Below are 57,671 nucleotides of genomic sequence, written 5' to 3' on the forward strand. Positions count from 1 at the left end.
TTTCAACAATTCATAAACCTCTTCTGGATACCCTAATTTCTCTAAGGCATCTTTAATAACGGTTTGTGTGGATTCAAGGACATCGATTGATTCTTTTTCACCGAGTTGTTCGGAGCTATTATTAGCTACCATATTAACCTCCTATGACTTTCTAAAGTGAAAGTCAAATACAAATATGTTTTTAAGATTCCCTAATTGATTAGGAAATTTACTAAGAACAGGGGGAGAGCCCCCTTAATCCTGACCACTTTCTCTAAAGGCGAGTCACTCTTAAAGAAGGGAGCCGCTCTCGCCTACGCTAAACTTCCTTCTTAATCGATCCGTGTATCCATTAAGTATAAGGCCAAAAGCTTAAAAAGAGACTCTCTATAAGACAAGACGTTTTCACTCACTTACTATAGTAAATCCCGTTCTTTTTTTCAATAACTTACTGCGATTATTTTTCGTCCCGTTTCGCCAATGTTAATTGAACCAGTTTATCGATCATATCCTCGTAGGACAAACCAACCTCTCTTGCTGCATCCGGAAACAGACTTGTTGGTGTCATTCCCGGCAATGTATTAACCTCTAAAATGACCGGTTCAGAACCATCCTCAGGAACAATAAAATCGACTCGTGAATAGATCGAACACCCAAGCGCCTGATGAGCACGAATCGCCCATTCTTGGATCTTCTTCGTCAGTGCTTGATCAACTCTAGCAGGAACAATATGCTCGCTCATGCCTGGTGCATATTTGGATTCGTAGTCGTAATAACTATTCTTTGGCACAATTTCAATGATTGGTAGAGCGTCATTTCCTAATATGGATACGGTCAATTCCTTCCCTTTAACATAAGACTCAATCATGACCTCTGAATCATACTTAAAGGCATTCTGGATCCCTGCTATAAAACTCTCCTGATCCTCCGCAATCGTTAATCCAATAGTGGATCCCTCCTGATTAGGCTTGATGACAACGGGATAGCCAAACGGTGATGCCTCTAACAACTCATTATTTTTTATAACCCTACCTTCTGCTACCCTTATCCCAGCCTTTTCAAACATGACCTTGGCTCGACCTTTATCCATAGCAAGAGAGCTTGCTCCAACACCAGAACCAATATATGGAATTTTCAACATATCAAGAAGGGCTTGCAGGCGTCCGTCCTCACCAAATTTACCATGTAAGCCTATAAAAGCTAAATCCGAATCTAACTGGATGACCTCTTCCAAACGGTCAGGATGAAAGTCAATTCCTGTCACTTCATGCCCTTTTTTCTTTAAAGCCTCCATAACCCCTTTTCCTGTTGATAAGGACACTTCTCTTTCTGATGAGACACCACCATAGATCACTGCAATTTTCATGTTCTTCCTCCTCGATTAGGTGAAAAATAAAATTAAACTTAATACACGCGCAAACGGGACCGGACCTTTACGTTTTAGTTTCTCGCTCTCGCCTTTCTCAACCCTTGACGGACGAGCTTTTCCTTTAGTCACGATCACAGCCTTTGGCACATGAACGACCCTAAAAACCGTTCACATATTTTTTTTTGATCCTACATAGAATCATTTTAAGGTTTCTTTAGAAAAAGGAAAAGGCTTGACGTAACAAGAACCAAGGTTCCTTAAGTCAGCCCATGTGTTTTTTTATATCTTAATTAAAATACATACAAAGTTGTTTGATCGCTTGTCGGCCTAAAAGCTCTTGTCCATATTCCTCTAGTCGATGATGCGTTAGAGTTGAAGGCGTTCCGTATTCGGCCAAAACAGCTACAAAGGTTTCCTCATCAGATTGGATGTCATCAGGGGTAAATTCCAAATAATAACATTTTTCATAGACGAAAAGACGTCCACCTGATTCACCCATCATGGTTAATTTTTCAGCTAACGAAATAACCTCTTCAATATCGTTAAATCGATAAAGAATGACATCACTTTCATCCAATGTCACTTGCATCTCTATATAAGGATCATCCTCATCGATAAAATCCGTATCCACACTTTTCGAGACAATTATAACCATGCCTTGAGCAGGTAAAGAAAAGACTTCAACCTCAATGGGGCCATCCGCTTGGAACCCAAGCTCATCATCTGCTTCCATAATCATTTCCCGAAACAAGTCTTGAACCTTTGGGAGATTGCTCCATAAATCATCCTTAGACAGGCCGCGTTCTTGAAGGTCATCAAAGGTCAAGAAGATCTTGATCTTATCACTGTTCAGTCTTTCTAGTCTCATGTCCATCCTCCTTACCAGATCGAAAAATGCGGCTTACGACTTGCTGCCAGTCATCCTTCTGCCTATATCTATCCATATTAGTCACCCACCACAGTGGTTTATTGAGGACATTATTCGTCTTTTTTACACTATATGTAGCCAGCATTAGAGGTGTTCCGTAAAAGGGCCTGTAACTCTGCTAATAATATACACTCTGCGCCAACTACTTTAAGGTAGTATACAATGGTAAATAAAAAAGGACAAGCCTCATGACTGTCCAGTAATCTCCTATAGAGCATTCAATTCGATTAACAATGTATCGGGAGGCGCTCCAAGCCGTAGCGGATACCTCGTCGTGCCATAACCATTGCTTATAATGCGGGTGCCAAAGTCCATCTCCTGCACGCCGCCTTTCTCTCTTATTCCCCATCCAAACAGACGAATTTGCCCTCCATGTGTGTGTCCTGATACAACCAGCGGAATTCGATGTGACTTATCCAGCTTGTCACATACGATTGGATTATGACTGATTAAAATGCGGACCCCCTCTTTGGCACTCAAGAGCGGAAGACTGACAACGTCGAGATTCGTCGTGGCATCATGAACGCCTAGAATCGTAAGCCGCTCACCTTCTTTAACCACTTCATAGGAATCGTTAGTAAGGATGCCTACCTCATACTTGTTCAAAAGGGCACGAAGTTCATAAGGATCCACCTGCAAGTCATGATTTCCCCATACAAACAACATGGGACGGCCCAACTGCTTAAGCTTAGCTAGGTTGTCAGACACCCGCTCAAAAGGAACACCCTCTTCAGTCAAGTCGCCCCCTATTACAACGAGATCCGGATTAGAAACGCGACGAAGCATAGCAGAAGAGATCCGTCTTCTGTGAATATCCGAGATAAAATAAAGGCGAAAATCATTGAATGCAGTAGGCAGTTCCTTGATAGGTACTTTGATGTTTTTGACGTTAGATTGCTTAGCTTCTATGAACATGAAGACTAAAAAAAGGAAGCCCAACACAATGACTGCTGCTAATTCGATCATAACTGTTGCTAAATTCACTGATTCCAACCACCTTCTCTATAGCCTTCCAATTATATCCAATATTATTTCTTAACACCTATTATAACGATCTTTAATTCAATTTTCTCCAAGACCTTTCGACTATTTCTCCCAGAGCAGATATAAAATAACGGAAAGAAAAAGAAGGAGCAGCCCTCCCCACACTAATGTAACGATCAGCCATCCCCATCCAGCTAAAAAGGTAGCGGAGTAAATCAAACCATATACGAATTTGGTCGATGGATTTACACGTTCATGGCGGGTAACAATAAGTGCATATCGAAAAGAGAAGGTGGCTAGATACAATCCCATTAACATTAACAGAGATGCCTGAAAGAAAAGGACCGGATGATAGATTAAATTGAACAGAGAAGATTCGCCTTTACTTGGTGTGCTAAAGAGCATAAGGCTCTCATGACAAAGAAAAAAACCGACAACCAACCATCCATAGATACGCATAAGACCCCTCCATACCACAGCGTATGAAGAGGCCCCATAAAGTGTTTTTGCGATTGATTTCGGTCAATCAGATAGACGCTTAAGGAGGGGCGTCTTTTTTCCCTTTTATGAAAACCGACAAACACCAATCACCTTGTCACTCAAAGGATTTAACGTCTAAAATTTGAAACCCGTTTTTTTCTAACTTATTTAGATATTTATCTAAGTCAGCCGATGGTTCGATCCTCATGACGAGGCGTCGAACTAATTTGTCGGTCTCATCAAAGGTCGCAAGTGAAATGATGTTTTGATGAAAGTCATGCGTTATTTTGGCAAGGCGAGCAAGCCGCCCCTCAACCTCTACGGAAGAAAAGGCAATCCGTATTCCTTTATGCTTCATCCCAAAGGCACTTTGGAATTGCTCCAAGACATCGTATCGCGTCACAATTCCCACAAACTTATTCTGGTCATCTAGAACAGGAACAAATGGGACGTCCTTTACTTTTAATAACGTTTCTTCAAAGACATCCGAATCATCAATATGCGCATTCTTCTTGATCGCAATATCTTCCACTTTAACCGTTTCAAGAAAAGCCTGTTGATCCAAACCCGATTTAAAACCTGATTCATAGATCGACCATCGGGTCACAAGCCCCAAATAAGTGTCTCCGTCTAATACTGGAACTCCATCAATTTGGTTGTCTTCTAAAAATTTCAAGGTTTTACCGGCTGATGATCCCTTAGTTACAAACAAGACCCGATGCTTCGGTATGATAATGCTTTTTACGAACATGGCTCTTCCTCCCTCTACTTCCTGCGATTTAACTCAATGGATTCGACATGAATTGACTTTTCCCCTTTTTTCTTCCTGAGATATTTTTATCACCCTATAGAAATGTAAACACACAATATATGCATGTGACAAGTTCTGCAAACATAATAAATTTAGTAATGCTTGATTGATAACTTAACTAGTCCTTAAGACAGAAGGAGGTCTCAGTGATGCTGCCTGAACATACATTTCGAAAAACCTATGAACCTTATATCAGCCCCTTTGACCCTTGCCCCCCAATTCCCGTTAAAACCTATGAAACACCGCCTCAATTGTATCTAGGCTTTCAGCCGAAAGGGCTTGAGCAGTTTCCAACCCCGCAGGAAGCGTTAAAGCATGGTACTCTGTGGCCGGCGTTATATGCTCCTTATTCAAGTCCGTACAGAGAATCATAGAGGAGGTGTCTCGAAGTGTCCCAGAACAAAGCTCCTTTACCGCAAGAATTTTATGATCTTATGGAAGAAATTCAGGCCATCGATTTCGTTTTGGTTGAACTGAATCTCTACCTTGACACACATCCGGATGATTTGGATGCTTTAAAACAATTTAATACGTATTCCAAGAAATCACGGGAGTTAAAGCAAGTATTCGAATCTCAATTTGGTCCTTTACAAGGCTTTGGAATGAGCTATTCCAAATTTCCTTGGGCCTGGGTGGAAGCCCCTTGGCCATGGCAAATTTAAAAAGGAAGTGATTGTCTTTGTGGATCTATGAGAAAAAACTACAATATCCAGTAAAGGTCAGCACCTGTAACCCCCGTCTTGCCAAGTTTTTAATTGAGCAATATGGAGGGGCTGATGGCGAGCTTTCTGCAGCCCTCAGATACTTAAATCAACGCTATACGATACCTGATAAGGTCATCGGATTATTAACGGATATTGGAACAGAAGAGTTTGCTCATTTGGAAATGATTGCCACAATGGTGTACAAATTAACAAAAGACGCCACTCCAGAACAAATGAAAGAGGCTGGGCTTGGGGATCATTATGCCAACCATGATGGCGCTCTATTCTACCATAATGCGAGTGGAGTTCCATGGACAGCAAGCTATATTCAAGCAAAAGGAGACCCTATCGCGGACCTCTATGAAGATATTGCAGCCGAGGAAAAAGCACGAGCCACTTATCAATGGCTGATCAATATGTCGGATGACCCCTTCCTTAATGACTCTCTCTCGTATTTAAGAGAAAGGGAGATTGTGCATTCACAAAGATTCAGAGAGGCCGTTGAGATCATTAAGGAGGAGCGCAATAAAAAAATCGTTTATTAACAGAAGAGGGCTCACTTCGGGTGGGCCCCCTCCTTATTTATGAAAAAGGTTCACATCTTTATCATCAAAGAGGGTTAAAACTTGAAATCTCGATCGGGCATCTTCTACATGCCGGTTCCAGAGCTCATTTTCGCGATCAATAATTTCTTTTCGCAACCTTTCGTATTTTCCATCCATCTCATTGTATTTATCAGTTACAATCTTTAAAGCAAAATGACAGGCAATGATAAAAAAGACCATTAAAAAGTGCCAATAGATGAACGCCCACTTCATAAAGCCGTTAAAGGAATTTTGATAAACTTTAAGAAACGGGAATAAAGTGAAAAGGACAATCAAATAAAGGCAGCAGAGCATCATGACATTTATGAATTGAAGATTTCGCCAATAGCGTTCTTTTTTTCGCTTTTTTACAAGCTTTTTAAGAACCCCATGCGTGACTTCAGATAATTCCCCTTTGTTAAACATATCATCTAATTGACTGCCTACCTTATCCATGGGCAACCCTCCCCCTATTAAAACTATGATGAGAGAGAACGAATTAGGACAGGTCATTTTCAAAAGATGGAAAGTCCAATCACGCTTTTTTTCCACTCACTCAGAATATCCAAAAAGGCCGTCAAACTCCGTAAGCCCCTATTTTTTGACTCACGAGGCGCAAAATTAGCCCCATTCTGCGGAGGCGTTACGACCGGGCAATCAGCAAGCCTGTTCTTAGTAATGCCGAATGGTATAAAAAAGGATCCCGCCAACAAGCAAAAGAAATCCCCACATGATTACATTGGCGACAATGAAAGATCCCCTTGGTTCGCGTTTGTTTGCAAGTTCTTCAGATGGTGATTCTGTTTCTGCATGGTCCGCTTCTAGAAGTTTCGTCTTAGTTGCCGCCCCATCAAGTGATACATGATGGCTCTCTTCTAGCTTAGGCTTTATAAGTTCAAGTTCAGGGGATTTTCTAGCTGATCGAGTCGCGCGTTCAACCTTTTTTCTCCCATGGCGAACACGTCGTGGCGGTAATGCCTGCATAGGCTCATAAGAATTTAAATGGTCCATTTTTAAAAACCTCACTCTCACTTAATTACTCATAACTACTCTCATTAGCTATTAGACGGCAAGAGAGCAGAAAGGCGTTGCTCCCAATCCTCTATTAATGCGGGGAAAGAATTTGTGCTTTGAAAATTAGAAGAAAACCTTTCTAAATCAAAGCCGCAACGGTCGCAGCAAGGCTCTCTTTGTTCGTTAAGTTCTTCATCATAGGCCTTTAAGAGCCCTCTCCGAAGACAGGTCGATGTCATCAACCATTGTCTCATCGCTCTTAAATCCTTTAATTTTAAGTTTCTGCGTTCGTCTATGATTCTTTTTAAAATCACACGACTTTTTTCAAACGAATCTGGATCAAGCCGCCTGGATTGTTCGCCAACAAAACGAGCAGCCGTTTCCGTTGACCCACTCTCAAGCGCTGCCTTATAAAGCGCGAGACTCGTCCAGCCATTTATCTTTCCATGGTGGAAAATAAAATCAAAGCTCGCTTCACTTGGAAAATCCCGCTCAATCATAGCTTCGGGCAATAAATGATCGTCTGGGGCAAGCAGCGTCAGCGCAAGTGCAGGCAGCCCGTCCCGACCAGCTCTCCCCATCTCTTGGACATAAGCATTGAGATGTTGCGGATAATGAAAATGAATCACATATCGCACATTTTTCTTATTTAACCCCATCCCAAATGCATTCGTGCTGCACAGAACATCTAATTGATCATTTAAAAATTGATGCTGGATAAACAACCGGTCTTCACTTGTAAGGCCCGCATGGTAAAAGGCAGCCCGAACCGTCTTGCCGCATTTTCTTTGGATCCATGCAGCGGCCTGCTCAGCTACCTCACGGCTTGAGAAATAGATGAGGCCTGGGCCTTCAAGCTCCTGAACGAGCTCCGTGACACGATTGAATTTCTGCAAATGCGTTGCCACTTGTTCAACCTTTAGAGCAATATTCGGCCGATCAATACTGTACACATGCTCCTTACAGCCTTTAATGTCAAGCTGTTCTTTAATGTCTTGTTTGACTCGATTATCCGCTGTTGCAGTCAATGCCAAACAAGTGGGCTGTCCTAAGCAGCGCTTGACTTCCGCGAGTCGCAGATAATCAGGCCGAAAATCATGTCCCCACTGTGAAATACAGTGCGCTTCATCGACCACGAAGAGCCGAACACCGTTGTCTTTAAGCGCCTCTACAACACTGCTCATCCTCAGCATTTCTGGAGACACGAACAAAAAATGCAACGTATCGAGGGAGTTGAGCAATCTCTTTTTTTCCTCAAACGAGAGGAAACTATTTAAAGCCGCCACTCGTTTTTCACCAGTGAGCTTTATTTGTTGAACTTGATCTTCCATTAAGGAAAGAAGCGGTGAGACGATGAGCGTTAACCCGCCTAGAACTTGTCCACTGAACAAATAACAAAGCGTTTTTCCCGTCCCTGTTGGAAGCATGGCAAATACATCCCGGCCTTGCAGCACCTCTTCAATCACTTCTTTTTGACCTATTCGGAACTTATCAAAGCCATACCGTTCTTTTAAAAGGGTTTCAAGCACCTGTATTCACCTCCTGAAAGACAAGCGCTAAGCGAATATGAAAATAACTGATTTCTTCAGGAAGCTTTTTTTTCAACTCTGATAAGCGCCTTGTTGACTGTTCTTCAAGAACCTTTTGGATGCATTCACCCACCTCAGCCGGCAGCAGCTTCTCCCTCACTTCTTCTGGCTTGAATCGGGCAATTTCAATCAAATGATCTTGAATTGTCGATGATTTAAGCCTTCTTCTTCTCGCTATCTCATCGATCGAAAGCCCTTGATTAAACCACTCTAACGTTTCTTGTGCGGATTGAGTCATCCGCAGTTCTTTCTCGCGATCAATAAAAGATGATAAAAGCGGATACTGATTAGAAGATTCTTCTAAAGCGGATACGCAGCGGTCAAGAGCGGCTCGGAAGTGGAGATAGAGCTCTTCCTTTTGTTTTTGAAAGTGTTGGGATAATTGATCAAAAGTAACCCCTTCCTTTCGATAACCGGACAGGCGGTGCACGATTAGTATTTTTTGTATGGAGGATAGACTGGCAAGCAAGCCGTGCAAATCCGCCAATAGGAGCTGCGCTAACTTTTCTCGGGAATAAGGAGAGGCAAGAAAAAACTGTTTTCCCCACCTTAAAATACCTGGGTCATTCGTTATGGTTATGAAGTGCTTTTCACCCTGTACGAGATGCGAGAGTGATTGGACAATCAATGAAAGTCTCTGCCAGAACACCTCGCTTTTACTTCCAACCAGCCAGCCATTTAATCCAACCGGTATTTGAAATTGCTGTTCGAACGCTTCTAAAGCAAGACTGCCTTTTTCCGTTAAGCGGCATTGGTTCACACCTTCTTCAATCACGAGGCCTTGATCATGAAGGGCTTTCATATCTTGTTCAAAGTCTTCCCTCAAATAAAACGGAAGTGCTTTAAAATAAGAGTGGACTTTGTATGTATACCCGTCCTGAATGGTTTGAGAGGTTTGTTTTCCATGCAATAAATGAAACACTGCGGATGAGGATCGATCACCTTTAAAAGCATAAATAAGCTTCAAAATTAAAAAATGACGATACATCCCAGCACCTCCTCAGATTGACCTTTCTTCTATTCTACCAAAATTCGTCACGATTCGCCTTAAGGTTACAACTTGAATTCTATCAGTTGGGTGTTTAAAATAGGGAGAGACTCGAAATAAAAAGAAATGGAGGTCTGATCATGCCCAAGTTTACCATCGTGGACCAACAAACCTGTATTGCTTGCGGGGCATGCGCGGCTTCTGCACCGGAGATTTTCGATTACGATGAAGAAGGTCTAGCCTTCTCTTTAATAGATGAAAACAGCGGAACAATTGAGATCCCTGAAGAATTATTAGAGGATATGATGGATGCTTATGAAGGCTGTCCCAGCGACTCCATCCGTCTAGCAGACCTGCCCTTTGAAGGCGATCCCGATAAATTCCGTTAAAAAAATGTGCCAATTAAGGGGCACATTTTTTTATAACTCAATTTTCGTGGGCAAACTTGCCTTGCCCACAATTTTTTGGGGCTACGGACATTTTTTTCGTGCGCAAACACTTCTTGCACACCATTTTGACTCTCATCTCATCGATTTTCGTGGGTTGGAGCCTTCATCTCTCGCGTTTCGGCTCCTCCTTATTTTGGCGTTCATCCCCTCGATGAACGCCATTCTTGCTTGCTCTCAACCCTATTTTGGCGTTCATCCCCTTGATGAACGCCCTTCTTGCTTGCTCTCAACCCTATTTTGGCGTTCATCCCCTTGATGAACGCCCTTTCGACTGCCTCATCCACTCTTTTTGGCGTTCATCCCCCCGATGAACGCCCTTTCGGCTGCCTCACTCGCTCTTTTTGGCGTTCATCCCCTTGATGAACGCCCTTTCGGCTGCCTCATCCACTCTTTTTGGCGTTCATCCCTTTGATGAACGCCATTCTTGCTTGCTCTCAGCCCTATTTTGGCGTTCATCCCCTTGATGAACGCCATTTCGACTGCCTCACTCGCTCTTTTTGGCGTTCATCCCCTTGATGAACGCCATTTCGGCTGCCTCATCCACTTATTTTGGCGTTCATCCCCCCGATGAACGCCATTTCTTGCTTGCTCTCAGCCCTATTTTGGCGTTCATCCCTTTGATGAACGCCATTTCTTGCTTGCTCTCAGCCCTATTTTGGCGTTCATCCCTTTGATGAACGCCCTTCTTGCTTGCTCTCAGCCCTATTTTGGCGTTCATGCCCTTGATGAACGCCCTTTCAGCTGCCTCACTCGCTCTTTTTGGCGTTCATGCCCTTGATGAACGCCATTCTTGCTTGCTCTCAACCCTATTTTGGCGTTCATCCCCTTGATGAACGCCCTTCTTGCTTGCTCTCAACCCTATTTTGGCGTTCATCCCCTTGATGAACGCCCTTTCGACTGCCTCATCCACTTATTTTGGCGTTCATCCCCTTGATGAACGCCATTCTTGCTTGCTCTCAACCCTATTTTGGCGTTCATCCCCTTGATGAACGCCCTTCTTAACTGCTCTCAACCCTGCATCGGCTTTTTTTGTGTATTGCGTCCCTCCACTTACCCACCATTTTGAACCTCGTCTCATCCATTTTCGTGGGTAAGCTTGTCTTACCAACTACAACTCGGTTTCCTGCCAAGCTTTCTCGACTTTCAGATTTCGCCATATCACGATCGAAACTAGCCATGAAATAAGGAAGAAACCGACAAGCCAAAAACCGAGATAACCAAAGCTAAGCCGATTAAACCAGCCCCCTATCCCTGAAGTTAAGTGAAGCTTTTGACTGATAACTTGTCCTACTTCAATAACGCCTATAACAAGGGCAGCCAAGACGGAAATCGACGTGAGCGTTAAGTTATAATAAACCTTTCGAAGCGGTGTGGTAAAAGCCCATTGATAAGCTCTTTCCATGAAAAGCGCATCAAGTGTATCCATTAAACTCATACCCGCAGCAAACAGTATCGGTAAGGCCATCATACCGAGAACAGGAACAGCCTGTTGGGAAGCCGCTACCGCAATCGACAGAAGGGCTACTTCACTTGCCGTATCAAAGCCAAGCCCAAATAAGAAGCCAATTGGATACACATGCCAACTGCGATTTACTAGCTTAAAAAGCGGTGAGAAAAAGCGCCCCATTAACCCTCTTGAAAGCAATAACCTCTCCACTTTCTCATGATCATAGCTACCTCGATTCATGTTTAGAAAAGCCTTCCCCATATCTTTAAGAATAATCAAATTCAGAAAGGCTATTAAAATTAAAAAGCAGCCCGAAACGATTGTTCCAATTAAACCGCCAATCTCTTGAAAACGTGGCGTTTCTTGTTGAGCCCATCTTACCGAGATACTAGTTAGAACTGCCATAATAAACACAACGGTCGAATGGCCAATGGAGAAATAAAAACCCACCCCGCTTGGGCGGCTTCCCTGCTGAAGAAGCTTTCTAACCGTATTGTCAATTGCGGCAATATGATCCACATCAAAGGCATGCCGAAGCCCGAGCATATAAGCAATGACTGCCATCCCAATTAAAAAAGGAGTCGCTCCCCCTAATAAAAGCAAACCAATGCCTAAAACATGTAAAATTCCAACAATTACTAAATAAGGAATTCCTCCTTTAAAGCCCCTCTTTGATTGCGCCAACCGATCCTCTCCTCTTCTATTTCAAACTTGACCAAAAAGTCTGTATTATTCAAAATTAAGCACCATTCATTTTATTTTTCCATACCCCTTCCCCTTTTTCAAGTCTCCTAATTGAAGAAAACTTACTTTTGATGCCTCCGCTTTGTAGGAACTTCTCTTCTCGCCCGGTGACAATCCTCTCCTTAAAAGCGCCCTATGACCGAAAACTCGCGAAACGTTCATGGTATCACGAATTGCCTTTGACTGTGTAAACAGCCGTCCGCCTTCCTCTAACTCTTAATATTTCTTAATAGAGAACCCCGTTTTCGTTCGAATGAGAACCTCCCCCTTTTCCATCGTTGGAAAGGGACTTCCTAATGACTGTTGATTCGTTTTCTCAACCTTAATGGGTTCAGGCTTTTTATTAGTAAGTAATTTTCGCGGCTCTTTCTCCTTTTTGTTTAACGCATATGTATTCTTATTTCTTAGATTTAAGGAAGACGACGTTTCTTCGTTTCTCTTAAAATGGGTTGAGCCTTCATGGCCTTTAACCTCTGTATTAGGCTTCTCTGTTCGCTCATTAGGAGAGAATTCTCTACTTCCAGCTTCCGGTACAGTCTTCCCAAGAATCGATGACTTAGAGCTGGTCAACTCCTCTTTTTTTTCTGAAAAGGGAGAGGCTGCCTGGCTGTTCGGACGCTTTGATGGTTCTTCAACAACGGCACGCTCTGAGTTATGACTAATAGGAACCTCAGAGCTTGAACTTTCTCCTTTATGGGTGCCGTTTGCCGAACTGCCATTGATTTCTTGTGATGTATCTGAATGTGATTGTGAAAAGTGAGCAGACTTACTGATTGTTTCACTTGAGTTTGGCTCTGAAGACGGACTCGATCCCTCGCTCTTTTTTATAGAAGAAGAGTTACTTTCGGTGCCCGGCTGACTGCTTTCTCCACGCTCTTTCTCAACTTTTGAGGTCCACTCGCTCTCTGTATGAGCCCCCTCTGTGCTCTCCTTCCCGTCTTTCTTTGTAAGCTTGCCGACACGTACACCAAAATTATTTCCGAGGTTTAATGCACCGCTCACTTCTTTTATATCTAATTTATCGAAATTATAATCTAATTTATCAACAATTGGCCCTTGGATTTCAGCATGTTCAATGTTTATATAATAAGACCTACCCTTGTCTTTCATGTCCTTTATCATTTTTTCGAGTTCATCTAGCCGCATTTTCAATGTCTTCATGTCTTGTTCATTCATCTCGGTCGCCTCCCTCTCCTGCCTGAATTTCCGTTCCTTAACGTTACTTTGTGAAGGGACTTTATGAACATGGAGTTGACACATTATATGCTTATCCCTTTATAGTTATTAAACTTAGTGAGGACAGACCTCTTCAAGCAATCATTCTTTCAGTGGGGGTCTGCTCCCAAAAAAATAAAAAACAAAGAAAGAGAATCCTGCTCACTGAGGTCCTCTTTCTTTTAATTTTACATTTAGCTGCTTAAGATCGGTGAGATTAAATATAACCTATGTTTCCGTAACCGCCATGTCCGGCCAAACCTGGGTACCCGAAGCCAGCAGCGGAGCCAAAGCCTGCCGCACCTGGATACCCGTAGCCTGCTCCATAGCCTGTGGCCCCATAGCCCGCCACACCTGGATATCCGTAGCCTGCTCCGTAACCTGCTGCACCAGGAACACCCGTGCCATAACCTGGGCTCGAGTAATGTCCACCTGGAAAACCTGTATTCCCTAGGCCATAACCGCCAGTCATTCCGTAACCCGTTCCAGGAAGCCCATAACCTGAGCCGACATATGGACTAAATGCTCGCTCTTCATTAGTGTTGTCTACTTTTTTGTTGCCAACATTAATTGGAATGAGGATATTTAATTCATAGTTCGTCTCATCTATACGATTGAGGACACCTTCATAAGCCTTACCGTCAGCTGTACTTATTTTAACTGGTTTGTTTAAATGTTTTTTTATCTCTTTAAGATCAAAATCATGTCCAGAATTTCTTGTAAACTCTGTCACCTAAATCCCTCCTAAATTTAGTACAATGGTATGATATTCAATCAGCCCTAATATGTTCATTTCAGGGAACGTCCGGTAATTTCTTTCAAAATTAGGCTCGGTTAAAGACCGTTGTTGATTCGCCAGTCACTACCTTTTAATAAAGGCGAAAATAAGCCTGCTTTCAGTCGAGCCTTTTTCGCCTAATTAAAAAAGCAAATAGACAATCAAGGTTAACCTTTACAGAGCCTAAACATTAAGTAAACAAAAAGAGCCTTTGCCAATAAATCCACAATTCCCCTCATAACAAGCGTGTACTGACCCATTGTGTGTGATGAAGGCTCCAATGCACAAAAACGAGGCGTGAGCGGGACCTATTGTGTGTGATGAAGGCTCCAATGCACCAAAATGAGGCGTGTGTGGAGCCCATTGTGTGTGATGGGGGCTCCAATGCACAAAAACGAGGCGTGTGTGGAGCCCATTGTGTGTGATGAAGGCTCCAATGCACCAAAATGAGGCGTGTGTGGAGCCCATTGTGTGTGATGAAGGCTCCAATGCACAAAAATGAGGCGTGAGCGGGACCCATTGTGTGTGATGAAGGCTCCAATGCACAAAAACGAGGCGTGTGTGGAGCCCATTGTGTGTGATGGGGGCTCCAATGCACAAAAACGAGGCGCGAACGGGACCCATTGTGTGTGATGAAGGCTCCAATGCACAAAAATGAGGCGTGAGCGGGACCTATTGTGTGTGATGGGGGCTCCAATGCACAAAAACGAGGCACGAACGGGACCCATTGTGTGTGATGAGGGCTCCAATGCACAAAAATGAGGCGTGTGTGGAGCCCATTGTGTGTGATGAAGGCTCCAATGCACAAAAATGAGGCGTGTGTGGAGCCCATTGTGTGTGATGAAGGCTCCAATGCACAAAAACGAGGCGTGAGCGGGACCTATTGTGTGTGATGAAGGCTTCAATGCACCAAAATGAGGCGTGTGTGGAACCCATTGTGTGTGATGGGGGCTCCAATGCACAAAAACGAGGCGCGAACGGGACCCATTGTGTGTGATGAAGGCTCCAATGCACAAAAACGAGACGCGAACGGGACCCATTGTGTGTGATGAAGGCTCCAATGCACCAAAATGAGGCGTGTGTGGAGCCCATTGTGTGTGATGAAGGCTCCAATGCACAAAAACGAGGCGCGAACGGGACCCATTGTGTGTGATGAAGGCTCCAATGCACAAAAATGAGGCGTGAGCGGGACCCATTGTGTGTGTTGAGGGCTCCAATACAACAAAACGAGGCCTTCAGATTTGAGAGGGTTTGGTTAACCATTATAAAGTTCCTTGTCAGTTGCTACCGATCTAACATTTTTTTTGAAATTGTAGATGTAAGTGTATTCCCTATATCTAAAAATCAAAAAAGTATTTGACATAATAAAAAGAGCTAGTGGCTCAGGATGAACCACTAGCTCTCTTAATATTTATTCTATTTCACCTTTTGATAATGGCAAGGTAAAGATAAACGTCGTCCCTTGCCCCTCTTTACTTTGAACCCCTATTTTTCCACGGTGAGCTTGAACGATATTTTTTGCGATCGCAAGTCCTAATCCCGTCCCTGCCTTACCGCGAGTTCGAGCTTTATCCGCTTTATAAAACCGTTCAAAAACAAACGGCAAATCCTCTTTTGAAATGCCCGTTCCCGTATCACTGACACTAACTTTAAGAAAAGACGGGATCGGCTCCGCTAAAACGGTAACAGTTCCGCCTCTAGGCGTATGGCGAATGGCATTATCAATAAGATTCGTTAACACTTGTTCAATGCGATCAGGGTCGATGGATAGAACGAGCTCTTTGTCTATATCCTGAATTAATTCAACCCGTATCTCCTGTTCCCGCGCAAGATTCCGAAACTTTCCGACCGCCCGATCTAAGAAGTCATGCATATGCGTTTCCGTGACCTGCATTTGAAAATGCCCAGCTTCTAGACGGGCCAAATCTAGTAATTCATTGACTAAGCGCCCCATTCGAAGCGATTCATCATAAATGATCTTAGCCATTTCTTTTTTATCCTCTTCGGTCTCAGCGACTCCATCCACAATGGCCTCACTATACCCTTGCAGCATAGAGATCGGCGTCCGAAGTTCATGTGACACGTTCGCAATAAAGCCTTGGCGCATTTCATCAAGTCTGCGCTCTTCTGTCATATCACGGAGTACGGCAACTGCACCACGTATATCATTTTGATCGTATAATGGTGTCATCACAACAACCCAAGTCCGACCTTGATACGTCATTTCAATCGTTTGTTCCTTTTCTTCTTTTGCCACTTGTTTGAACAAGTCAATCAGCTCAGGCGGCAGTCGATGAACGCCTTCTTTAACAGACTCTATGCCCTCTTCTTCATTCTTCTCATATTCCCAAAATAACAAGAATCGCTTGGCTGGAGGATTCGAAACGAGCAATTGGCCATCCTTATCAAAAGTCATGACCCCATCAGCCATCGAGCTCAAAATACCAGATAACTGTTCCTTTTCCTGCTGAAGCGCCATAATATTCGTCTTTAATTGACTCGCCATTTGATTAAAAGTAATGCCCAGCTCACCAATTTCATCACGCGTCAGAATCGGGACCTTAGCATTAAAGTTCCCCTTCGTCACTTGCTGAGCCGCTTCTCGCATGCTTCTTAATGGAGCCGTTATTCGCGTCGAAAGGAAAAAGGCAAAAATCGTCGTCAAGATGATCGCAATTCCCGCTCCAATATAGATGATTTTCTGTGCCTGCGTATTCGTCTGATGAATGACGTCTAAAGACTGATAGACATAGGCCGCTTCAGGTTTTCCATTTGCATTGGTAAAAGGAACGCCGACCACGACCATCTTTTCTTCCTGGTCCGACTTAAAAGGGATGACTTCATTTTTCTTGACCAGTTTTTGTTCACTTAAAACCTTAGAAAGTTCTCCGTCCTGCTGAAGCACACGCTTTGGAATAGCCGGCAGCGTTGAAGCATTTGGAGAAATCCAATAATGACCGTCTTCAGAATAGATAATAACGCGCGCATCCAATACATCCGTAATTTGCGAAGCCGTTGCTAACGCCTTCTTGCTGGAGCCTTCTTCACTAATGATGGTTGCGACTTCTTTCCCGATCTGGGTCATTTGATTCTCAACCTGTGTGATATGGAACGTCTCAAAAAATTGCAGCAAAAGAATCGTGAGAAAAATGAGAACGGCTGAGACCAGAAGCAGAATCGTCAGCCAAAGCTTACCAACAACACTTCTCCAAAGCATTAATTCGTCACAACCTCAAATTTGTAGCCAACCCCCCAAACCGTCACAATCATATTCGCTGCTTGTTCAGAAATTCGGGTTAATTTCTCCCTTAAGCGTTTCACATGTGTATCCACTGTTCTTAAATCACCGAAGAATTCATAATTCCAAACGTCTTTCAGCAATTCTTCACGAGTAAACACTTTATCCGGCGAATTAGCTAAAAATAAAAGGAGTTCGTATTCCTTTGGCGTTAATCCTACTTCCTTTTTATCAACGAGAACCCTGTGGGCATCATGATCAATCGTTAAATGAGGAAACACGAGCACATTCTTAGAAGTTGTTTCCGTTTCAAGAAACTTCGTTGAAGAAGAGCGCCGCAGAAGAGCCTTAACTCGAAGGACGACTTCTCTTGGGCTAAATGGTTTAACAATGTAATCATCGGTCCCCACTTCAAAGCCCTGCACACGATTCGCTTCCTCTCCTTTTGCTGTCAGCATAATGACAGGGGTTGCTTTTGACTCGCGCAATCGTTCACAGACATCTTCCCCGCTCATCCCGGGAAGCATTAAATCTAATAAAATTAAATCATAATCCTTTTCAAGAGCCATTCGGAGGGCATCCTCACCATTCTCCGCTTCTTCGATAATATAATTTTCTCTTTCTAAATACATGCGAAGTAAGCGACGAATGCGTTCTTCATCGTCTACCACTAAAATGGTTGCTTGGTATTCCATAACCTAAATGGCCTCCTTCAATCTTTCAACATCACATTTATAATCTTCTATTCTATTTAGAGATCTCGATTTTTTTGGATCACTACTTCTAAGTATAGTCTACGTCAAGCGTATTTTCAAAAAACATCCTATCTAAAAAATACCGTATTTTATTTAAGCCATGTGAAGGACCTTTCTTAATAGTTTATGGGAGGCGTTCCGCGGCACTGATTTTACAGCAAATAGAAAAGAACTTAAGCATTGAATCACAACAATTATGAAAAAAACACCCCCACAAGTGTGAAGGTGTTTCAATGTGATTCGATCGTTTAGGCATAGGAGTGCATACCAGCGATAACCAAGTTTACAAAAATGAGATTAAACATAATAATAACGAAGCCGATAACGCTGAGCCAGGCTGATTTTTCACCAATCCAGCCGCGAGATAAACGAAAATGCAAGTAGGCCGCATAGAAGAAGAACGTAATGAGTGCCCATACTTCTTTCGGATCCCAGCCCCAGAAGCGCGTCCAAGCCTGTTCCGCCCAGATAGCTGCAAACACGATGCCGCCAAGAGTAAAGATGGGAAATCCGATCGCCACTGCACGATAGCTGATCTCATCCATCAGATTAGGATTAACGCCCTGCATCATCCGGTGAAGAACCGCACTGATCCGTTTCCTTAATAGGAGGCGTATCAGTGCATAGAGCACAATGCCTCCGAAGAACGACCAAATCACCGTGTTTAACTTCCTTGGCGCCTGCACACCATTCATCCATGATGGAATTTGAAAGAGCGGGCCAAAGGCATCATCCAAATGCTTTCCGTTATGAGGGCCGGCAATGGCAGGCATTTGATAGTCAAGAGTCGTCTTTTGCCCCTTAGAATCCACATAGCTAAAAGAAGTCTTGTAACCCGCTTGTTGAAAAATGGTTGAGATTAAGGCAAAAGCAATCACACAAACGATCGAAAACATGACAAATTCAAGCCAGAAAGTCTTCTTCGTTGAACCCGTCTGATCCACCACTTTTAGCAGGTAAACGAGTCCGCTTACAAAACTGAGCGAGAGAATCCCTTCTCCTAATGCAACGGTCGTAACATGAACCATCAACCAATTGCTTTGAAGCGCCGGAATGAGCGGCTGAACTTCTTTAGGAAACACACTAGCATAAGCAATGACCACAACCGCAATCGGCAGTGTCAGCATGCCAACACTATTATTCTTATAAATCAGATAAATAATAATAAAGGCCAACACCATCATCATGCTAAAAAATGTGGTGTATTCAAAAAGATTACTTACAGGTATATGGCCGTCAGCCTGCCAACGGGTTAAGAAATAACCTAGCTGTGAAGCAAAGCCCACAATCGCGATAATAAAACCAGCGGCACCGATTCGCCGTGCAGCACTGCCACCATTTTTTTGCTGAAAGTTTTTACCTGTTACGCTGACTGTGAAAACAATGGTACCACCTGTGTAAAGGATAAACGCTGTAAGCAGAAGGGCACTACTCCAAGCCACCATAGTCATTCGACAGTCCTCCTCTCATTATCTTCCGCTTTTGTTTTCTCTTCTAATTGATCAATAGGTTCTTCTAAGCCGCATGCCTCTAAGATCGGAGTCATTTCCCGTTTGAACCCATGCCAATTCTTATTTGTCGTCGCCGCAAACCACAGCTCATTTCCTTTTCTTTGGAACCACATTCTTCGATGATTCCAATACATCCCTTGTGCAACGCCTATGAGGAAAATAATAGCGCCTATTAATGCGATCCACAATGTAAAATCCTTTGTTACGATAAAGCCTGACATATTTTTAAAACCAAGGCTTTTGAATTTTATGGCGTAATCATTTTTCCCTAATGGTTCCAAATTTTTCTTGATCCCAATAAAAGCAACCTCTCCCTTAGGCTTGTCAGGAGTAATCATTCGAAAAATAAAAGCTGGATTATTTGGCTGCTGGGATTTAGTATCCGGTTCATTTTTACTATTAAAATAGAAATCCGGAAAATAGCCTAATACTTTAATAGAATAGCCATTTCCTAGATTATAGGTAGACTTCGTATCAAAAAGGTTAACGGAAAAATCCCCATGATCCGTCCCTGTTTTCTTATCAACCAGCATAAAGTTCATTGATGAGATCTGGTTCAACCGGTAATCCGCCTGAAAAACCTTATAGTGATTAAACACCAACGGATGATTCACCTTAACCGATGCATCCTCTATTTTTTTGAGCTTTGGCGTTTGACCTAAGATCGCCTCACCGCTTTTCTGATAGAGGGTAACATTTGTTTGATAGTTTTTTGGAACGGTTCCAACCTGTTCTAAGGTTTGCTTGTACTTTTTATTCTTGTCGGAATACGTCTGCAGGATAAACTTGTGACTCTTCAGATAATATTGATCATTTGTTCCTGGAATCGCGACCGTTTCACCCTCACGGACCCATACCTGTTCCTTCACATACATGCCCGGTACATAACGACATACCCCTGCCAAAATAACAATGATCAAACCGATGTGATTCACATACGGTCCCCACCTGGAGAAGCGGTTCTTCTCTGCTAAAACGTTTCCATTTTCCTCTTTGATTTTATAACGCCTTTTCTTAAGCTCCCCTTTAAGCTGATCCATTAAGCCATCAGGATTGTTGACAACGGTTGTGCTGACAAGACGCTGGCGTTTCATAAATCGTTCATGTCGTGTAACACGCTGGTTCTTTAAAACCCGATAGAGAGGAATGAACCGGTCAATGCTCGCTACAATTATGGATAAACCTAAAAGTCCAATCAAGATGATAAACCACCAGGACGAGTACAGATTATCAAAGCCAAGTGTTTTGTAAATCTGTCCCAGTTCACCATATGTATCCTTATAATAAGTGTTCGGGTCTGCAGTAGGCGGGAGATACACCTCTTGCGGGAAGATCGTTCCAATGGCAATGGCGATTAGAACGAGTACAATTAGTGTAACCCCGACTTTTACAGACGAGAAATAGTTCCATACTTTATCAATGGGGGTCCTGGTATACGTTTGAGAGCGTCTCGCTCCCCCTTCATATCGCATGGTTAGGATTTCTTGGCTGGAAACGTCCTGCAGCGGGTTTCCGCAGGCCTCACAAAGGAGGGTTCCTTCTGGGTTTTGATGTCCGCACTCACATAAGACTTGTTTACTCATAGGTCACCTCTTCTTCCCAGAAAACTTTCCATAACGCTGCACCATCTGGATTTTGCAAAATAAAATAATTTGAATATTTATTAACGTTTAAGTATTCAATATTACTACTCTATTTTACTATAAACCCTAATAAAAGCGAGTTGGAAAATAAGTTGTGACAATTATGTGACAGAGTTCCCGTTTAATGGAGCCACTTTCAACTGTTTCACCTCATAAGGTTTTAATTCTCTATAATCCCCTGGACTCATTGATTTTAGGTCTAAGAAACCATAGCGCTCTCTTTTAAGTTTTTGCACCTCATAACCTAACGCTTCAAACATACGGCGCACTTGGCGATTACGGCCTTCATGAATCGTTAAGGAGATAACAGAGGTCCCCTTCTTGCGATCAACCGACTCAATTTTCACAATAGCTGGGGCTGTTTTACCATCCTCAAGTTCAATACCGCGCGCGAGTTTCCTCACCTCTTCCTTTGTGATTAGACCTTTAATCTTAGCGACATAATGCTTGTCTATTTTATAGCGGGGATGCATAAGCTTGTTCGCCAGGTCTCCGTCGTTCGTTAACAATAAGGCACCCGACGTCTCATAATCAAGGCGCCCAACAGGAAAAATTCGTGCCTCCACGTTTGGAAAAAAGTCGGTTACCACCTTTCTTCCTTTATCATCCTTAACGCTCGATATGACCCCTGTTGGTTTATAAAACAAATAATAAACCGGCTGTTCTTTATCAAGCGGAATCCCATCCACCTCAATCTTATCATTCGGCGAAACTTTAACGCCTTGTTCCCTCACTGTTTGTCCATTAACTTGGACTCGCCCTTGGCTAATGAGTTCCTCTGCTTTTCGTCTAGAAGCTACCCCTGCCTGAGCAATCACTTTTTGCAATCGTTCCATAATCTGTCACCTCATTGTTCATGATACCTTTACTTAACTGCTTTCACAAGCGAATACCCATCTGTAACTTGGCAAGTCGCCAACTTCCAGCGAAAGCATTAATGGGCCTCTTACTTAAAATTCATCGCCATTGACTACTTCGAGTAGGTGGGGAAAGACCTCATCAAGCAGTTATTCTTTCAGTAGAAGTCTGTCCCACCAAGATAATAAAATCAAAAAACGAGGCCATTGCCTCGTTCACGGTTTATTTAAATAATAAGGTACATATAACAATAGCGGCAACTGCTCCTGCCAAATCAGCTAGCAGGCCTACCTTCATAGCATACCCAATCTTTCGGATCCCAACTGCTCCGAAATACACCGTAATGATATAAAAAGTGGTGTCCGTTGCCCCTTGGAGAGTGGAAGAAAGATTCCCTAGAAAGGAGTCGGGTCCATGGGTATGGATGATGTCTGTCATCATCCCAAGGGCTCCATTTCCTGATATGGGTCTAATTAAAATTTGGGGAACCACTTCTGGCGGGACACCGATATATTTTAAAGCAGGCTGCAGGAGATGAACAAAGGCATCCATCGCCCCTGAAGCTCTAAAAACACCGATTGAGACGAGCATCCCCACTAAATAAGGGATAATGCTAATCGCAATCTCAAACCCATCTTTACCGCCATCGACGAACGCTTCGTACGTCGGTACTCGTTTTACCGTTCCATGAAAAAGGACGATAGCAATGAGCATCGGTACGATCCATATAGATATCGTTGAAATAACTTGAATCGGATTCACCTTCTCTCAACTAGGAGAATTGGGTACTTCTTGTCCGTTTTTCGGGTCAGAAAATGGCAGCGAAGAGCCTTGTTAGTGAGCAGCGGCCCTATTTCTTTCTGCTTTGCCGCCAATAAAAATAGCGATCAAAAAGAATGGCTGCGCAAGTTGAACAAATAGTGGCAAACAGTGTGGTACCAACGATTTCTGTTGGAGAGACAGACCCATATTTCATCCTGATTGCAATAACAGTCGTTGGGATTAACGTCAATCCCGATGTATTAATAGCAAGAAGCGTAATCATGGACCGGCTGGCAGAGTCGGACCCGCCATTTAACTTTTTCAGCTCCTCCATAGCCTTTATTCCTAACGGTGTTGCAGCATTGCCAAGTCCAAAGAGGTTCGCCACAAAATTCGAAACAATATACCCCATGGCCGGATGATCAGCTGGCACTTCAGGAAACAACCTTTTCAAGAATGGTTTGACCAATTTGGATAGATGATCTAAGAGACCAGAGACTTCTGCAATTTTCATAATTCCAAGCCAAAAAACAAGAATGAAAATCAGCCCCAGACAGAGGGTAACTCCCTCTTGAGCTGAATCAAACACGGCTTTATTAACCTCTGGCATCGTCCCGTTAAATGCCGCGTAAACCACTCCAATAAGAAATAGAAAAGCCCAAATAATATTAATCATGACTAGCCGCCCCAAAAAGGTTATGAATAAAATTAAATAGATCGCTCCAGAAAGATGGCTTTTTTTCTTTCGCCTGATAAAAAAGCGGTAAAGTCGCCAATGTCTTGTCACCTGCCGTGACCGTCAAGTGTCCAACCGGTGTGGATGGCGAAACATCCCGTTCGTCTTCTTTCGGCGGTGTCTTAAGCGTCAAGTCGGTCTTCAAGTTTTCCTTTTCTTCTGCGGTTAACGGAATAGTCAAGTCACGTCTTGCAAACAAATGATTTTGATAAAAGGGATCATCTATGCCGGTAATCTTTCCTTTTTTCACAATCGTTGTCGGTTGAAAATACGTAAATCCCCAGTTAAAGAGATTCATATGATCTTGCCAATCATTGCCGTCATTTAGCGTTACAACGATGAGATTTTCTCCATCCTTGCTCGCTGTGGAAATTAAGGTTCTTCGGGCCAGCGTTGTATAACCGGTTTTGCCTCCAGTGGAATAATCATATTGGAATAATAGCTTATTTTTATTTTTCCATTTGCGATCCCATTTTTCCCCTGGGTTTGGGGCTGTGTAATACTTCGTTTTAAAAATCGTTTGGAAGGTTGGATTCTTCATCGCATAGCTTGTTAGAATCGCCATGTCATAAGCGGATGAATAATGATCCTCGGTATTATCTAACCCATGAGGATTCGAAAAATTTGTGTCCATCATGCCGAGCTCTTTAGCTTTTTTATTCATTAAGGTTGTAAAGCCTTGCACGCTCCCGCCAACCGCTTCGGCAATAGCCACAGCCGCATCATTTCCAGAGCGAAGCATGAGTCCATAAACAAGATCTTTGAGCTTAATCTTTTCACCCTTCTTCAAATAAAGCGAAGACCCCTCTGTCCCATAGGCATTTGAGCTAATCGTCACGGTCTTGTTCAATTTACCTGATTCAATCGCCAAGATCGCCGTCATAACTTTTGTAATACTAGCAATCCGACGTTTTTGGTGGATATTTTTCCCATATAAAACACGTCCTGAATCTTGGTCCATTAATATAGATGCAGCAGCTGAATCAGATATTTGAGGCGGGCTTCCACCTTTTGCACTTGCATTTTGAAAAGGAATGCCTACTAAAAGTAAGGCTAACGTGATGAAGCAAATTAAAGCCTTCCTCATAACTGTTATTGACACACTATCCCGTCCCTTACCTTGTTTTATGTGAGTACTTCGCTTAAGGCCCATTTAGTCAGCAAAAGCCTCAGTTTGTACAAGTTTATGTTCGTCCCACCCGAATATGACGGCAACGTTAAAGTGTGTCGGCTTTTTTAAATGTTAATAAAAGGAATGAGGAGAGCCCAAGCGATTATGAACACACTGTAATAGCCTGCTGCTCCAACCATCATCATCCATGACTTCTTGTAAAGCCATATAAAGACAAATGGAATCACTGCCCAAGGGATAAAAAATAGGAGTCCTATCAAGACACCGAGAATTCCGTACCCCACCCCTGAAGTAAACGCCATTTTAAACAAATAACAAGAGATCCCCAAAAATATTGGTGAAACCAAGCAATAGAAAACTAACTCCTTTTTGTACATTTTAATAAATAAAGCGTGACTCTTGGAATGAGTGGGCCAAAGCTTTAAGAGATACGCCTTCGAAGACTTTCTGAAGGTCTTGATAACCGGTTTCACATGAACGCGTTGTTTTTTTAGCCATGCACCCAATTTAAAGATAAGCGGCACGTCCTTTCCTCGTAATCTATTGTAAGACTATGTCAGGACACTCAAGAAACATGCAAGGCTTGTAAAAAAAGTAATTTAAACCATCCATAAAAGCTGGGAAGAGGTTAACGAGGGCGGAATGCGGGCGCTAATTCACCAAATCTCGGCTTGGGTGGCGCCCTTTGCATGGGATTCGGGCTTCAATACACACAATCAGGGTGTGCGCGGAGCCCATTGTGTGTGATGAGGGCTCCAATACACACAATCAGGGCGTGTGTGGGGCCCATTGTGTGTGTTGGGGGCTCCAATACACACAATCAGGGCGTGTGCGGAGCCCTTTGTGTGTGATGGGGGCTCCAATACACAAAAATGAGGCGTGTGCGGAGCCCTTTGTGTGTGATGAGGGCTCCAATACACAAAAATGAGGCGTGTGCGGAGCCCTTTGTGTGTGATGGGGGCTCCAATACACAAAATCAGGGCGTGTGCGGAGCCCTTTGTGTGTGATGAGGGCTCCAATACACACAATCTGGGTGTGAGCGGAGCCCTTTGTGTGTGTTGGAAGCTCCAATACACAAAATCAGGGCGAGAGCGGAGCCCATTGTGTGTGATGAGGGCTCCAATACACAAAATCAGGGCGTGTGTGGAGCCCATTGTGTGTGATGGGGGCTCCAATACACAAAATCAGGGTGTGCGTGGAGCCCATTGTGTGTGATGAAGGCTCCAACACACACAATCAGGGTGTGCGCGGAGCTCATTGCGTGTGATGAGGGCCCCAATACACAAAATCAGGGCGTGAGCGGAGCCCTTTGTGTGTGATGGGGGCTCCAATACACAAAAATGAGGCGTGTGCGGAGCCCTTTGTGTGTGATGGAAGCTCCAATACACAAAATCAGGGCGTGTGTGGAGCCCTTTGTGTGTGATGGGGGCTCCAATACACAAAGTCAGGGCGTGTGTGGAGCCCATTGTGTGTGATGAGGGCTCCAATACACAAAAATACGGCGGGGACGGAACCAATACTGTGGGATGGAGACGCCAATACACCAAATCAGGGCGAGAATGGACCCAAAAGCGTGATAAAAGCGCCTCACGATTGTGAGGCGCTCTCTCTGTCTATTAAATTTAGATGTTATTAAGCAAATCGTACTTGTTCGTAGGAAGCAATTTTGTCCTCGAGCTCAAGTGTTAGGGAAATATCATCTAAGCCATTCAATAGGCGGTGCTTTCGTTCAGGGTCAACATCGAAGCGGGTGGTAAAACCTTGACCGTCTGATACCGTCTGGCTTGCCAAATCAACAGTGAGCTCATATGACGTTTCAGTCGCCTTTTTAAGAAGCTCGTTGACGGTTGCCTCATCAAGTGTAATAGGAAGCACACCATTTTTAAAGCAATTATTATAGAAAATATCGGCATAGCTTGGCGCAATAATGACTCGAAAGCCAAAGTCTTCTAATGCCCATGGCGCATGTTCGCGAGAAGAACCGCAACCAAAGTTATCACCGGCTACTAGAATACTGGATCCTTTATATTTAGGCTGATTCAGAACGAATTCTGGGCGTTCCTTCCCTTTGTTATCATAACGCCAATTAAAAAAGAGAAATTCACCAAAGCCTTGACGCTCAATACGCTTTAAAAATTGCTTAGGGATAATTTGGTCTGTATCGACATTCCGGCGGTCTAATGGCGTTACAAGTCCTGTATGAACAGTTAAGGCCTTCATGCTTGTGCCACCTCCGTTTGATCATTTAAAAGCTGCCTTATATCAACAAATTTGCCGAATAAAGCGGCAGCAGCAGCCATTTGCGGACTGACAAGATGAGTCCGTGCTCCATTTCCTTGGCGTCCTTCAAAGTTACGGTTAGAGGTTGACGCACAACGCTCACCAGGATTTAGAATATCATCATTCATTCCAAGGCACATACTGCACCCGGCATCACGCCACTCAAAACCGGCATCAATAAAGACTTGATGCAGCCCTTCTTTCTCTGCCTGTACACGAACGGATTGTGAACCTGGAACAACGATAGCCGTTACCGTTTCGTGCACCTTCTTACCTTTCACAACTTCAGCAGCAGCACGCAAATCGGTTATGCGTGAGTTTGTACAAGAACCGATGAAGACATGGTCAATCGTCACATCTTTGAGTGAGGTTCCAGCTTCAAGACCCATGTACTGAATGGCTTGCTCAAAAGAAGCTTTTTCTGCTTCATTGGAAAAATCGTTTAAGGTTGGCACATTGCCTGATACCGGTGCTCCCATTGCTGGATTAGTTCCCCAAGTTACTTGCGGTTCGATCTCATCTGCATTCAGTTCGATGGTCCTGTCATAAGTCGCCCCTTCGTCCGTTGCGAGCGCTAGCCATGACTCGGCTAATTCTTCAAACGCTTCTCCTTGTGGGACATGTCGGCGTCCTCTTAAGTAATTAATCGTCGTTTCATCAGGGCTGATGAGGCCTGCACGTGCCCCCGCTTCAATCGTCATATTACAAACCGTCATGCGCTCCTCCATTGAAAGAGCACGAATCGCTTCACCAGTATACTCAATAACTTGACCAGTCCCAACACTGACCCCATTTTGAGCAATGAAAGCAAGAATTAAATCTTTCGCCGTCACCCCAGGCTGAAGCTTTCCATTTACCTTCACTTGAAGGGTTTTCGGCTTCGTTTGCCACAAGGTCTGAGTCGCAAGGACATGCTCAACCTCACTCGTTCCAATCCCAAAGGCCAAAGCACCAAAAGCCCCGTGAGTCGAGGTATGACTGTCACCGCATACGATTGTTTTACCAGGCTGTGTAAGACCAAGCTCAGGGCCAATCACGTGAACAATTCCTTGATCAGGATGATCCAAGTCAGCGAGCTCGATACCAAAATCGCGACAGTTCTGAGTCAATGTCTCTAATTGCTTTTTAGAGATGGCGTCCGTAATCACATTGCGGTGTTTGGTCGGCACATTATGATCCGCTGTTGCATAGGTGAGGTCAGGCCTTCTTACTTTCCTGCCATTCATCCGGAGGCTCTCAAAGGCCTGCGGAGAGGTCACTTCATGAACAAGGTGAAGATCAATATATAATAGATCCGGCTTCCCTTCTTCTTGATGTACGACATGCGATTCCCATATCTTTTCTATAATGGTCTTAGCCATCTTAAGCCCCTCCTTAAAGTTGAAAAAATTTTGATAGACTGAGAGATTAAGGCATTTTCTTTTTCGGTTTTCCTTAATTTGAACCAACCAGCTGCTGGTCGATAACAGATAAGATTTGCTGAATCATCTCGGTTGTTCCAAGGCGTGTCCCTACTCCTTGGTAGAGGTCAAATGTGCGGTATCCCTCTTGAAGGACTTGATTAATCGCGGCTTCAATGACCTCAGCTTCTTGCACCATTTGGAATGAATAGCGCAGCATCATGCTGACTGAAAGAAGCATCGCTAATGGATTCGCTTTATTTTGTCCAGCAATATCTGGAGCCGACCCATGGACCGGTTCGTATAAACCAAATGAATCTGAACGCAGACTGGCGGATGGTAGCATGCCCAAAGACCCGGTTAACATAGAGGCTTCGTCACTCAAGATGTCCCCAAAGAGGTTTTCCATGACCATCACATCGAATTGGCTCGGATCTTGGATCAGTTTCATCGCTGCCGAATCCACTAACTGATGAGAAACGGTCACATCTGGATACTCCTTAGCTACTTCATCGACAATTTGCCGCCACACTTTACTTGACGAGAGGACATTGGCTTTATCAACCGACGTCAGCTTGTTTCGGCGCTTGCGGGCTAATTCAAATGCCGTTCTGACCACACGTTCAATTTCCCCTTTGGTGTAACGCAACGTGTCGACAACCGTCTCATCGTCCACCATGCCGCTCGGCTCACCAAAGTAAATGCCGCCTGTCAGTTCCCTTACAATCATTAAATCAACTTTCTCAATAATCGATGGCTTGAGGGATGAAGCTTCTATTAAAGCGGGTTGAAGCGTTACAGGGCGAAGATTGGCAAAAAGGCCAAGCGCTTTCCGAATCCCTAAAAGCCCTTTTTCTGGTCTTAAATGGGCAGGGTTTTGGTCCCATTTAGGGCCGCCGACCGCACCGAGCAGAACAGCATCGCTCGATTGACATAGATCAACGGTTTTTTCTGGAAGGGGTGTCCCTTCTGCATCAATCGCAGCTCCCCCAATCAATCCTTTTTCACTTTTAAACGAATGCTTGAAGCGGTCGCCGATAAAGCTTAATACTTTTAGAGCGCCTTCCATCACTTCTGGGCCAATGCCGTCACCCGGCAAAACCGCAATCTTTTTCTCCATCCAAGGCACGCTCCTTCTAACATTTAAAATGGTCATCTATCATTCATTAACGGTTTATTTTTTAGAGGGGGCTCAAGGAACCCCCTCTTTTTTTCTGATCATAAAATAGGATTTAAGCGTCAGCACCTGTTGTTACTTTTTTGGGTTGAGATGGGCGTACTTGTTTTTTTACGAATGGCATTAATTCTCGAAGCTTCTCTCCAACGATTTCAATTGGATGTTCATTTTCACGGTTATTGATGGCATTAAAGACCGGACGATTCACTTTATTTTCAAGAATCCAGCCTTTTGCGAATTCCCCGTCTTGAATATCCTTCAAGATGCCTTTCATGCGCTCTTTTGTTGCCGCATCGACAACGCGTGGACCTGATACAAAGTCACCCCATTGAGCGGTATCCGAGATCGAGTAGCGCATGTTGCTCAAACCACCTTCATAGATCAAGTCAACAATCAGCTTCATTTCATGCAAACACTCAAAATACGCTACTTCCGGCTGGTAACCTGCTTCAGTGAGAATCTCAAAGCCCGTTTTAATTAAAGCCGTTAACCCACCGCAAAGAACCGCTTGTTCCCCGAAAAGGTCCGTTTCGGTTTCTTCTTTGAAGGTCGTCTCAAGAACACCTGCACGAGCGGCCCCAATCCCTTTCGCATAAGCAAGCGCCAATTCTTTGGCATTGCCTGTTTCATCTTGGTAAATCCCGATCAGTGCCGGAACGCCTGCTCCTTCTTCATACGTACGACGAACTAAATGACCAGGCCCTTTAGGCGCAACAAGGAAGACATTAACATAAGATGGAGGAACAATTTGATTAAAGTGAATGTTGAACCCGTGAGCGAAAACAAGTGATTTGCCAGGTGCAAGCCCTTGTTTAATTTCGTTGTTATACACATCTGTTTGGAGCTCATCTGGAAGCAGCACCATAATAACATCCGCTTGAACGCTTGCTTCTTTAACAGAATATACAGCGAATCCATCTTCTACTGCACGATCATAGGAACCGCCTTGTCTTAGGCCGACGATGACGTCAAAGCCGCTGTCACGAAGGTTCTGTGCATGAGCATGGCCTTGTGAACCGTACCCGATGATAGCAATTTTCTTAGTGCGAAGTTCTGCTTCTTGAATATCCCCATTGTAATAAACTTTTGTCATTTTTTTACACTCCTCAATTTTAATAGATTCTTAAGTTGGCTGTTTTCGTTAAATTCGGGTCGATTTAGGCTCGTTTTCCCAACAGGAGTCTCACCTTTTCACCAAATTCATAGCACCACTTTTTTTGAAAAAAGCCTTTTTTTATATCAACGAGCCGAAACTCGTTAACTATCATTTCAATAATGAAAATGTTTTAAGTTCCGCATTTGTTTTCTGCATGCCTCTTGTAAAAGCGGTAACGCCTGTTCGGGCAAGTTCCTTAATTCCATAAGGCCTTAAAAGTTCAATCAAGGCTTCCACCTTATCTGTTTCACCGGTTACCTGAATAGTCAGACTGTCTCGGCCGATATCAATGACGGTCGCTCTAAATGTTTCGACTAAGTCACGAATTTCTCCCCGGGTTTGCGGCCGGCTCATGACTTTTACTAAGGCCAGTTCGCGGGCAACAATCGCCATATCCGTAATATCGGACACTTTAAGCACATCGATCTGCTTGTTTAATTGCTTAATTAATTGCTCAAGCTTCGCGTCATCTTCAACATCGACCACAAAGGTCATTCTCGAAACTGATGGAGTTTCCGTCAGACCAACTGAGATGCTCTCGATATTGAATTGACGTTTGCTTAACAAGCCTGTCACCCGATTCAAGACACCGCTTTGGTTGTTAACAATGGCTGTTATAATGCGTCTCATGGTGTCACTCCTTCCATCTGATGCAGGCCTTTTCCTGGCGCAACCATTGGGGTTACATTTTCCTCTCCCCGAACCCGGCAATCAATTAACACAGGCTCTGACAGGCGAAGGGCCGTCTCCAATTGTTGACTTAATTCAGTAACATCTTCAACCTTAAACCCTTTAATTCCGTAAGCCTCTGCTAGTTTTACGAAATCGGGTTGAACAGGAATTAAGGATTCCGAATAACGTTTCTCGTAAAAAGATTCTTGCCATTGGCGAACCATCCCAAGTGTCTGGTTATTACAAATCACAATCTTCACAGGGAGGTTAAACTCTTTAATCACGGCCAGTTCTTGAAGAGTCATTTGAAAACCGCCATCTCCCACAATTGCAACCACCTGATCCTTTGGTGAGGCTAATTGAGCGCCGATTGCAGCAGGGAATCCAAACCCCATTGTGCCTAGCCCGCCTGAGGTGACCCATTTATTTGGTTGATTAAAACCATAATATTGAGCCGTCCACATCTGATGCTGACCAACGTCCGTTGTAACGATGGCTTCCCCATTCGTCTTTTCATGAATGAGCTTAATGAGCGTTTGCGGGGTTATCGCTCCATGCCCTTCCGTCTCCCAATAAGGGAAAGCTTCTTGATAGTCTTTTAGATGAGCTACCCAATCCTCAAAGGAATGCGTCGTATATTCCGCTTTATTAAGAGATTCCAGTGCAAGTCGTGCATCTGAAACAATCGGAATGGGCGTTTTGACATTTTTGCCAATCTCAGCTGGATCAATGTCAATGTGTGCCACGACAGCTTCCTTAGCGAAATGAGCAAGACTGCCGGTTAGGCGGTCATCAAAACGAGCCCCGATATTAATCAATAAATCCGCTTCACAAATCGCCATATTAGCGGCATAGGATCCGTGCATGCCTGCCATACCAAAAGCAAGCGGATGGGAAGCCGGGAAAGCCCCTAGCCCTAACAACGTTGAGACGACAGGAATTTTCGTCTGATTGACAAATTCCAAAAAGGCGTCCGATGCACGGGCATGAAGGATTCCAGCACCTGTCAAAATAAGCGGCCGCTTCGCTTGATTAATTGCCTCTACTAATTTTTGCACCTGTAAGAGATTCGGTGTCACATTTGGCTGATACCCGGGCAAATTAATCGGTTCATCATCCTGAATGGAAACAACTGGGTCCGCAGAGATATTTTTAGGAATATCGACAACAACCGGACCCGGTCGACCGGTCGTCGCGATATGAAACGCCTCTTTAACAATTCGCGGCAGATCCTCTATTTTTGTAACTTGATAATTATGCTTAGTGATAGGCATCGTGATGCCGATCACGTCAGCCTCTTGAAAAGCATCGGTTCCGATCACATTTTGACCGACTTGGCCTGTAAAAACGACCAGCGGTAAGGAATCCATCATCGCGTCCGCAATTCCTGTCACCAAATTGGTAGCTCCCGGTCCGGACGTTCCAAACACAACACCGGGTTTGCCGGAGATTCTTGCATAACCTTCTGCTGCATGGATCGCTCCCTGCTCATGACGCGTTAAAATGTGGCGAATTGGATTTTTGTAAAGCGCATCATAAATGGGAAGTACAGCACCGCCGGGGTAACCAAAAATGATCTCAACGCCTTCTTTTTGCAAAGCTTCAATGAGCAAATCAGAACCTGTTACAGTTTCCATAGCCTTTGCTGAACTGGCCTTTGTGTTGACTGTCAAACGTATTACCTCCTTAATTTTTTGAGTTTCATAGGGGGTATTTCGACATGGCATCAAAGTCAGATGAAAATCTTCTAAATCATTTTCCTATATAGAAAAAAGCTCTCCATCCCTAGAAACACATTCAATACTGAATGGTTAACAAGGGGTGAAAAGCTTTTCGCCTTCACGGTACCACCCTTTTTCACAGACGCTTTTCCAAGGTCTGCCTCAGCGACAATTGATCTTTGTCTTTTTGATAACGGGTTTTATCGTGATTTCTTTAAAACCCGGCAGATCCTAATCGAAGGATTCTTTCAGACCTGCACTCCAGAGTGATGTCGGAATAAAAGGGCTCTTACCGGTTCACAGCAACCACCGGCTCTCTGTAAAGGACATCCCTTTTCCTTTTGCTCTATCATTGATTTAACACTATTTAGAATAATTTAATTATACTTTTAGTACACCGCCCGTATTAGCCGAAGTCACCAGCTTCGCGTAACGAGCTAAATAGCCGGTCTGAATCTTTGGCTCAGGGGTCACAAATTGGGCTTTTCTAGCTTCCCAAACCTCATCGTCTACCAGTACATTGATTGTTCTTCTTGGCAAATCAATCACAATCTCATCGCCATCCTCGATAAAAGCGATCGGACCTCCTTCTGCGGCCTCTGGTGAAATGTGCCCAACAGAGATTCCTCTAGTCGCTCCGGAAAAACGACCGTCTGTGATCAGTGCCACTTCTTTTCCTAATCCTCTCCCCATAATTGAGGAGGTTGGCGCAAGCATCTCCGGCATTCCCGGTCCGCCTTTTGGCCCTTCATAGCGAATGACAACAACATGACCGGATTGTACTGTGCCATCATCAATTCCTTTTTGCGCTTCTTCTTGAGAATTAAAACATATCGCTTTACCTATAAAAGTTTGGATCGACGGGTCTACCGCACCCACCTTAATCACACTGCCATTAGGTGCGAGATTTCCAAATAGAATAGAGAGCCCGCCTACCTTGCTATAGGCATTCTCAATCGGACGAATGACATTAGGATTTAGGATTTCGGCATCTTTTACATTCTCATAGAGCGATTGACCTGTAATCGTAATGCGGTCTTTATGGAGTAAGCCATCAATCTTGCAAAGTTCATTAATAATCGCACTTACACCGCCTGCCTCATGAACGTCTTGCATCGAGTAATCGGAGGCTGGTGCAATTTTGGCAAGGTATGGAACCTTTTCCGCCACTTCGTTAATTCGTCCCAGATCGTAGTCGATACCCGCTTCATGGGCCAAAGCCAACGTGTGTAAAACCGTATTGGTGGATCCCCCCATTGCCATATCGAGGGCAAAGGCATCATCAATGGTTTCCTTTGTTACAATATCTCTTGGTTTGATATCATGCTCGATTAAATACATCAAATGCTTAACGGCTTCTTTAATCAAACGATGCCGTTCTTCAGAAGTGGCTACAATGGTACCATTCCCAGGAAGGGCAAGGCCAAGCATTTCCATTAAGCAGTTCATTGAATTCGCTGTAAACATTCCTGAACAAGAACCGCATGTCGGACAGGCCAACGTTTCAAGCTCTTGCAGCTCCTGAAGCGACATTTTTCCAGCTTGATGGGCCCCTACTCCTTCAAATACCGATGTAAGTGTCAAATTTTTGCCGCTTGGTGATTTCCCAGCCTCCATCGGCCCACCTGATACAAAGACAGCAGGCACGTTGGTTCTTACAGCGGCCATCAACATTCCAGGCGTAATCTTGTCGCAGTTCGGTATATAAAAAACACCATCTAACCAGTGTGCGTTAATCACGGTTTCTGCGGAATCCGCAATCAATTCCCGGCTCGGTAAAGAATAGCGCATTCCAATATGTCCCATTGCGATCCCGTCATCTACACCAATTGTATTAAATTCAAAAGGAACGCCGCCTGCTTCCCAAATGGCTTCCTTTACAACATCCGCAAACTCCCGTAAATGCTTATGTCCAGGAATAATATCCACGTAAGAGTTGCATACCCCGATAAACGGTTTGTGCAGATCTCCTGTTTTGACACCCGCAGCGTGAAGTAAGCTTCGATGCGGCGCTCGGTCTATTCCTTTTTTTATCATGTCGCTTCGCATAACATCTCTCCTCCTTCACAAGCCTTTTTTCCATATCGTTATTAAAACAATCTTAAATTCAGACTGAAGTTTGGCTTTTTCAACCAACCGTTTGAGTGCGATAAAGGAAAAAAGAGCACCCATTCATCATAATATTGAAACAATTTAAATTAGTCTGTTAGATAATGTTCCAAGATAATTTAAAAAAGCCTTAATTGGGATTTATAATACTCCCCAAATGCCAATTGGTCAACCTTAAAAACACAAATTTTTAGACTTTTTTAATTAATCAGTTTCCGTGTAACCGCATTCATCCTTTATATACGAACTTTCAATTGTTTTTCGGCTGGTATTGTAAATTTTTATAAATCGTTTTCACATATGTTGATAACGCTTATTCCCTCGCCACTTACTGCTGAACCTTTCATCTAGCTGCTGGCATCCATTATTAAAAGACAAGCTTGTCTCTATAACGAGTGTGACGCTAGAACACAGCCGATACGAGATCCCATGTTACTCGATGACAAATTGAGCGTAACGAGGACTCGCTATCCGCCGCGAAATGGGCTGAGATGCCGAAATAACGGAATGAGGTTACGCCTATTTCGATTGCGCGTAACGAGGATTCGCTATCCGCCGCGAATCCGGCTGAGATGCCGAAATAACGGAAGGTCGTTACGCCTATTTCGGTTAAGCGTAACGAGGATTCGCTATCCGCCTCGAATCCGGCCGGAATGACGAAATAAAGGAAGGACGTTACGCCTATTTCGGTTGCGCGTAACAAGGATTCGCTATCCGCCTCGAATCCGGCTGAGGTGACGAAATAACAGAATGAGGTTACGCCTATTTCGATTGCGCGTAACAAGGATTCGCTATCCGCCTCGAATCCGGCCGGAATGACGAAATAAAGGAATGAGGTTACGCCTATTTCGGTTGAGCGTAACGAGGATTCGCTATCCGCCGCGAATCCGGCCGGAATGACGAAATAACGGAATGAGGTTACGCCTATTTCGGTTGAGCGCAACGAGGATTCGCTATCCGCCACGAATCGGGGCTGAGGTGACGGAATAACGGAATGAGGTTACGCCTATTTCGATTGAGCGTAACGAGGATTCGCTATTCGACTCTATCAGCTTAACCCAGCCTGACTTTCTTGTTTTATTTACAGTATGGCCTGTGCGGCGAGCCTGCCTGAGACGACAGCGCCTTCCATCGTTGCAAAATAAGGCTGTTGTGTGTAATCGCCTGCGAGTACCAAGCCTTCTACAGGCGTTTTTTGGCTTGGTCTTAAATGATTATTGCCCGTATCCAAGGAGTAAGACGCATTCGCATAGCGGACAACGCGATAATCCAATATATGAGTTTCCAAATTAAGTCCTATTTTCATGGCATCCTGAAGAACGATCTCAAGGATGTCCTCTTCTTCCATCTCTAAAAAGCGCTCGGGCGGAGTAAGGATAATGGATAATCGCCCTTTTGAGTTTGGAAACGTTGTTCGCGATTGTTCAGAGAAGGTTCCTAGGCATGTATAAGGAGCAAAAGTCGTCATATCTTGAGCCATTGAAGGTTTATCCAATTCCAATTGAATGGAAACCGAAGACATGGATTCGAGTTTCATTAAATCATCAAACCACGATCCCTCTGTCACATGCGGCTTGACTAATCTTTGAGATTCGGCGAGTGTTGTCGCTATGATCGTATAAGGTGCCTCAAATGTTTCTTCACTTGTTAGGACACCGCCAACACGTCCATTACGAACAAGCAGTTTCTCTACCTTCGCATAGGTTTTGACTGTTCCTCCAAGCCGTGTGATCGCTTTGGCAAGAGGATCTGCCATAACTTCAGTCATCCCCCCGTTAAAGGTACCTTGCCTTAATTTATAAAATTTCTTAAGCCCTGGAAAAAACATTCCGAAATAGGCGTACGTTGAATACCTTTGCGGCGGCAAAAAGAAAAAGCCAGAGCTTAATGGAATCAAGATTTTCTCAACGGCATCCTGATTCAATCCATGCTTTTTGGCATAATCCAAAACACTGATGGCATCAAGCTGATCCGGGTGAGCGACGTATTCTCGAAATCCAGCTGCAAAGAACCTGGCCAAAGCGAGTTTTTCTTTTACAGAAATAAATTTATTATTGCCCAAAAAGCCACGCAAGGCTTTAATTGGGCCATGAAATGGCGATAAACCAAAAAGCACTTTATCTAAACCTACTTTTACAGCCACCTGTTCTTCCCATTTAAGGATTCGGTCTACGTCGATGCCTGCCCGGAATAGCAGGTCTGGCAAAGCCGTGTAGTATCCCTTAAATCGATGAAGGCTTGATTCCACCTTCATCCCGTCATCATCCCATGAAGAGGTCCTCCCTCCAACTATGGGTTCAGATTCGAGCAACAAGACTTTTTTCCCACGCCAAGACAGTTCAAAACCAGCACTAAGACCCGCAAGTCCTGCACCGATCACAATCACATCATACGCCACTCCAACATTCCACGCTTTCCGAGTCCAATTCGGGCTCTTCTAATCTCTAACGCTCAAAAGTCTATGTAAGGAAAAAGGCATCTACATATAAGCCTCGTTTCTTTTCTTCTCTACTCAAATAGTGTCTGCTGAATATTTTCGTAAAAAAGGTTGGTTTCTTCCTCTACGTCCTTTAGATCTGTTTTAATCACAGGTAATTCATCTAATGACTTCAATCCAAAGTGGGTTAAAAACCGTTCCGTTACACCATAAAGAATCGCGCGTCCCGTTCCTTCTGCGCGCCCTACTTCTTTTACTAACTCTTTACTTATAAGCGTTTGGATGGCCTTTTCAGACTTTACCCCTCTCACGTCCTCTATTTCTGCCCGAGAAATAGGCTGCTTATAGGCAATAATAGCAAGCGTCTCTAAGGCAGCTTGCGAAAGTGAAACAGGTCTAGGGTTCTCAATCAATCTCTTTATATACTCAGAAACATCACGTTTAGTTACAAGCTTATACCGATTCGCAACAATGGTGAGTTCAAGCCCGCGAGACTCTTGTTCTAGAGTTTGTGATAATTGGGAAAGGCCCTCTTGAATTTGGGCTTCTGGTTCATCCAAAATATGAACCAATTGCTCCATTGACAGCCCCTCTTCACCTGTCACAAAGAGAAGCGCTTCAATCACGGAAAGTCTCTTCGTCGAATTCAAGTGCTTCCCCTCCCTCATTTAAACTGATCGTAATGTCCTCAAAATTTTCTTCTTGCTCGCAGTGAATTTGTTTTAATTTCATTAACTCCAATAGAGCAAGAAAGGTCACCACAATATGCGTCCGATCAGGATATGGAAATAATGAAGCAAAAGGTTGTGGTGACTTCATGATTCTTAGGTGAGAAAGGATTGATCTCATCCTCTCACCTACTGGCAAAGTTTGCCTTTCTATCTTTGTTCTTAATGGCCGATTGATATGCTTTTTCCTAAGAAGATGCTGCAGAGCCGATAACATATCATAGACAGTTGTTGGGGCGAGTGGTGCCTCGCTTTTCTTTTCGACCTCAAATTGCGATAAGTCGTGCGCTCTCTTGGAGAAAAGAAAGGCTTGATCCTCTTCTTTTTCTTTTAGAACCTCAGCGGCTTCTTTGTATTGGCGGTATTCCACGAGCCTGCGAATGAGGGCTTCTCTTGGGTCATCCTCATAGTCCTCCTCCATCATCTCCTCATCAAAGAGAAGCTCTGGTTTCGGTAAGAGCATTCGGCTTTTCATTTCGATTAAGGTTGCCGCCATCACCAAATATTCACTCGCCACATCCAGCTCAAGAGTTTGCATTTGATGAATAAAGTCCAAATATTGCTCGGTGATTACAGCAACGGGAATATCATATATATCAATTTCTAACTTCTTAATCAAATGCAGAAGAAGGTCAAGAGGCCCCTCAAAGGCATCGATTTTTACTTGATATTCCACAACATCACCATCATCCTTATCACCAAGATCTATCTATTCCGCAACTGCACACTTCTTTCGGACTCTGTATGAAGCTTAGGATTAGCACTTGCAATTATGAAACATTCAGAAGACCGAAGTCCCCTTCCTGAAAAAGTTAGATACTTTATAAACTAGCGGTATTATAGCATACCTTAGGAAAAGGGAGCAATTCACCTCATCCGGATAGCCTGTCTTTCTCTTATAAGGAAAGTCAGACAAGGCTGCTGTTTCTCCTAAAAGCGAACAGCAAGAAGTCGTCCGACCCCAAAAAAAGCCATTATTTAAAAATACATTTGTAAAAATTCAAATGATAGAATCGACGCAAGCGGTACTGCAATCAATTGCTCCTCGGATGAAAGCAGTTTAACAAGCTTTGTTTTATCTCCGTTCAACATACTTAACGGGCAAAGATACAGGTGATTTTGGTCTATTTTTATAGACAGCCCTTGGATGCATTCCCCATCAGTTGTTTCGATTTCAACTGCTTCTCCAATTGATCGCGCGCATAAGTCTAAATAATATTCACGCGACATGTTCAAGCCTCCTTTTCACATGTCTCTTAATTTAGTCTATGCGCTCGTTTTGGAGAGTGATTAGGCGTTTGTTCCTCAAAATTTCAGAGAATCAAACAGGAGATTAACTCGAGCTAACGGAATTTTCTTTAAAACTAAAAAGGCAGCCTTAAGGCCACCCTGAATAGTCATTCTATTCTTTAAAAGATGTTGATTGAAGGCATTTGTTAAAAAACTCATTGGACAGATCAGTAGGTCTGAGATTAACATCCGGTCCAAGCAGATCCGAAAGAGCCTGAACCATCTCTCGTCCCACCCCTTGTCCTCTGTAAGACGGATTAACACTGACATGGTGAAGAATGGCAGTCTGATGATCTTGATCCATCTCAATTCCTATGATGCCAATGATGTCTTCATCTTTCCACAAAAACAATTGCCATCGATCATCTTCTTCATATCTCTTGATCGTTTGTTGAAGCCTTTTCAAATCTTTTTCCGAGGGGACAAAAGACAACAGTCCCATTGCTATTTTTTCATAGCTTCGTTTATAACGAATAAGCATGATTCATGAACCCCTTAATTTCAGGTAACATCGTATAGGTTACATCACTATATCTTATTATATCCAACCCACTCCTATTTGTACCAAGATAAGTGTGTCAAACGTGCAATAAATGACACTTTCCGTGTGTACAAAAAGGATTGGCTACCATTACTTAATAATAATCACTAAAGATAAGGATAGTCTCTTGATTAGATTCTGTCAATGCACCCCTTGGCTGTTCAAAGCTATATGAGAGGCGTCATTAATCAAGTTAACTTCTTTGTTTAACCATTTCTGGCATCAGCAAATCTTTTTTTATCAAATCTTCATAGGTTTCCCGTTCGACCACCAGATAGTCCTTCTCATTCTCAACAAAAATGACGGCTGGCCTTCCTATTCGATTATAATTATTCGCCATTGAATACCCATAAGCGCCCGTGCAGAAAACAGCCAGCACATCCCCTGCTGCTGGTGTGGGAAGCGGCAAATCCCAAATCAGCATATCGCCTGATTCACAACATTTACCTGCAACGGAGACGGTTTCCACATTCGGTTCATCTGCGCGATTTGCAATGACGGCTTCATACTTCGCACCATATAAGGATGGTCGGATATTATCAGTCATTCCGCCGTCCACTGACACATATTTCCGAACGCCCGGAATCGTCTTAGAAGAACCTAATTTATATAAAGTGGTCCCTGCTTCCCCGACAATTGAACGGCCTGGCTCAATCCAGACCTCTGGCGTTTGAAGGCTATGCTCCTGGCAAAATGCAAGAATCGTCTCAAGGACGGGTCTAAGTTGGCTCTCAAGCGGGAGTGGATCATCTTCTTCAGTATATTTGATACCGAATCCTCCACCTACATTTAGTACTTTTGGGGTATAGCCAAATGTGTCCTTCCAGTCAAGAAACCGAGCTAATATTCTCGTTGTCGCTAACACAAAGCCTTCTGCATCAAAGATTTGTGAGCCAATATGTGAATGAACACCCAGCAAATGAATATGCGGGGCATTTAGTGCCAGCTGGATTGCTTTCTCAACATCCCCGTTTGAGAGTGTAAAGCCAAATTTGGAATCTTCTTGTCCTGTTGTGACATAAGCATGAGTATGTGCCTCAACACCAGGAGTCAGCCTTAACAGGACGTTAACGACGATTTCTTCTTTTTGCGCCTCTTCTTCAAGCATGGCTAATTCATAAAAATTATCGACAACAAAAGCGCCTATGCCCGCACGTATCGCCATTTGAATTTCCTCAACGCTTTTATTATTCCCGTGGAAATGAATGCGTGAGGCCGGAAAACCCGCTTTGAGTGCTGTATAAAGCTCTCCACCTGAGACCACATCCAGTGAAAGCTCGTGCTCCTTAACCAATTGAATCATGGCAAGAGTCGAGAAAGCCTTACTTGCATAAGCAATTTGCCAATTGACTGCATAGGGCTCAAAAGCTTCCTTAAAGCGCTGAATGTTTTGGTTGATTAAGTCCACATCATAGACATACAAAGGGGTTCCGTATTTTTCAACCAACTGGGTGGTATCTACCCCGCCGATTACCAAATGGCCTTTTTCATTAATGGTTTGAGTGCCACGCATTTGGCATTCTCCTCTTCCTAATTAATTGTGGCACGATTGCCAAGTTTGAATGAATAAAGGGCTCATGCCAAGGCAAAAGCCCAATTCGTTTTGCAAATAAAAAACACATCTCGTCCGACTCTAACAGATAATTTAAATTAGTAGTCATTATAACAAAGCGCGGATTGAAAGTAAACCAGCCAAAAGGAACAAGCCACCCCATATGAGATGACTTGTTCCTTCTACCTTTTGATTAATTGGTTGGTTGTGTGGTACTGTCTTGGGGACGTACAATGCTTGGACGAATTTGAGAATCTGGCATCGCTGTTCGAATCATAATATCCAAAAAGGCTTTTGGATTAAATGGGATGAAAGGCCAGAGGTAAGGGGTATTGAGATTTTGACAGCGTGCTAAATATAAAACAACCAGGGTTAACCCAATCGTAAAGCCCGGCACTCCAAAAATCATCGCTAATATCGTTATAAATACCCGCACCACCTTGTTCGCCAGACCTAATTCATAACTTGGAGTGGCATAGGAACCAATTGTCGCAATTGAAATATAGAGGATCACTTCCGGTGAAAACACGCCGACCTGTACCGCAATCTGGCCAATTAACACCGCTGCAATCAAACCGAGTGCGGTTGATAAAGAAGTCGGCGTGTGGACCGCCGCCATTCGGATAATCTCGATCCCAATTTCTGCAATAACAATTTGCATCCATAATGGAATATGGCCTTTTTTGTTTGGCCCTATGAACTCTAGCCAGTGCGGGAGCAAATCAGGATGCATCACCATGAGGATCCATAATGGAACGATTAAGATCGACGTCAACACGGCTGTGAATCGAGCCAATCGAAGCAATGCCCCAACAATTGGGGTTTGCCGATATTCTTCCGCATGCTGCATATGGTGAAAGAATGTTGTTGGGAAAATAATGACACTTGGTGATGTATCGCAAATGACAAGAATATGTCCCTCTAATAGGTGCGCCGCTGCGACATCCGGTCTTTGGGTATAACGCACTAATGGAAACGGATTCCATCCTTGTTTAACGATATACTCCTCAAGCGTTTTATCCGCCATCGGAATGCCATCCACTTCTATTTGCTTTAATGCTTTTTTGAGCGTTTTTAATAAACCCGGGTTCGCCACATCTTGTAAATAACAGATACACACATCCGTCTTAGACCGTTCTCCTACTCGCATAATTTCATTTCTGTACCGTTCATCACGGATTCTTCTGCGGATAAGCGCTGTATTAACGATTATATTTTCGGTAAAGCCATCCTTCGCTCCACGAACAACCCGTTCAATATCGGGTTCCTCCGGAGTTCGACCAGGATAACTTCTCACATCCACTACAAGTCCGACTTCTTCACCATCTATTAAGATGACAATAAGACCTGACAACATCTGGTCGACTACTTCATCTAACGTTTTAATTTCCATCACTTGTTGATGCGCTAGATGATTTTTGATGGCATCTTTTACATTAACCCCTGTTCGATGGATGTGTTCAATTCTTAACAGCTCTCTGAAAAGCTCAATAATGAAAGAGGAGTCACATAATCCTGTGCAATAATACGCTCCGATGTCATGATCGAGAATTTTCATCTCGCGTACCCCGACATCGAAATTCGTGCCAATATCCAGGCGATCTTTCATATACGTTTTATTTTCTTTAATCCGTCGTTTTATCGGCTCTTGATAAGCCGCTGTATTCTGGGCGATAGTTACCACTCCTTTCGAGTATAAGTTCAATGGCTTTCTTGGTGATGGGCGCCCCGTGTTCCGCATCATCCACCCCTCTAAGCTTTCCTATATCTCCTACTCCAACTACAACTGGCAAATCTAACTCATCGAGACTGTAGACCGTATCCCCAAATAATCGGCCCAGATCATGCTCGGGATAGCCTTCTTTATCAACCCCATAAGGCGTTAATTCCCCAAACCGATCAATGGCAATGTCAATATGGGTCCACTCCTTCGAATCGCTGTTAGAAGCCACTGCAATGGCGCCGAGCGTGATAATATCGGGATGATTCACCACATAGCGAAGAGCCGATTCACCTGACCCTACTCCGTTAAACCCGCCATCATCGAACATGACCAAAACCGGTTCCTTGTCACATTGCAAAATGGCCTCGACTAATTCTTTGCCATTCATTGAAGAGGGATTGCCTGAAGAACATAAAAGGGCTGGACATCCCAATTGCTCACCCGCTTTCACAACCGCTTCCGTCGCATATTTATCACCATCTGTTACTAGTATGACTTGGCGTTTCATACGCCGCTCACCCTCTCGGTCTAAAAATTAGCGCAACAAGAAAACCAAATAGGATGGCGGATGAAATACCAGCTGCCGTTAAATTAAAAATTCCCATTAAGATTCCTAAATAACCATGTTCGTCGGCTTCAAGCATAGCCCCATGAAGGAGTGAGTGGCCAAAACTTGTAATGGGGACGGTCGCGCCTGCTCCAGCGAACTCAATTAATTGATCGTAAAGCCCAAAGGAATCGAGAAAGGCTCCTAAGACAACAAATATAACCACAACATGTGCAGGTGTTAGTTTAAAGACATCTAATAGAAGCTGACCGACCACACAGATAATGCCGCCGACTAAAAATGCCCAAAGAAAGATCATCCTAACCCTCCTTCTGCTGCTTCTAAAACTACCCCATGTGCAATACAAGGAATCGATTCTTTCTGCTGAATCATTGTTGGGTTAAACAAAGCACCGGTCGCGACAACAAAAATTCGTTTGACTTCTTTTTTTCGGAGCAACTGTGTGAGATAACTATACGTGACAACGGCTGAACAAGCAGCACCGCTTCCTCCAGCAAAAACGGGCTGGTCCGGACTATAAATCATCAAACCGCAATCCTGATGGACCATGCTGATGTCATAGCCTCTTTCCCACATTAACTCCCTAAGTATTGGACTGCCGATACTCGATAAATCACCGGTCACAATCATGTCATAATCCGTTACCTTTCGACCGGTATCTTTAAAATGCTGCTCAATCGTGTCAGCAGCAGCCGGTGCCATGGCCGAACCTAAGTCGCTTGCATTCGTAATCCCCCAGTCCTGGACTTTCCCAAATGTAGTTGCGGTGATTTTGATTGGAGAAGGAGTGCGGCTGACAATAGAAGCACCTGCTCCTGTAACGGTAAACGTGGTTGTCCCGAGTTTGGGACCGCCGTATTCAGTTGGATTACGAAATTGCCGTTCTGCCGATGCATTATGACTGCTGACTGCCGTTAAGACCATATCGGCCCGCCCGGTATCGACAAAATGAGCGCCTAATCCTAACGCCTCCATTGAGGTTGAGCAGGCTCCAAATAAGCCAAAATAAGGAATTTTTAATTCATTGGCAATATAGTTAGAGGTGACGGTTTGGTTAAGTAAATCGCCCGCAAAAAAGAAATCGATCTCATCAGGCTTTTTATTTATGTTTTTTAAACAAATATCGATCGCTTCACGCATCAGCTTTCGTTCAGCTTTCTCCCATGTTTTCTCACCTGCATAAAGCTGATCATAGGTTTTATCAATCGTTGAACCTAAAGGGCCCTTTTTTTCTAACGGACCTCCTGTTGTTCCTGTCGATGTTAGATATAGGGATTGGTCAAACACCCATGTTTGCTTGCCTTGTCTCATTCGAGCTCCCTCCTACCCTAATAATCGATCAATGGTTAGTCGAATTACACCAAAGACGGTTGCGGAAACCACCCCAAACACGATCACGGCCCCTGCTAATTTAAACAGATTGGTTGCAATTCCGAATATAATACCTTCACTTTTATGTTCAAGAGCAGCACTTGTAACGGAATTGGCAAAGCCCGTGACCGGAATAAGGGACCCCGCCCCTGCAAATTTTCCAATCGAATCATACACACCAAATCCTGTCAAAAGTGAAGCAATCAAAATTAAAGTTGCAACCGTCGGATTACCCGCTGACTTTTCATCAAAATTAAAATAGGTCATATAAAATTTTTCAATACCTTCGCCTAAAACACAAATTAACCCGCCTACTATAAAGGCTTTCAAGCAATTCATAAAATACTTTGGTTTTGGATAATAAGCTTTAACATTTTTCTTATATTCTTTTGGGTGATCAAGTTGTTTCATACTTCATCCCTCCAGATAGGTATAAGTTGCCACGTTTTTAACTTTCTTATTAGAAAAACACGATGTGTGCCTTCTAATGATTCACAAAATAAGACCAATGAAAAAGAGAACCCAGCATCTTTCCTAGAACAATTGCCATGAGCAGAATCAAGATTTGTTCGTTCACTCCCAGACGTTTCGCCAAGATCGGCAATACATTTAGGACTTCTGTTAATCCGGCTGCTACCATGCCAACAAATACGCCAAGACCAAGTCCAATTGGAACGAGTAAAATCGGTAAGAGATGAAATTCCATCGAACGAAGGCCGCACATGGTCCCGACTAACGCGCCAAGAATAATCGCCCATTCGTAAGAGCGTATTTTATGATAAGATTTCGTTAATTGCGCAAGCCTTGGAATCAGACCGACAACGGCTAAGAAGGACACAAAAGCCGCGCCTACCGAAAGGCCTCCTGCGAATCCAACAAAAGCTATTACAAAGGATTTAATCATGTTCCTCTTGCTCTTTCTTCATTTTTTCTTGAAAGATGACAAATTGATCTAAATTCTGCTGGTAATTAAACATCTCCACTTCCAATGGACTCGGTTCCTCATTGAATTTCTTTTTAAATAAATGGTTGAAAAATAAGACCATGCCAACCCCAACTCCGATCGAATACGGAATTTGAATAATTAATGGGTTCTCTTTGTGGTCTCCCGTCATGAGCGTATAAATACGCTTATGAACATCCCCCATTGCCACATCTTCATGAAAATTCATAATCGTGAGCGCTGCCCCAATGAATAAAAGGAGCCATACTAAAGCAATAAAAAAAGGCCGCACCCGTTTCTTCTTGTTTGAGGCCACTTCAATAATCGTTTGCGCAGGTCCGACTGTCTGAATATCAAGCTCCGGAAAATAGTGATGAATGGCTTTAATGACATCAATGGCATCAATAACAAGGTGTGAGCTATCCTCTGGTTGGATGGTCTGAATGTGGATTTCCTGAATGGCATCAGCCACCTGCTTGGGCGCAATGACTTTGGCTAGGCGATTAATTGTCAGCCGTTCATTCGAAGAAGCCATAAGTTTATACCTCAGCCGCAAATAAACCGTTGATTCTGTCACATCCATCACCTCCGTACCCTTATTATGGATATTGTCTGCCCAAATCATGCTTCTTACTCATCAATTGAATCCAACAAGCGGATCAGCCGACCCTTTTTGATTTCTCTTGCGAGCCTTCTGCTTGAGATCAAGGGCTCTATCCAACACACCAAATTGAGGTGGGAGCGGAGCCGAAAGTGTGCGTTGAAGGCTCCAATTCACAGAAAGGTGGCGCGCGCGGAGCCAAAAGTGTGCGTTGGAGCCTCCAATACACAAAAAGGTGGCGCGCGCGGAGCCGAAAGTGTGCGTTGGAGGCTCCAATTCACAAAAAGGTGGCGGGTGCGGAGCCAAAAGTGTGCGTTGGAGCCTCCAATACACAAAAAGGTGGCGCGCGCGGAGCCAAAAGTGTGCGTTGAAGGCTCCAATACACAAAAAGGTGGCGCGCGCGGAGCCGAAAGTGTGCGTTGAAGGCTCCAACACACCAAATTGGGGCGTGGCGCGAGCCAAAAGTGTGCGTTAAAGGCTCCAATACACCAAAACGAGACCTGCCGGGAGCCAAAAGCGTGGGATATAGAAAAAGGACGGTTCTCGCGTTTCGAATGAAACGTGAGAACCGTCCCCATGTTTTGGTGGATTACTCTACCATTTGGCCTTTGATGTCATTGAGTATTTTCTTCTCTAATCGAGAGACTTGCACTTGTGATATTCCGAGGCGTTTGGCAACTTCCGACTGGGTTTGATCTTTAAAATAGCGCAGATAGACAATGAGCCTTTCGCGTTCTTGAAGATGCCCGACCGCATCTCTCAAAGCAATTTTATCAAACCACTTCGCTTCATCCTTATCCGATATTTGATCAAGCAAAGTGATGGGGTCTCCATCATTTTCATAGACGGTTTCATGGATGGACGATGGGGTGCGGATCGCTTCTTGTGACATGACCACGTCCTCAGGAGATATTTCCAGCGCCAGCGCCAGTTCATTAACAGTTGGGTTTCGGCCGTAGGTTTTGGACAATTCGTCTTTTTTCTTACGGACTTTGTTTCCCATCTCTTTTAATGATCGGCTGACTTTAACTGTGCCATCATCCCTGATAAAGCGCTGGATTTCTCCAATGATCATGGGCACCGCGTATGTTGAAAATTTAACGTCATAACTCAAGTCAAATTTATCAACGGATTTCAGAAGACCGATACAACCAATTTGAAACAAGTCGTCTGATTCATACCCGCGATTTAAAAAGCGTTGAACGACGGACCATACCAAACGAATATTCCGTTGAACAATCAAATCTCGCGCTTCGTTATCCCCATTTTGACTCCGTTCGATTAATGCTTTTACTTCCCCGTCATCAAGTAGCGGCTCTTTGTTATCGCGCGTTAAATTTACATCCATCTGCAAGTCTCCCTAATTACATAAGGCTTTGTTCTTGGAAAGATGTTTGGTGAGAATAACGGTTGTTCCTTGGTCGGGAGCCGTTTGGATTTCAACATGATCCATGAAATTTTCCATAATCGTAAAGCCCATTCCAGAACGTTCAAGTTCAGGCTTAGTTGTGAATAGAGGTTGTCTCGCTTCATCCAAGTTAACAATGCCGACCCCTTTATCCTTAATGACTAAATGCAGAGATCCATCCACTAACTCAGCGTGGATATAGACTTTACCCTCTCCATTATTTTCATAGCCATGAATAATCGCATTCGTCACCGCTTCGGAAACGACTGTTTTGACCTCCGTTAGTTCATCCATCGTTGGATCTAATTGAGCGACAAATGCCGCAACGGTTACTCGAGCAAAGGATTCGTTCTCACTTAAAGCTGAAAATTCCAGCGTCATTTCATTTTTCAACTAAGCCACCCCCAATGCATGAAGCGCATAATCTTCATTTTCTTCAAAGCGAATAATTTTAAATAAACCAGACATCTCAAATAATCGCTTGACTGGGGGCGAGATCGAACAAACGACCATTTCTCCTCCTGTGCTCGTAATTTGTTTATAACGTCCTAATATGACGCCCAAACCCGAACTATCCATAAACTCTAAATTCCCTAAATTTAATAGAATATGACGCACAGGTTGCTTTTCAATAGCTTCGGTAACGCGCGCGCGCAGCTCATCCGCCGTATGGTGATCTAATTCTCCTTCCAAACGTATACAAAGCACTTCATGTTTGACTTCTAATTTGACTTGAAGGCCCACAGGCTTCTCCTCCTTTAGCACATCTCATTTCCATCTAGAACAATTTAGTTCTAACTTGAGCTTAAGTACCATGTCATTAAAGCTCTCGGTTTAATAGAAATGGTTACTAGAGACAGAATTCTATAAAAGACTGCGGGATTCCTTCACGTCGACAAAACTAGTTAACATTCGACCTACCAAGACCAATTTGTCATTTTTCCTACAGAACGCTTGAGCAATTGCCAATAGCCTGCTTCATGGATATTTGTTGAAACGATTAATGGAGTGGAAGACAAGACTTTTTGCCCATCTTTCACTTCATAGCTTCCTACAACTGTTCCCTTTTTCATTGGTGCTTTCAAATTTTTATTGATCACAATGTCTGTTTTTAATTTAGGTGTTGCAGCTCCTGTTCCTTTTTTGAGCAGAACGACTACCGGTCTTTGAGTCACAATTGGGACCGTTCCTTCTTCACTTTTGCTAATCGTTACTTCTTTCACGACTTTTCCTTTTGCCAAAATGGGTTTCGTTTTGTAATTGGCAAATGCATAATCAAATAACTGAGTAATTTCACGGTTACGTTCTTTGGATGTCGGAGCACCCATTACGACTGCGATAACGCGCATTCCATCTCGTTTGGCTGTTGCTGTTAGACAATATTTCGCCTCATTGGTAAACCCGGTTTTCAACCCGTCAACACCCGGGTAGGCCTTTAGTAACTTATTGGTATTGACTAACCAAAATTTATTATCGGTGTTCTCTCTTAAGTAAGACTCATATAGGGACGTATATTTTAGAACATCTGGATACTGAAGCAAAGCTTGTGCCATCTTCGCCATATCGGAAGCGGTAGAGTAGTGATCATTCTCTGGCAATCCTGTTGGGTTATTAAAATGAGTGTGTTTGAGACCAAGGGTTTTCACTTCTTCATTCATCTTTTTCACAAATTCTTGTTCAGAACCTGCTATGTACTCCGCCATGGCCATTGAAGCATCATTAGCTGAGCCAATAGCAATGGCTTTTAACAAATCGTTAACCGTCATTTCTTCACCGGGTTCTAGGTAGACTTGTGAGCCGCCCATCGAAGCAGCATGTTCACTGATTCGAACCTTATCAGTTAGCGAGATGTCATGATGGTCGAGTGCCTTGAAAATGAGTAATAGGGTCATAATTTTCGTCATACTTGCTGGCGGCAATTCCTTTTCTGCATTTTTTTCTAAGAGCACCTTCCCTGTGTCTTGTTCAATTAGAATGGCAGAGCTCACATTATCTAACATGGCTGATTTTTGGGTTGATTCTTCTGCTGCAAAAGACACATGAGCCGGAATGCTCAGAACAAGGAGCATGGCACTCATTACAATTGCCAGTGTTGCTTTCATAGATTGTATCCCTCCATTCGACGTATCCTTTATTTTCTTCCAACAAAGGAAAATTTATACGTCACGATCCAGAATAAAATTTTATAGTTAAAGGGCTGTTGAGAGGTGTGTTTGGGGGCATTCAGAGGGACAAGCACTGGAACTTGAAAAATAAGCAGGTAGGCGGGGTCAGGAGACTTGTTGCAAGTGTGAAATCCGGACATAGGATGCTCTATTTGTAACCCGTTTAGCCATTCTCTTGATTTGCAGGACCGTTAAAAGAGCTCATAAGCCAAAAAACGAGCGTGCAAAAGTCATATAAGTCGGCGTTTTTTCTTTCTAAAACAAAAAACAAGACATGGGCCCGAGCCCGTGTCTTGTTTTTTTAGCATTATTCTATTGGATGATTTCATAGATAATCGGTGGAACGGAAGGCGATTCATCTGAAATCGAGTAGGCTTCCTTCAATTGATTCAGAGCTTCAACCGGGTTGGTTTCTTTTGCATGAATAAAGGCCAAAGTCTCTCCCTTTTCAACTCGGTCTCCCACTTTCTTAACCAAGGTGATCCCGACACTGTGATCGACCGACCCCTCTTTGGTTTCACGGCCAGCGCCTAGCTTCATCGCTGCGAGTCCTACCTCATCGGCTTGAATCGACTCGACTATCCCTTCCTTATCGCTTAGGACCGGTAGTTGATGAGGCGCTTGTGGAAGCTTATCAGGCTGATCGATCATGAGCGGATCGCCGCCTTGAGCTTCCACAAATGTTCTTAACATGTTAAGAGCCTTACCCGAGTGAAGAATCTCTTCAAGCGCCTGCCTTGCTTCGTTCAAAGAGGGATAAACTCCGCCAAGAATCGTCATGTGAGAGGCAATGGTCAGACAAAGCTCGGTTAAACGCGGCTCCCCATTTCCTTTTAACACTTCAATCGCTTCTTTCACTTCATTGGCATTACCTACTTCATAGCCAAGAGGCTCATTCATATCTGAAAGAATCGCGATGGTTGGTTTACCTAACCCTTTTCCGATCTCAACCATTTGTTCAGCGAGTTCTCTCGCCTTATCCAGCGTTTTCATAAACGCACCGTTTCCAACTTTAACATCAAGAATAATAGCGTCAGCGCCTGATGCGAGTTTTTTGCCCATGATGGAGCTTGCAATCAACGGAATTGAATCAACGGTGGCTGTGACATCGCGCATGGCGTAGAGCTTTTTGTCAGCAGGAGCAAGCTGTCCGGTTTGGCCCACGATAGCAAGCTTATATTTATTGACATGTTCAATAAAAGCTGCTTCGTCTAATTCCGTGTGGAAGCCCGCAATCGATTCAAGCTTATCGACGGTGCCTCCTGTATGTCCAAGCCCGCGCCCTGACATCTTGGCTACTGGTACGCCAGCCGCCGCTACAAGCGGTCCGACAATCAAGCTTGTCTTATCTCCTACGCCGCCGGTCGAGTGCTTGTCCACTTTAATCCCCTTGATCCCATTAAGTTGGATCGTATCACCGGATTGTACAATGGCTTGTGTGAGATCGCGAGTTTCTTGTCTCGACATCCCATTAAAATAAACCGCCATCAACCAGGCAGAGACTTGATAATCAGGGATGGTGCCGTCTGTCACCCCGCGAATCAGCCAATTGATTTCCTCTGTCGCAAGCGTCTTTTGATCACGTTTCTTTTGAATTAAATCAACCATTCTCATCTTCGTCACCCTTTTATCTGGTTAAGAAAGCTTTGTCCGTAAACAGGTGCTTTCACTTGAAATATCTCACTGATCGTCGCACCAATATTCGCATACGTATCCCCTGTAGATATCTCAGTCCCAGCCTTCATTCCATTATGATAAACAAGCAGCGGCACCACTTCACGTGTATGGTCCGTTCCTTTATAAGTAGGATCGTTTCCATGATCCGCTGTAATCATGAGAAGATCGCGCGGACCAAGCTTGCCAATTATTTCGGGCAGACGGGCATCGAAGTATTCAAGAGCACGTCCATAGCCTTCTGGGTCGCGTCTGTGCCCGTATTTAGCGTCGAAATCGACCAAATTTAAAAAAGCAAGCCCGTTAAATGGTTCATCGAGAGTCTGAAGCAATTTGTCAACGCCGTCCGCATTATCTTTTGTCCGAACGGCTTTGGTTACACCCTCGCCATCATAAATATCATTAATCTTTCCTAGAGCAATGACGTCCCAGCCTGCGTCACTCAAATCATTCATAACGGTGCGTCCAAACGGTTTGAGCGCATAATCATGGCGATTCGGTGTTCTCTCAAAATGACCGGGTTGTCCGACAAATGGACGGGCAATGACGCGGCCGATTAAGTAAGGAACGTCGCGCGTCATCTCACGGGCCGTCTCACAAATCCGATACAACTCCTCAAGAGGCACGACCTCTTCATGGGCGGCAATTTGTAAAACCGAATCCGCAGACGTATAGACAATGAGGTCCCCTGTCCGCATATGCTCTTCGCCTAATTCTTCAATAATTTCCGTTCCTGAGGCCGGTTTATTCCCTAGTATACCTCTTCCTGTTTTTTCTTTCAGAGCGGACAAAAGCTCCTCAGGAAAACCTTCTGGAAAGACTTTAAAAGGTTTTTCTATGTATAAGCCCATAATCTCCCAGTGGCCAGTCATCGTATCTTTGCCATTAGAAGCTTCTTGAAGAATGCCATAACCGCCTTTTACTGCGACATCAGGCGACAAGCCTTTAACATCTGGTCTAAGACGTCCCAAGCCTAATTCATTCATATGAGGGAGTTTTAGGCCATTTAAGCTTTCGGCAATATGCCCTAATGTATCGGCCCCTTCGTCACCAAACTTAGCTGCATCGGGTGCCTCGCCAATCCCTACAGAATCTAAAACAATTAAAGCCACTCGGTCAAATGAACGCGCTTCACTCATATCGCGGCCCCCTTTCTATTACATCACTCATCTTTTTTAGTTTAACACTCATTAGTCTCCATCTTACGCCAATATCTATTCCCCGTCACGCAAAAACTGAAACAAGCGATTCGAAAGCCGAGCAGCGGTTGGTTGACTTTGAGCAGGTATTTGACCAACCACCTTGACCGCCCCATCCCCTGGTTCATCGTATTTATGAGAGCTTGCATAGTGCTGATCAAGCCATTTGAGCCCAAAATAAAACATGACGGTACAAGTAATAAACAACACAAATAATTTCAGTGAATCCAAAAAAGTTCTAAACGATTTTCTCATGACGCTCCTCCTGTATCTTGCTTTAATCCAATATAAGAACTTGGCCAATAGTACAAGATATGCCAATTCAAAACGGATTTATACACAGGCAAGCGCACTTTATGCAAATAAAACCTTCTCCTATATAGCCGGAAAAGGTTTTTGGTTTAAGCTTCTGATCGACCGTCTTTCTCACGGGCTTGGCAGCGATGGCAAATGCCGTGAAACGTTAAACGATGATCTTTTATTTTAAAATGCCAATTCGCTTCTACCACTTGTTCAACATCACCAAGAAGGTCTTCCTGAATTTCATCAACTGCACCACATTCAATGCAGACTAGGTGGTGATGGAAATGGGCGGCTCCTTCTTGACGGAGATCATAACGAGAGACCCCATCACCAAAATTAATTTTATCTACAACCTTAAGCTCGGTTAAAAGCTCTAAGGTTCGGTATACCGTAGCAAGTCCTATCTCAGGCGCCTTGTCTTTGACTAGGAGGTAAACGTCTTCCGCGCTCAAGTGATCTTCTTCATTTTCTAGTAGTACACGGACAGTCGCCTCACGCTGAGGGGTCAGCTTATATTTCTGAGAGTGCAACTGCTTCTTAATTCGGTCTATTCGTTCCTCCATCTAGGTACCTCCTCGCCCCTTTTCACTTCTCAATTATAAAGGGCAGTGGAAGCAGTGTCAATTTGTAATTATTCTAATGTATAAATGAGAATGATTATAAATGTATCTGTTTGTTGCTCTTTAGTTAAAGAGGGGTTAATTGACTATTCAACAAGCGGTTCTATTGAATAATCCCCTTCATCAAGACCGGTGAAATATAGGCTTCAAAAAGAGAGCTGACTACAATCACACCGATCATCCCGACCATCAAGAGACCGTAACGGCCAAATTGAGGAAAAAGAGGTGTTTTGCGATTTTTCATCAAAAGCTGCCGAATCATTTTTAGTGAAAAAGAAACGGCCGCTGTACTTACAATAATAAAAGCGGGAACTAAGACTAAGTTTTGTGGAAACACACTTGCTAACGCCATCCAAAAACCATGCCAGCCCATCTGGTTAACGAGAAAGCCTACCGTGAAACCGACCACAATTCCCTTTAAAAATAATAAAACAAAGATTAGTGGCAAGCCAATAATCGAGAGTCCTAATAACCATATAAAGCCGAGATATTGAAATCCATGAGTAAAGCTTTCATTAAATAAGGAGGAGGGATCAACCAGATTCCCTTTTCCCATTTCATTAAAGAAAGTATTCAAATAAGTTAAAAGATTCGTCTTCGCACTAGCAGGCAGACTATTGACAATAATCGCGCCGAAAATAATCCCTGTTAAAAAAAGCGCAATGGAAAAAATATAAAGAGAGATATTTTCTTGTAAATGACTCAAGATACGAGATTTTAATGTTTTGGACATTAGCCTACCCTCTTTCTTCATTCTATCAAGGTCCGAGCACCGACATCATTCAATCATCTGATTCCATTCTATGAATCGGCTAACAACTCTATGACTCAAATTAATAGAAAGAAGAAACTAATTTGAAACGGGTTGAAATGCGGGGACGGTTCTCGCGTTCCTTTTTTTGCCCGGAAGCTCGAACCGTCCCCTCCTAATTAAGTGATTTTGCCAAAATGACCGGCCCCGCCTGCTTGGATGGTAAGGGTTCCTTCTCGGGCACGGACAATGCGCTCGGCAATCTCTTCACCCACTACTTTTTCGAGTGCTTCAATCGGCACTTCATGGAGAATCGCCATCTCCGTCCCAAAATGATCAAGCAGTTTCATTAGCGTCTTCTTCCCGATTCCAGGAATAAAATCTAATGGAACTTGATGAATGTACGGCGGGTGAGCGATTGTTTCCATTCCTGAAAGAAGCTCTCCAGGGCAAAGTTCCACCAAACGTTCATAGACGCCCTTGATCAGCCGTTTACTGCCGCAAGCGGGACAAGGTTGACCCATAAGTTCTGACTCTACATCCGCTTGACAGTCCGCACAACGCGAACGGTGATACTTCCCTAAGCGCGGGTTGAGTCCATAATTGGCTAGAATGGCTCTTCCCTCCTCGTGCTTTAACACTTTTTTTAATTCTGAGAAAGTGGCAGCCTTTACCCTCATGGTTTGGTATTCACGCGCGATTTTCGCAAGCGAATGGGCATCTGAGTTGGATAAAAAAGGGAACTGACGCAACTCCAACAGCTGCTCGGCCATTTCTGTATCTGAACTTAAGCCAAGCTCAATAGCATCAATGGCATCAGGGTCCAGAATCTCACTCAAAGACTGCGTCACTCCCACGCCATATAAACTTTTAAAAGGGGTGAAAACATGAGCAGGAACAAACAATCCTCCAAGCGCTTTAGTCTTATACTGAATATCTCTTGCGGTCCCGTTAAAAAAACGCTGGGTGCTAAGCGTAATGTTGGTCATGTGCTCGGACAGCCAGCTGCTAAATGTCCTCATCGCTTTTAAGGTTGGCATATAAGCTAAGAGGTGAATCGGTCCTTTTGACGACTCCTCTTTGACTTCAATCTCTGTACCTAAAATGAGGGTGACTTCATCAAAACGAAGTCCACCTTCGCTCAGTTCAATCACTCGGCCTGACTCGATCAGCTGTGTTAATTCATCCAATACCTCAGGAACATGGCAATCAATCACACCAATTAAATCTAGACCTTTGCGAAACGCCGCTTCCTCTAAAATAGCTTCAAGTGTCAGTGATCTCGAGCCCGTTATTTTGACGGGTCTTCCGGAGCCTGTTCGCCCGATATGAATATGTAAATCGGCATAAATGGTTTTCAATGACTCCATCGTCACACCTGCTTCTTTAGCTCTAGTAACTCGAGATACTGCACTGCATAAACGGTTTTAGCATCACCGATTCGTCCATCCTTCACCATGTCTTTCGCTTCATTTAAGCTTACGGGTACAAGGTCTAAAAATTCATCTTCATCCAATTCTGCCTGACCTTGTTCCAATTGGTTGGTATAATAGATGAAGATTTTTTCATCAGCAAATCCAGGTGACGTGTAGAACTCTGCAATCTTCTCTAGTCCAAGCGCTTTAAATCCAGTTTCTTCCTCCAATTCCCGGTAAGCACAGGATTCGGGTTCTTCCCCTTTTTCAAGCTTTCCTGCTGGAATCTCATAAAGAATTTTCTCAAGCGGCTTCCGGAACTGGCGGACTAATAAAAGTTCTCCTTTTGAGTTGATCGGAATAATCGCCACCGCTCCCGGATGCTTCACGATTTCACGGGTGCTCGTTTGTCCATTAGGAAGCTCTACCTCTTCAAAATAGACGTCTATGACACGGCCTTCAAACAAGACCTTGGATGAAAGCGTCTTTTCTATTAAATGATCCATATTAGTCAACCTCTCTTATGTCAGCATTTTTTCACTTTATAGTTTAACATAACCTTGACTTTCAAATGATTGTTCGGATATTTTGGCTTAAGGATTAATTTTACCTTTTTGACATGTTTTATTAAAAAAAGGAAATGTTAAGAGTGGGTGATAATCATGGAGAAATTTAAAAAAGGATGTATGATACTTATTTCAGGCTGCCTCATTGGACTAGGCATGCCGGCTGCACAAACTTTCGCTAAACCCCATGCTCAGAATGTTGTCTCAATCGATGAAAAGAATGACCAACTGCAAGACACCTTGCTCACACTCCTAACCCCTGCTCTCGATGAAGCCGTTGAAAAGGTGTATGGTAAACCGCAGCCTTACGATCTTTTTAATGCAAAGATCGAAACAATCGAACGTCCGCAAAGCGGTGGCTTCCACTTTATTGTAACCGTTAGTATTCAAACCTTTGAAGGGGCGCACAATCCACCGTACGGACGAGATTCCTTCACCTTTGATGTCACACCTGACAGAACGATCCTGCTTCATACTAAACACACCGACGTGCAGGCACAACTGTAAAAAGAATGTTTACTTTAGGGGTTAATACAGCTATAAAATAAAGAGGCTGGGACAGAAGAATTTTACGAATAGAAAAAACCGAACTTATTCACACCT

Annotated in this window: 64 protein-coding genes and 1 other annotated feature (1 of these 65 only partly in view); of the genes, 5 read left to right on the forward strand and 59 right to left on the reverse strand. The window is 43.7% G+C overall.

Annotated elements, in window-relative coordinates:
• The 6 genes from PU629_RS14655 to PU629_RS14680 form a co-directional block, all read right to left on the reverse strand.
• Positions 1-132: the 5' portion of a Glu/Leu/Phe/Val family dehydrogenase gene (locus tag PU629_RS14655; RefSeq protein WP_275280808.1), read on the reverse strand. 1,146 nt of this gene lie to the left of the window's left edge; the window shows 132 of its 1,278 coding nt (coding positions 1-132); it begins with the start codon at positions 130-132; its stop codon lies off the left edge, out of view.
• Positions 133-436: 304 nt separating this feature from the next.
• Positions 437-1,345 carry a D-alanine--D-alanine ligase gene (locus PU629_RS14660; protein WP_275280809.1) on the reverse strand — a complete coding sequence of 303 codons (909 nt, stop codon included), beginning with the start codon at positions 1,343-1,345 and terminating at the stop codon, positions 437-439.
• Positions 1,346-1,634: 289 nt separating this feature from the next.
• Positions 1,635-2,216, reverse strand: a complete 582-nt coding sequence (locus PU629_RS14665) for a genetic competence negative regulator (protein WP_275280810.1) — start codon at positions 2,214-2,216, stop codon at positions 1,635-1,637.
• Between the two features lie 267 nt (positions 2,217-2,483).
• The gene (locus tag PU629_RS14670; RefSeq protein WP_275280811.1) at positions 2,484-3,260 is read right to left on the reverse strand and encodes a metallophosphoesterase; all 777 of its coding nucleotides are present in this window, start codon (positions 3,258-3,260) and stop codon (positions 2,484-2,486) included.
• A gap of 102 nt (positions 3,261-3,362) precedes the next feature.
• Entirely contained in the window at positions 3,363-3,719 is a 357-nt protein-coding gene (locus PU629_RS14675; protein WP_275280812.1) for a hypothetical protein, read from the reverse strand.
• A 136-nt stretch (positions 3,720-3,855) separates the two neighbouring features.
• Positions 3,856-4,491, reverse strand: coding sequence for a CBS domain-containing protein (locus PU629_RS14680; protein ID WP_275280813.1), 636 nt, complete (start codon positions 4,489-4,491; stop codon positions 3,856-3,858).
• 209 nt (positions 4,492-4,700) lie between these two features.
• Here PU629_RS14680 and PU629_RS14685 point away from each other — a divergent pair, with 209 nt between their 5' ends.
• From PU629_RS14685 to PU629_RS14695, 3 genes are read left to right on the forward strand one after another with little or no spacing between them, the layout of a single operon-like run.
• On the forward strand, positions 4,701-4,925 hold the full coding sequence (locus PU629_RS14685) for a spore coat associated protein CotJA (RefSeq protein ID WP_275280814.1): 225 nt from the start codon (positions 4,701-4,703) through the stop codon (positions 4,923-4,925).
• A gap of 60 nt (positions 4,926-4,985) precedes the next feature.
• Positions 4,986-5,213: a spore coat protein CotJB gene (locus tag PU629_RS14690; RefSeq protein ID WP_275284439.1), complete on the forward strand. Its 228-nt coding sequence runs from the start codon at positions 4,986-4,988 to the stop codon at positions 5,211-5,213.
• 17 nt (positions 5,214-5,230) lie between these two features.
• A complete protein-coding gene (locus PU629_RS14695; RefSeq protein WP_275280815.1) occupies positions 5,231-5,800 on the forward strand; it encodes a manganese catalase family protein in 570 nt (189 codons plus the stop codon).
• A gap of 33 nt (positions 5,801-5,833) precedes the next feature.
• Here the strand turns inward: PU629_RS14695 and PU629_RS14700 are convergent, their stop codons facing one another.
• The 4 genes from PU629_RS14700 to PU629_RS14715 form a co-directional block, all read right to left on the reverse strand.
• Positions 5,834-6,295: a DUF2663 family protein gene (locus tag PU629_RS14700; protein WP_275280816.1), complete on the reverse strand. Its 462-nt coding sequence runs from the start codon at positions 6,293-6,295 to the stop codon at positions 5,834-5,836.
• 216 nt (positions 6,296-6,511) lie between these two features.
• Positions 6,512-6,850, reverse strand: a complete 339-nt coding sequence (locus PU629_RS14705) for a hypothetical protein (protein ID WP_275280817.1) — start codon at positions 6,848-6,850, stop codon at positions 6,512-6,514.
• A gap of 44 nt (positions 6,851-6,894) precedes the next feature.
• Complete coding sequence (locus PU629_RS14710) at positions 6,895-8,382, reverse strand: RecQ family ATP-dependent DNA helicase (protein ID WP_275280818.1); 1,488 nt, start codon at positions 8,380-8,382, stop codon at positions 6,895-6,897.
• On the reverse strand, positions 8,375-9,430 hold the full coding sequence (locus PU629_RS14715) for a YpbB family protein (RefSeq protein ID WP_275280819.1): 1,056 nt from the start codon (positions 9,428-9,430) through the stop codon (positions 8,375-8,377). Before PU629_RS14715 ends, PU629_RS14710 begins: the two co-directional genes overlap by 8 nt.
• A 140-nt stretch (positions 9,431-9,570) precedes the next feature.
• Here PU629_RS14715 and PU629_RS14720 point away from each other — a divergent pair, with 140 nt between their 5' ends.
• On the forward strand, positions 9,571-9,819 hold the full coding sequence (locus PU629_RS14720) for a ferredoxin (RefSeq protein ID WP_275280820.1): 249 nt from the start codon (positions 9,571-9,573) through the stop codon (positions 9,817-9,819).
• A gap of 200 nt (positions 9,820-10,019) precedes the next feature.
• Here the strand turns inward: PU629_RS14720 and PU629_RS14725 are convergent, their stop codons facing one another.
• The 49 genes from PU629_RS14725 to PU629_RS14965 form a co-directional block, all read right to left on the reverse strand.
• Positions 10,020-10,163, reverse strand: a complete 144-nt coding sequence (locus PU629_RS14725) for a hypothetical protein (RefSeq protein WP_275280821.1) — start codon at positions 10,161-10,163, stop codon at positions 10,020-10,022.
• A gap of 64 nt (positions 10,164-10,227) precedes the next feature.
• Positions 10,228-10,353: a hypothetical protein gene (locus tag PU629_RS14730; RefSeq protein ID WP_275280822.1), complete on the reverse strand. Its 126-nt coding sequence runs from the start codon at positions 10,351-10,353 to the stop codon at positions 10,228-10,230.
• Positions 10,354-10,435: 82 nt separating this feature from the next.
• A complete protein-coding gene (locus PU629_RS14735; protein WP_275280823.1) occupies positions 10,436-10,597 on the reverse strand; it encodes a hypothetical protein in 162 nt (53 codons plus the stop codon).
• 48 nt (positions 10,598-10,645) lie between these two features.
• The gene (locus PU629_RS14740; protein WP_275280824.1) at positions 10,646-10,789 is read right to left on the reverse strand and encodes a hypothetical protein; all 144 of its coding nucleotides are present in this window, start codon (positions 10,787-10,789) and stop codon (positions 10,646-10,648) included.
• Between the two features lie 12 nt (positions 10,790-10,801).
• A complete protein-coding gene (locus PU629_RS14745; RefSeq protein WP_275280825.1) occupies positions 10,802-10,987 on the reverse strand; it encodes a hypothetical protein in 186 nt (61 codons plus the stop codon).
• Complete coding sequence (locus tag PU629_RS14750) at positions 10,988-12,010, reverse strand: HoxN/HupN/NixA family nickel/cobalt transporter (RefSeq protein WP_275280826.1); 1,023 nt, start codon at positions 12,008-12,010, stop codon at positions 10,988-10,990.
• 276 nt (positions 12,011-12,286) lie between these two features.
• Positions 12,287-13,246: a hypothetical protein gene (locus PU629_RS14755; protein WP_275280827.1), complete on the reverse strand. Its 960-nt coding sequence runs from the start codon at positions 13,244-13,246 to the stop codon at positions 12,287-12,289.
• 256 nt (positions 13,247-13,502) lie between these two features.
• Entirely contained in the window at positions 13,503-14,018 is a 516-nt protein-coding gene (locus tag PU629_RS14760) for a hypothetical protein (protein WP_275280828.1), read from the reverse strand.
• Between the two features lie 1,456 nt (positions 14,019-15,474).
• Positions 15,475-17,280, reverse strand: a complete 1,806-nt coding sequence (locus PU629_RS14765; RefSeq protein ID WP_275280829.1) for an ATP-binding protein — start codon at positions 17,278-17,280, stop codon at positions 15,475-15,477.
• Positions 17,280-17,996, reverse strand: a complete 717-nt coding sequence (locus tag PU629_RS14770; protein ID WP_275280830.1) for a response regulator transcription factor — start codon at positions 17,994-17,996, stop codon at positions 17,280-17,282. The genes PU629_RS14765 and PU629_RS14770 overlap by 1 nt, the downstream gene beginning before the upstream one ends.
• 308 nt (positions 17,997-18,304) lie before the next feature.
• The gene (ccsB, locus tag PU629_RS14775) at positions 18,305-19,501 is read right to left on the reverse strand and encodes a c-type cytochrome biogenesis protein CcsB (RefSeq protein WP_275284440.1); all 1,197 of its coding nucleotides are present in this window, start codon (positions 19,499-19,501) and stop codon (positions 18,305-18,307) included.
• Between the two features lie 2 nt (positions 19,502-19,503).
• Positions 19,504-21,150 carry a cytochrome c biogenesis protein ResB gene (gene resB / locus PU629_RS14780; RefSeq protein WP_275280832.1) on the reverse strand — a complete coding sequence of 549 codons (1,647 nt, stop codon included), beginning with the start codon at positions 21,148-21,150 and terminating at the stop codon, positions 19,504-19,506.
• 161 nt (positions 21,151-21,311) lie between these two features.
• Positions 21,312-22,046 carry a pseudouridine synthase gene (locus PU629_RS14785; protein WP_275280833.1) on the reverse strand — a complete coding sequence of 245 codons (735 nt, stop codon included), beginning with the start codon at positions 22,044-22,046 and terminating at the stop codon, positions 21,312-21,314.
• Positions 22,047-22,290: 244 nt separating this feature from the next.
• Positions 22,291-22,821, reverse strand: coding sequence for a spore maturation protein (locus PU629_RS14790; protein ID WP_275284441.1), 531 nt, complete (start codon positions 22,819-22,821; stop codon positions 22,291-22,293).
• 97 nt (positions 22,822-22,918) lie between these two features.
• A complete protein-coding gene (locus PU629_RS14795; protein WP_275280834.1) occupies positions 22,919-23,506 on the reverse strand; it encodes a nucleoside recognition domain-containing protein in 588 nt (195 codons plus the stop codon).
• Complete coding sequence (locus PU629_RS14800; RefSeq protein WP_275280835.1) at positions 23,499-24,668, reverse strand: D-alanyl-D-alanine carboxypeptidase family protein; 1,170 nt, start codon at positions 24,666-24,668, stop codon at positions 23,499-23,501. Before PU629_RS14800 ends, PU629_RS14795 begins: the two co-directional genes overlap by 8 nt.
• A 134-nt stretch (positions 24,669-24,802) precedes the next feature.
• Positions 24,803-25,222 (reverse strand): hypothetical protein, encoded by a 420-nt coding sequence (locus tag PU629_RS14805; protein ID WP_275280836.1) that lies wholly within the window; start codon positions 25,220-25,222, stop codon positions 24,803-24,805.
• A 1,108-nt stretch (positions 25,223-26,330) separates the two neighbouring features.
• Positions 26,331-26,918 carry a 3-isopropylmalate dehydratase small subunit gene (leuD, locus tag PU629_RS14810; protein ID WP_275280837.1) on the reverse strand — a complete coding sequence of 196 codons (588 nt, stop codon included), beginning with the start codon at positions 26,916-26,918 and terminating at the stop codon, positions 26,331-26,333.
• Entirely contained in the window at positions 26,915-28,339 is a 1,425-nt protein-coding gene (gene leuC, locus PU629_RS14815; RefSeq protein ID WP_275280838.1) for a 3-isopropylmalate dehydratase large subunit, read from the reverse strand. The genes leuD and leuC overlap by 4 nt, the downstream gene beginning before the upstream one ends.
• A 73-nt stretch (positions 28,340-28,412) precedes the next feature.
• Positions 28,413-29,498, reverse strand: coding sequence for a 3-isopropylmalate dehydrogenase (gene leuB / locus PU629_RS14820; protein WP_275280839.1), 1,086 nt, complete (start codon positions 29,496-29,498; stop codon positions 28,413-28,415).
• Positions 29,499-29,610: 112 nt separating this feature from the next.
• Positions 29,611-30,648, reverse strand: a complete 1,038-nt coding sequence (ilvC, locus tag PU629_RS14825) for a ketol-acid reductoisomerase (protein WP_275280840.1) — start codon at positions 30,646-30,648, stop codon at positions 29,611-29,613.
• A 171-nt stretch (positions 30,649-30,819) separates the two neighbouring features.
• Positions 30,820-31,341, reverse strand: coding sequence for an acetolactate synthase small subunit (gene ilvN, locus PU629_RS14830; protein ID WP_275280841.1), 522 nt, complete (start codon positions 31,339-31,341; stop codon positions 30,820-30,822).
• Positions 31,338-33,020, reverse strand: a complete 1,683-nt coding sequence (ilvB, locus tag PU629_RS14835) for an acetolactate synthase large subunit (protein WP_275284442.1) — start codon at positions 33,018-33,020, stop codon at positions 31,338-31,340. The genes ilvN and ilvB overlap by 4 nt, the downstream gene beginning before the upstream one ends.
• A gap of 177 nt (positions 33,021-33,197) precedes the next feature.
• Positions 33,198-33,466 (reverse strand) — a binding site (T-box leader).
• 19 nt (positions 33,467-33,485) lie between these two features.
• Positions 33,486-35,153 carry a dihydroxy-acid dehydratase gene (ilvD, locus tag PU629_RS14840; protein ID WP_275280842.1) on the reverse strand — a complete coding sequence of 556 codons (1,668 nt, stop codon included), beginning with the start codon at positions 35,151-35,153 and terminating at the stop codon, positions 33,486-33,488.
• 463 nt (positions 35,154-35,616) lie between these two features.
• The gene (locus PU629_RS14845; RefSeq protein ID WP_275280843.1) at positions 35,617-36,156 is read right to left on the reverse strand and encodes a hypothetical protein; all 540 of its coding nucleotides are present in this window, start codon (positions 36,154-36,156) and stop codon (positions 35,617-35,619) included.
• Positions 36,157-36,294: 138 nt separating this feature from the next.
• Positions 36,295-37,611, reverse strand: a complete 1,317-nt coding sequence (locus PU629_RS14850; RefSeq protein ID WP_275280844.1) for a hydroxysqualene dehydroxylase — start codon at positions 37,609-37,611, stop codon at positions 36,295-36,297.
• A 110-nt stretch (positions 37,612-37,721) separates the two neighbouring features.
• Complete coding sequence (gene scpB / locus PU629_RS14855; RefSeq protein ID WP_275280845.1) at positions 37,722-38,300, reverse strand: SMC-Scp complex subunit ScpB; 579 nt, start codon at positions 38,298-38,300, stop codon at positions 37,722-37,724.
• Complete coding sequence (locus PU629_RS14860) at positions 38,269-39,054, reverse strand: segregation/condensation protein A (RefSeq protein WP_275280846.1); 786 nt, start codon at positions 39,052-39,054, stop codon at positions 38,269-38,271. Before PU629_RS14860 ends, scpB begins: the two co-directional genes overlap by 32 nt.
• Before the next feature lie 302 nt (positions 39,055-39,356).
• The gene (locus PU629_RS14865; RefSeq protein ID WP_275280847.1) at positions 39,357-39,608 is read right to left on the reverse strand and encodes a hypothetical protein; all 252 of its coding nucleotides are present in this window, start codon (positions 39,606-39,608) and stop codon (positions 39,357-39,359) included.
• 172 nt (positions 39,609-39,780) lie between these two features.
• Complete coding sequence (locus PU629_RS14870; protein ID WP_275280848.1) at positions 39,781-40,149, reverse strand: GNAT family N-acetyltransferase; 369 nt, start codon at positions 40,147-40,149, stop codon at positions 39,781-39,783.
• 253 nt (positions 40,150-40,402) lie between these two features.
• Positions 40,403-41,722 carry a diaminopimelate decarboxylase gene (gene lysA / locus PU629_RS14875; RefSeq protein ID WP_275280849.1) on the reverse strand — a complete coding sequence of 440 codons (1,320 nt, stop codon included), beginning with the start codon at positions 41,720-41,722 and terminating at the stop codon, positions 40,403-40,405.
• 232 nt (positions 41,723-41,954) lie between these two features.
• Positions 41,955-43,370 carry a spore germination protein gene (locus PU629_RS14880; protein ID WP_275280850.1) on the reverse strand — a complete coding sequence of 472 codons (1,416 nt, stop codon included), beginning with the start codon at positions 43,368-43,370 and terminating at the stop codon, positions 41,955-41,957.
• A gap of 16 nt (positions 43,371-43,386) precedes the next feature.
• Entirely contained in the window at positions 43,387-43,992 is a 606-nt protein-coding gene (gene spoVAEA, locus PU629_RS14885) for a stage V sporulation protein SpoVABEA (RefSeq protein ID WP_275280851.1), read from the reverse strand.
• 7 nt (positions 43,993-43,999) lie between these two features.
• The gene (gene spoVAE, locus PU629_RS14890; RefSeq protein WP_275280852.1) at positions 44,000-44,350 is read right to left on the reverse strand and encodes a stage V sporulation protein AE; all 351 of its coding nucleotides are present in this window, start codon (positions 44,348-44,350) and stop codon (positions 44,000-44,002) included.
• Entirely contained in the window at positions 44,347-45,363 is a 1,017-nt protein-coding gene (gene spoVAD, locus PU629_RS14895) for a stage V sporulation protein AD (protein WP_275280853.1), read from the reverse strand. The genes spoVAE and spoVAD overlap by 4 nt, the downstream gene beginning before the upstream one ends.
• Before the next feature lie 12 nt (positions 45,364-45,375).
• Positions 45,376-45,834, reverse strand: coding sequence for a stage V sporulation protein AC (gene spoVAC, locus PU629_RS14900; RefSeq protein ID WP_275280854.1), 459 nt, complete (start codon positions 45,832-45,834; stop codon positions 45,376-45,378).
• Positions 45,835-45,907: 73 nt separating this feature from the next.
• Positions 45,908-46,327, reverse strand: coding sequence for a stage V sporulation protein AB (locus tag PU629_RS14905; protein ID WP_275280855.1), 420 nt, complete (start codon positions 46,325-46,327; stop codon positions 45,908-45,910).
• Complete coding sequence (locus PU629_RS14910; protein WP_275280856.1) at positions 46,320-46,991, reverse strand: stage V sporulation protein AA; 672 nt, start codon at positions 46,989-46,991, stop codon at positions 46,320-46,322. The genes PU629_RS14905 and PU629_RS14910 overlap by 8 nt, the downstream gene beginning before the upstream one ends.
• A 565-nt stretch (positions 46,992-47,556) precedes the next feature.
• Positions 47,557-48,315, reverse strand: coding sequence for an RNA polymerase sporulation sigma factor SigF (gene sigF, locus PU629_RS14915; RefSeq protein WP_275280857.1), 759 nt, complete (start codon positions 48,313-48,315; stop codon positions 47,557-47,559).
• A gap of 12 nt (positions 48,316-48,327) precedes the next feature.
• Positions 48,328-48,768 carry an anti-sigma F factor gene (gene spoIIAB, locus PU629_RS14920; RefSeq protein WP_275280858.1) on the reverse strand — a complete coding sequence of 147 codons (441 nt, stop codon included), beginning with the start codon at positions 48,766-48,768 and terminating at the stop codon, positions 48,328-48,330.
• Positions 48,769-49,119 (reverse strand): anti-sigma F factor antagonist, encoded by a 351-nt coding sequence (gene spoIIAA, locus PU629_RS14925; protein ID WP_275280859.1) that lies wholly within the window; start codon positions 49,117-49,119, stop codon positions 48,769-48,771.
• A gap of 173 nt (positions 49,120-49,292) precedes the next feature.
• A complete protein-coding gene (locus PU629_RS14930) occupies positions 49,293-50,477 on the reverse strand; it encodes a D-alanyl-D-alanine carboxypeptidase family protein (RefSeq protein ID WP_275280860.1) in 1,185 nt (394 codons plus the stop codon).
• 375 nt (positions 50,478-50,852) lie between these two features.
• On the reverse strand, positions 50,853-52,154 hold the full coding sequence (locus PU629_RS14935; protein ID WP_275280861.1) for a pyrimidine-nucleoside phosphorylase: 1,302 nt from the start codon (positions 52,152-52,154) through the stop codon (positions 50,853-50,855).
• 5 nt (positions 52,155-52,159) lie between these two features.
• Positions 52,160-53,353, reverse strand: a complete 1,194-nt coding sequence (gene deoB, locus PU629_RS14940) for a phosphopentomutase (protein WP_275280862.1) — start codon at positions 53,351-53,353, stop codon at positions 52,160-52,162.
• 75 nt (positions 53,354-53,428) lie between these two features.
• Positions 53,429-53,668 (reverse strand): DUF4227 family protein, encoded by a 240-nt coding sequence (locus PU629_RS14945; protein WP_275280863.1) that lies wholly within the window; start codon positions 53,666-53,668, stop codon positions 53,429-53,431.
• Between the two features lie 146 nt (positions 53,669-53,814).
• Positions 53,815-54,279, reverse strand: a complete 465-nt coding sequence (gene fur, locus PU629_RS14950; RefSeq protein ID WP_275280864.1) for a ferric iron uptake transcriptional regulator — start codon at positions 54,277-54,279, stop codon at positions 53,815-53,817.
• Positions 54,280-54,439: 160 nt separating this feature from the next.
• Positions 54,440-55,069: a stage II sporulation protein M gene (spoIIM, locus tag PU629_RS14955; RefSeq protein WP_275280865.1), complete on the reverse strand. Its 630-nt coding sequence runs from the start codon at positions 55,067-55,069 to the stop codon at positions 54,440-54,442.
• A gap of 197 nt (positions 55,070-55,266) precedes the next feature.
• Complete coding sequence (locus PU629_RS14960) at positions 55,267-56,448, reverse strand: endonuclease Q family protein (protein WP_275284443.1); 1,182 nt, start codon at positions 56,446-56,448, stop codon at positions 55,267-55,269.
• An 11-nt stretch (positions 56,449-56,459) separates the two neighbouring features.
• A complete protein-coding gene (locus PU629_RS14965) occupies positions 56,460-57,008 on the reverse strand; it encodes an NUDIX domain-containing protein (RefSeq protein ID WP_275280866.1) in 549 nt (182 codons plus the stop codon).
• Positions 57,009-57,164: 156 nt separating this feature from the next.
• Here PU629_RS14965 and PU629_RS14970 point away from each other — a divergent pair, with 156 nt between their 5' ends.
• On the forward strand, positions 57,165-57,575 hold the full coding sequence (locus PU629_RS14970; protein ID WP_275280867.1) for a DUF3888 domain-containing protein: 411 nt from the start codon (positions 57,165-57,167) through the stop codon (positions 57,573-57,575).
• Positions 57,576-57,671: the final 96 nt, after the last annotated feature.

The sequence above is a fragment of the Pullulanibacillus sp. KACC 23026 genome (genome assembly GCF_029094525.1).
Classification (GTDB): domain Bacteria; phylum Bacillota; class Bacilli; order Bacillales; family Sporolactobacillaceae; genus KACC-23026.

Coding starts and splice junctions, on each gene's coding strand:
- PU629_RS14660 (WP_275280809.1), bottom strand. CDS start 1,345: ATGAAAATTGCAGTGATCTATGGTGGTGTCTCATCAGAAAGAGAAGTG.
- PU629_RS14665 (WP_275280810.1), bottom strand. CDS start 2,216: ATGAGACTAGAAAGACTGAACAGTGATAAGATCAAGATCTTCTTGACC.
- PU629_RS14675 (WP_275280812.1), bottom strand. CDS start 3,719: ATGCGTATCTATGGATGGTTGGTTGTCGGTTTTTTTCTTTGTCATGAG.
- PU629_RS14680 (WP_275280813.1), bottom strand. CDS start 4,491: ATGTTCGTAAAAAGCATTATCATACCGAAGCATCGGGTCTTGTTTGTA.
- PU629_RS14685 (WP_275280814.1), top strand. CDS start 4,701: ATGCTGCCTGAACATACATTTCGAAAAACCTATGAACCTTATATCAGC.
- PU629_RS14690 (WP_275284439.1), top strand. CDS start 4,986: ATGGAAGAAATTCAGGCCATCGATTTCGTTTTGGTTGAACTGAATCTC.
- PU629_RS14700 (WP_275280816.1), bottom strand. CDS start 6,295: ATGGATAAGGTAGGCAGTCAATTAGATGATATGTTTAACAAAGGGGAA.
- PU629_RS14705 (WP_275280817.1), bottom strand. CDS start 6,850: ATGGACCATTTAAATTCTTATGAGCCTATGCAGGCATTACCGCCACGA.
- PU629_RS14715 (WP_275280819.1), bottom strand. CDS start 9,430: ATGTATCGTCATTTTTTAATTTTGAAGCTTATTTATGCTTTTAAAGGT.
- PU629_RS14720 (WP_275280820.1), top strand. CDS start 9,571: ATGCCCAAGTTTACCATCGTGGACCAACAAACCTGTATTGCTTGCGGG.
- PU629_RS14730 (WP_275280822.1), bottom strand. CDS start 10,353: ATGGCGTTCATCAAGGGGATGAACGCCAAAATAGGGCTGAGAGCAAGC.
- PU629_RS14735 (WP_275280823.1), bottom strand. CDS start 10,597: ATGAACGCCAAAATAGGGCTGAGAGCAAGCAAGAAGGGCGTTCATCAA.
- PU629_RS14755 (WP_275280827.1), bottom strand. CDS start 13,246: ATGAATGAACAAGACATGAAGACATTGAAAATGCGGCTAGATGAACTC.
- PU629_RS14765 (WP_275280829.1), bottom strand. CDS start 17,280: ATGCTTTGGAGAAGTGTTGTTGGTAAGCTTTGGCTGACGATTCTGCTT.
- PU629_RS14770 (WP_275280830.1), bottom strand. CDS start 17,996: ATGGAATACCAAGCAACCATTTTAGTGGTAGACGATGAAGAACGCATT.
- ccsB (WP_275284440.1), bottom strand. CDS start 19,501: ATGGTGGCTTGGAGTAGTGCCCTTCTGCTTACAGCGTTTATCCTTTAC.
- resB (WP_275280832.1), bottom strand. CDS start 21,150: ATGAGTAAACAAGTCTTATGTGAGTGCGGACATCAAAACCCAGAAGGA.
- PU629_RS14785 (WP_275280833.1), bottom strand. CDS start 22,046: ATGGAACGATTGCAAAAAGTGATTGCTCAGGCAGGGGTAGCTTCTAGA.
- PU629_RS14795 (WP_275280834.1), bottom strand. CDS start 23,506: ATGATTAATATTATTTGGGCTTTTCTATTTCTTATTGGAGTGGTTTAC.
- leuD (WP_275280837.1), bottom strand. CDS start 26,918: ATGAAGGCCTTAACTGTTCATACAGGACTTGTAACGCCATTAGACCGC.
- leuC (WP_275280838.1), bottom strand. CDS start 28,339: ATGGCTAAGACCATTATAGAAAAGATATGGGAATCGCATGTCGTACAT.
- leuB (WP_275280839.1), bottom strand. CDS start 29,498: ATGGAGAAAAAGATTGCGGTTTTGCCGGGTGACGGCATTGGCCCAGAA.
- ilvC (WP_275280840.1), bottom strand. CDS start 30,648: ATGACAAAAGTTTATTACAATGGGGATATTCAAGAAGCAGAACTTCGC.
- ilvN (WP_275280841.1), bottom strand. CDS start 31,341: ATGAGACGCATTATAACAGCCATTGTTAACAACCAAAGCGGTGTCTTG.
- ilvB (WP_275284442.1), bottom strand. CDS start 33,020: ATGGAAACTGTAACAGGTTCTGATTTGCTCATTGAAGCTTTGCAAAAA.
- ilvD (WP_275280842.1), bottom strand. CDS start 35,153: ATGCGAAGCGACATGATAAAAAAAGGAATAGACCGAGCGCCGCATCGA.
- PU629_RS14865 (WP_275280847.1), bottom strand. CDS start 39,608: ATGTCGCGTGAATATTATTTAGACTTATGCGCGCGATCAATTGGAGAA.
- PU629_RS14870 (WP_275280848.1), bottom strand. CDS start 40,149: ATGCTTATTCGTTATAAACGAAGCTATGAAAAAATAGCAATGGGACTG.
- lysA (WP_275280849.1), bottom strand. CDS start 41,722: ATGCGTGGCACTCAAACCATTAATGAAAAAGGCCATTTGGTAATCGGC.
- PU629_RS14880 (WP_275280850.1), bottom strand. CDS start 43,370: ATGAAAGATCGCCTGGATATTGGCACGAATTTCGATGTCGGGGTACGC.
- spoVAEA (WP_275280851.1), bottom strand. CDS start 43,992: ATGAAACGCCAAGTCATACTAGTAACAGATGGTGATAAATATGCGACG.
- spoVAE (WP_275280852.1), bottom strand. CDS start 44,350: ATGATCTTTCTTTGGGCATTTTTAGTCGGCGGCATTATCTGTGTGGTC.
- spoVAD (WP_275280853.1), bottom strand. CDS start 45,363: ATGAGACAAGGCAAGCAAACATGGGTGTTTGACCAATCCCTATATCTA.
- spoVAC (WP_275280854.1), bottom strand. CDS start 45,834: ATGAAACAACTTGATCACCCAAAAGAATATAAGAAAAATGTTAAAGCT.
- PU629_RS14905 (WP_275280855.1), bottom strand. CDS start 46,327: ATGATTAAATCCTTTGTAATAGCTTTTGTTGGATTCGCAGGAGGCCTT.
- PU629_RS14910 (WP_275280856.1), bottom strand. CDS start 46,991: ATGATTTGGGCAGACAATATCCATAATAAGGGTACGGAGGTGATGGAT.
- sigF (WP_275280857.1), bottom strand. CDS start 48,315: ATGGATGTAAATTTAACGCGCGATAACAAAGAGCCGCTACTTGATGAC.
- PU629_RS14930 (WP_275280860.1), bottom strand. CDS start 50,477: ATGAAAGCAACACTGGCAATTGTAATGAGTGCCATGCTCCTTGTTCTG.
- PU629_RS14935 (WP_275280861.1), bottom strand. CDS start 52,154: ATGAGAATGGTTGATTTAATTCAAAAGAAACGTGATCAAAAGACGCTT.
- deoB (WP_275280862.1), bottom strand. CDS start 53,353: ATGAGTGAAGCGCGTTCATTTGACCGAGTGGCTTTAATTGTTTTAGAT.
- PU629_RS14945 (WP_275280863.1), bottom strand. CDS start 53,668: ATGAGAAAATCGTTTAGAACTTTTTTGGATTCACTGAAATTATTTGTG.
- fur (WP_275280864.1), bottom strand. CDS start 54,279: ATGGAGGAACGAATAGACCGAATTAAGAAGCAGTTGCACTCTCAGAAA.
- spoIIM (WP_275280865.1), bottom strand. CDS start 55,069: ATGTCCAAAACATTAAAATCTCGTATCTTGAGTCATTTACAAGAAAAT.
- PU629_RS14965 (WP_275280866.1), bottom strand. CDS start 57,008: ATGGATCATTTAATAGAAAAGACGCTTTCATCCAAGGTCTTGTTTGAA.
- PU629_RS14970 (WP_275280867.1), top strand. CDS start 57,165: ATGGAGAAATTTAAAAAAGGATGTATGATACTTATTTCAGGCTGCCTC.